General features: G+C 58.9%; 54 protein-coding genes and 1 other RNA gene (2 of these 55 cut by a window edge). 38 read left to right on the plus strand and 17 right to left on the minus strand.

The features are described 5' to 3' along the window. The 4 genes from ACYJRZ_RS03035 to ACYJRZ_RS03050 form a co-directional block, all read right to left on the minus strand. Positions 1-324, minus strand: partial view of a lytic murein transglycosylase gene (locus ACYJRZ_RS03035; RefSeq protein WP_459456922.1) — the start only. It extends 867 nt beyond the left edge of the window; only the first 324 of its 1191 coding nucleotides appear in the window; it begins with the start codon at positions 322-324; its stop codon lies beyond the left edge, outside the window. 133 nt (positions 325-457) lie between these two features. Next, on the minus strand, positions 458-1249 hold the full coding sequence (locus ACYJRZ_RS03040) for a glycoside hydrolase family 25 protein (protein WP_459455944.1): 792 nt from the start codon (positions 1247-1249) through the stop codon (positions 458-460). A 213-nt stretch (positions 1250-1462) separates the two neighbouring features. Continuing rightward, a complete protein-coding gene (locus ACYJRZ_RS03045; RefSeq protein WP_459455946.1) occupies positions 1463-2137 on the minus strand; it encodes a class I SAM-dependent methyltransferase in 675 nt (224 codons plus the stop codon). After that, positions 2134-3381 carry a BtaA family protein gene (locus tag ACYJRZ_RS03050; protein WP_459455948.1) on the minus strand — a complete coding sequence of 416 codons (1248 nt, stop codon included), beginning with the start codon at positions 3379-3381 and terminating at the stop codon, positions 2134-2136. Before ACYJRZ_RS03050 ends, ACYJRZ_RS03045 begins: the two co-directional genes overlap by 4 nt. Before the next feature lie 192 nt (positions 3382-3573). Between ACYJRZ_RS03050 and ACYJRZ_RS03055 the strand changes: the two genes are divergently transcribed. Further along, positions 3574-4962 (plus strand): serine hydrolase domain-containing protein, encoded by a 1389-nt coding sequence (locus ACYJRZ_RS03055; RefSeq protein WP_459455950.1) that lies wholly within the window; start codon positions 3574-3576, stop codon positions 4960-4962. Between the two features lie 29 nt (positions 4963-4991). Here the strand turns inward: ACYJRZ_RS03055 and ACYJRZ_RS03060 are convergent, their stop codons facing one another. From ACYJRZ_RS03060 to ACYJRZ_RS03070, 3 genes are all read right to left on the minus strand, one after another. Next, positions 4992-6146: a transglycosylase SLT domain-containing protein gene (locus tag ACYJRZ_RS03060; protein ID WP_459455952.1), complete on the minus strand. Its 1155-nt coding sequence runs from the start codon at positions 6144-6146 to the stop codon at positions 4992-4994. A gap of 134 nt (positions 6147-6280) precedes the next feature. Continuing rightward, positions 6281-6916 carry a LysE family translocator gene (locus ACYJRZ_RS03065; protein WP_459455954.1) on the minus strand — a complete coding sequence of 212 codons (636 nt, stop codon included), beginning with the start codon at positions 6914-6916 and terminating at the stop codon, positions 6281-6283. 119 nt (positions 6917-7035) lie between these two features. Then, a complete protein-coding gene (locus ACYJRZ_RS03070; RefSeq protein WP_459455956.1) occupies positions 7036-8247 on the minus strand; it encodes a pyrophosphate--fructose-6-phosphate 1-phosphotransferase in 1212 nt (403 codons plus the stop codon). A 273-nt stretch (positions 8248-8520) separates the two neighbouring features. Here ACYJRZ_RS03070 and ACYJRZ_RS03075 point away from each other — a divergent pair, with 273 nt between their 5' ends. From ACYJRZ_RS03075 to murB, 17 genes are all read left to right on the plus strand, one after another. Next, positions 8521-9231, plus strand: coding sequence for a TerB family tellurite resistance protein (locus tag ACYJRZ_RS03075; protein WP_459455958.1), 711 nt, complete (start codon positions 8521-8523; stop codon positions 9229-9231). Then, positions 9228-9989 carry an N-acetylmuramoyl-L-alanine amidase gene (locus ACYJRZ_RS03080; RefSeq protein WP_459455960.1) on the plus strand — a complete coding sequence of 254 codons (762 nt, stop codon included), beginning with the start codon at positions 9228-9230 and terminating at the stop codon, positions 9987-9989. The genes ACYJRZ_RS03075 and ACYJRZ_RS03080 overlap by 4 nt, the downstream gene beginning before the upstream one ends. A 266-nt stretch (positions 9990-10255) precedes the next feature. Further along, a complete protein-coding gene (locus ACYJRZ_RS03085; protein ID WP_459455962.1) occupies positions 10256-10813 on the plus strand; it encodes a lytic transglycosylase domain-containing protein in 558 nt (185 codons plus the stop codon). Positions 10814-10895: 82 nt separating this feature from the next. Further along, positions 10896-12089 carry an NAD(P)/FAD-dependent oxidoreductase gene (locus tag ACYJRZ_RS03090; RefSeq protein WP_459455964.1) on the plus strand — a complete coding sequence of 398 codons (1194 nt, stop codon included), beginning with the start codon at positions 10896-10898 and terminating at the stop codon, positions 12087-12089. A 66-nt stretch (positions 12090-12155) separates the two neighbouring features. After that, positions 12156-12555: RNase P RNA component class A (gene rnpB, locus ACYJRZ_RS03095), an RNA gene on the plus strand. Between the two features lie 429 nt (positions 12556-12984). After that, positions 12985-13425, plus strand: coding sequence for a division/cell wall cluster transcriptional repressor MraZ (gene mraZ / locus ACYJRZ_RS03100; protein WP_459455966.1), 441 nt, complete (start codon positions 12985-12987; stop codon positions 13423-13425). 14 nt (positions 13426-13439) lie between these two features. After that, entirely contained in the window at positions 13440-14465 is a 1026-nt protein-coding gene (gene rsmH / locus ACYJRZ_RS03105) for a 16S rRNA (cytosine(1402)-N(4))-methyltransferase RsmH (RefSeq protein WP_459455968.1), read from the plus strand. Between the two features lies 1 nt (position 14466). Beyond that, a complete protein-coding gene (gene ftsL, locus ACYJRZ_RS03110; protein ID WP_459455970.1) occupies positions 14467-14988 on the plus strand; it encodes a cell division protein FtsL in 522 nt (173 codons plus the stop codon). Then, positions 14988-16742, plus strand: coding sequence for a peptidoglycan D,D-transpeptidase FtsI family protein (locus ACYJRZ_RS03115; RefSeq protein WP_459455972.1), 1755 nt, complete (start codon positions 14988-14990; stop codon positions 16740-16742). Before ftsL ends, ACYJRZ_RS03115 begins: the two co-directional genes overlap by 1 nt. 66 nt (positions 16743-16808) lie before the next feature. Next, a complete protein-coding gene (locus ACYJRZ_RS03120) occupies positions 16809-18272 on the plus strand; it encodes a UDP-N-acetylmuramoyl-L-alanyl-D-glutamate--2,6-diaminopimelate ligase (protein WP_459455974.1) in 1464 nt (487 codons plus the stop codon). Next, positions 18269-19729 carry a UDP-N-acetylmuramoylalanyl-D-glutamyl-2,6-diaminopimelate--D-alanyl-D-alanine ligase gene (locus ACYJRZ_RS03125; RefSeq protein WP_459455976.1) on the plus strand — a complete coding sequence of 487 codons (1461 nt, stop codon included), beginning with the start codon at positions 18269-18271 and terminating at the stop codon, positions 19727-19729. The genes ACYJRZ_RS03120 and ACYJRZ_RS03125 overlap by 4 nt, the downstream gene beginning before the upstream one ends. Positions 19730-19740: 11 nt before the next feature. Beyond that, on the plus strand, positions 19741-20862 hold the full coding sequence (gene mraY / locus ACYJRZ_RS03130; protein WP_459455978.1) for a phospho-N-acetylmuramoyl-pentapeptide-transferase: 1122 nt from the start codon (positions 19741-19743) through the stop codon (positions 20860-20862). Between the two features lie 7 nt (positions 20863-20869). After that, positions 20870-22282, plus strand: coding sequence for a UDP-N-acetylmuramoyl-L-alanine--D-glutamate ligase (gene murD, locus ACYJRZ_RS03135; RefSeq protein WP_459455980.1), 1413 nt, complete (start codon positions 20870-20872; stop codon positions 22280-22282). Position 22283: 1 nt separating this feature from the next. Continuing rightward, positions 22284-23438, plus strand: coding sequence for a putative lipid II flippase FtsW (ftsW, locus tag ACYJRZ_RS03140; protein WP_459455982.1), 1155 nt, complete (start codon positions 22284-22286; stop codon positions 23436-23438). A gap of 181 nt (positions 23439-23619) precedes the next feature. Further along, complete coding sequence (gene murG / locus ACYJRZ_RS03145) at positions 23620-24741, plus strand: undecaprenyldiphospho-muramoylpentapeptide beta-N-acetylglucosaminyltransferase (protein ID WP_459455984.1); 1122 nt, start codon at positions 23620-23622, stop codon at positions 24739-24741. Further along, positions 24738-26153, plus strand: a complete 1416-nt coding sequence (gene murC, locus ACYJRZ_RS03150; RefSeq protein ID WP_459455986.1) for a UDP-N-acetylmuramate--L-alanine ligase — start codon at positions 24738-24740, stop codon at positions 26151-26153. Before murG ends, murC begins: the two co-directional genes overlap by 4 nt. Next, positions 26150-27124, plus strand: a complete 975-nt coding sequence (gene murB / locus ACYJRZ_RS03155) for a UDP-N-acetylmuramate dehydrogenase (RefSeq protein ID WP_459455988.1) — start codon at positions 26150-26152, stop codon at positions 27122-27124. The genes murC and murB overlap by 4 nt, the downstream gene beginning before the upstream one ends. A gap of 92 nt (positions 27125-27216) precedes the next feature. Here the strand turns inward: murB and ACYJRZ_RS03160 are convergent, their stop codons facing one another. Beyond that, positions 27217-28548: an MFS transporter gene (locus ACYJRZ_RS03160; protein WP_459455990.1), complete on the minus strand. Its 1332-nt coding sequence runs from the start codon at positions 28546-28548 to the stop codon at positions 27217-27219. 254 nt (positions 28549-28802) lie between these two features. Here ACYJRZ_RS03160 and aqpZ point away from each other — a divergent pair, with 254 nt between their 5' ends. From aqpZ to ACYJRZ_RS03205, 9 genes are all read left to right on the plus strand, one after another. Further along, on the plus strand, positions 28803-29489 hold the full coding sequence (gene aqpZ / locus ACYJRZ_RS03165) for an aquaporin Z (protein ID WP_459455992.1): 687 nt from the start codon (positions 28803-28805) through the stop codon (positions 29487-29489). Positions 29490-29789: 300 nt separating this feature from the next. Further along, a complete protein-coding gene (locus ACYJRZ_RS03170; RefSeq protein ID WP_459455994.1) occupies positions 29790-30716 on the plus strand; it encodes a D-alanine--D-alanine ligase in 927 nt (308 codons plus the stop codon). Beyond that, complete coding sequence (locus ACYJRZ_RS03175) at positions 30704-31636, plus strand: cell division protein FtsQ/DivIB (RefSeq protein WP_459455996.1); 933 nt, start codon at positions 30704-30706, stop codon at positions 31634-31636. Before ACYJRZ_RS03170 ends, ACYJRZ_RS03175 begins: the two co-directional genes overlap by 13 nt. Continuing rightward, positions 31633-32964 (plus strand): cell division protein FtsA, encoded by a 1332-nt coding sequence (gene ftsA, locus ACYJRZ_RS03180; RefSeq protein ID WP_459455998.1) that lies wholly within the window; start codon positions 31633-31635, stop codon positions 32962-32964. The genes ACYJRZ_RS03175 and ftsA overlap by 4 nt, the downstream gene beginning before the upstream one ends. A gap of 102 nt (positions 32965-33066) precedes the next feature. Next, entirely contained in the window at positions 33067-34800 is a 1734-nt protein-coding gene (ftsZ, locus tag ACYJRZ_RS03185; protein WP_459456000.1) for a cell division protein FtsZ, read from the plus strand. A gap of 329 nt (positions 34801-35129) precedes the next feature. Then, positions 35130-36086 (plus strand): UDP-3-O-acyl-N-acetylglucosamine deacetylase, encoded by a 957-nt coding sequence (gene lpxC / locus ACYJRZ_RS03190; protein WP_459456002.1) that lies wholly within the window; start codon positions 35130-35132, stop codon positions 36084-36086. 287 nt (positions 36087-36373) lie between these two features. Further along, positions 36374-37243, plus strand: coding sequence for an outer membrane protein assembly factor BamD (locus ACYJRZ_RS03195; RefSeq protein WP_459456004.1), 870 nt, complete (start codon positions 36374-36376; stop codon positions 37241-37243). Between the two features lie 12 nt (positions 37244-37255). Continuing rightward, positions 37256-38929, plus strand: coding sequence for a DNA repair protein RecN (gene recN, locus ACYJRZ_RS03200; RefSeq protein ID WP_459456006.1), 1674 nt, complete (start codon positions 37256-37258; stop codon positions 38927-38929). 132 nt (positions 38930-39061) lie between these two features. Beyond that, on the plus strand, positions 39062-39694 hold the full coding sequence (locus ACYJRZ_RS03205) for a DapH/DapD/GlmU-related protein (protein WP_459456008.1): 633 nt from the start codon (positions 39062-39064) through the stop codon (positions 39692-39694). A 21-nt stretch (positions 39695-39715) separates the two neighbouring features. Here the strand turns inward: ACYJRZ_RS03205 and ACYJRZ_RS03210 are convergent, their stop codons facing one another. Beyond that, the gene (locus tag ACYJRZ_RS03210) at positions 39716-40456 is read right to left on the minus strand and encodes a CDP-diacylglycerol diphosphatase (RefSeq protein ID WP_459456010.1); all 741 of its coding nucleotides are present in this window, start codon (positions 40454-40456) and stop codon (positions 39716-39718) included. Positions 40457-40799: 343 nt separating this feature from the next. On the opposite strand from ACYJRZ_RS03210, the gene ligA reads away from it, so the two are divergent. Beyond that, entirely contained in the window at positions 40800-42950 is a 2151-nt protein-coding gene (gene ligA / locus ACYJRZ_RS03215) for an NAD-dependent DNA ligase LigA (protein WP_459456012.1), read from the plus strand. Positions 42951-42992: 42 nt separating this feature from the next. On the opposite strand, the gene ACYJRZ_RS03220 is transcribed toward ligA, so the two are convergent. Beyond that, positions 42993-43529: a GNAT family N-acetyltransferase gene (locus ACYJRZ_RS03220; protein WP_459456014.1), complete on the minus strand. Its 537-nt coding sequence runs from the start codon at positions 43527-43529 to the stop codon at positions 42993-42995. 332 nt (positions 43530-43861) lie between these two features. Between ACYJRZ_RS03220 and ACYJRZ_RS03225 the strand changes: the two genes are divergently transcribed. From ACYJRZ_RS03225 to ACYJRZ_RS03235, 3 genes are all read left to right on the plus strand, one after another. Continuing rightward, on the plus strand, positions 43862-44185 hold the full coding sequence (locus tag ACYJRZ_RS03225; protein WP_459456016.1) for an ArsR/SmtB family transcription factor: 324 nt from the start codon (positions 43862-43864) through the stop codon (positions 44183-44185). Between the two features lie 36 nt (positions 44186-44221). Next, complete coding sequence (locus tag ACYJRZ_RS03230) at positions 44222-44665, plus strand: SRPBCC family protein (RefSeq protein WP_459456018.1); 444 nt, start codon at positions 44222-44224, stop codon at positions 44663-44665. A gap of 191 nt (positions 44666-44856) precedes the next feature. Then, the gene (locus ACYJRZ_RS03235; protein ID WP_459456020.1) at positions 44857-45351 is read left to right on the plus strand and encodes a CreA family protein; all 495 of its coding nucleotides are present in this window, start codon (positions 44857-44859) and stop codon (positions 45349-45351) included. A gap of 265 nt (positions 45352-45616) precedes the next feature. On the opposite strand, the gene ACYJRZ_RS03240 is transcribed toward ACYJRZ_RS03235, so the two are convergent. Then, positions 45617-46081, minus strand: a complete 465-nt coding sequence (locus ACYJRZ_RS03240) for a chemotaxis protein CheW (protein WP_106999067.1) — start codon at positions 46079-46081, stop codon at positions 45617-45619. Between ACYJRZ_RS03240 and ACYJRZ_RS03245 the strand changes: the two genes are divergently transcribed. The 4 genes from ACYJRZ_RS03245 to ACYJRZ_RS03260 all read left to right on the plus strand — a co-directional run bounded on the left by ACYJRZ_RS03245 (position 46068) and on the right by ACYJRZ_RS03260 (position 49184). After that, on the plus strand, positions 46068-46280 hold the full coding sequence (locus ACYJRZ_RS03245) for a hypothetical protein (protein ID WP_459456023.1): 213 nt from the start codon (positions 46068-46070) through the stop codon (positions 46278-46280). The genes ACYJRZ_RS03240 and ACYJRZ_RS03245 overlap by 14 nt on opposite strands. 246 nt (positions 46281-46526) lie before the next feature. After that, positions 46527-47129, plus strand: coding sequence for an SCO family protein (locus tag ACYJRZ_RS03250; RefSeq protein ID WP_459456925.1), 603 nt, complete (start codon positions 46527-46529; stop codon positions 47127-47129). Positions 47130-47136: 7 nt separating this feature from the next. Then, complete coding sequence (locus ACYJRZ_RS03255; RefSeq protein WP_459456025.1) at positions 47137-48285, plus strand: FAD-dependent oxidoreductase; 1149 nt, start codon at positions 47137-47139, stop codon at positions 48283-48285. Between the two features lie 20 nt (positions 48286-48305). Further along, positions 48306-49184, plus strand: coding sequence for a 50S ribosomal protein L11 methyltransferase (locus tag ACYJRZ_RS03260; RefSeq protein ID WP_459456027.1), 879 nt, complete (start codon positions 48306-48308; stop codon positions 49182-49184). A gap of 201 nt (positions 49185-49385) precedes the next feature. Here the strand turns inward: ACYJRZ_RS03260 and ACYJRZ_RS03265 are convergent, their stop codons facing one another. Then, complete coding sequence (locus tag ACYJRZ_RS03265) at positions 49386-49526, minus strand: hypothetical protein (protein ID WP_162711788.1); 141 nt, start codon at positions 49524-49526, stop codon at positions 49386-49388. A 343-nt stretch (positions 49527-49869) separates the two neighbouring features. Here ACYJRZ_RS03265 and ACYJRZ_RS03270 point away from each other — a divergent pair, with 343 nt between their 5' ends. Further along, the gene (locus tag ACYJRZ_RS03270; RefSeq protein ID WP_459456030.1) at positions 49870-51705 is read left to right on the plus strand and encodes an aminopeptidase P family protein; all 1836 of its coding nucleotides are present in this window, start codon (positions 49870-49872) and stop codon (positions 51703-51705) included. A 46-nt stretch (positions 51706-51751) separates the two neighbouring features. On the opposite strand, the gene ACYJRZ_RS03275 is transcribed toward ACYJRZ_RS03270, so the two are convergent. Together ACYJRZ_RS03275 and ACYJRZ_RS03280 are read right to left on the minus strand one after the other, a co-directional pair. Further along, complete coding sequence (locus ACYJRZ_RS03275; RefSeq protein WP_459456032.1) at positions 51752-52063, minus strand: AzlD family protein; 312 nt, start codon at positions 52061-52063, stop codon at positions 51752-51754. 2 nt (positions 52064-52065) lie between these two features. Further along, entirely contained in the window at positions 52066-52788 is a 723-nt protein-coding gene (locus tag ACYJRZ_RS03280; protein ID WP_459456034.1) for an AzlC family ABC transporter permease, read from the minus strand. 234 nt (positions 52789-53022) lie between these two features. Here ACYJRZ_RS03280 and ACYJRZ_RS03285 point away from each other — a divergent pair, with 234 nt between their 5' ends. Continuing rightward, a complete protein-coding gene (locus ACYJRZ_RS03285) occupies positions 53023-53274 on the plus strand; it encodes a DUF2164 domain-containing protein (protein ID WP_459456036.1) in 252 nt (83 codons plus the stop codon). A 7-nt stretch (positions 53275-53281) separates the two neighbouring features. Here ACYJRZ_RS03285 and panB read toward each other — a convergent pair whose 3' ends face one another. The 3 genes from panB to ACYJRZ_RS03300 form a co-directional block, all read right to left on the minus strand. Continuing rightward, entirely contained in the window at positions 53282-54103 is an 822-nt protein-coding gene (panB, locus tag ACYJRZ_RS03290) for a 3-methyl-2-oxobutanoate hydroxymethyltransferase (protein WP_459456038.1), read from the minus strand. A 1-nt stretch (position 54104) separates the two neighbouring features. Next, positions 54105-54977, minus strand: a complete 873-nt coding sequence (gene panC, locus ACYJRZ_RS03295; RefSeq protein ID WP_459456040.1) for a pantoate--beta-alanine ligase — start codon at positions 54975-54977, stop codon at positions 54105-54107. 212 nt (positions 54978-55189) lie between these two features. Continuing rightward, positions 55190-55894: an SDR family oxidoreductase gene (locus ACYJRZ_RS03300; RefSeq protein WP_459456043.1), complete on the minus strand. Its 705-nt coding sequence runs from the start codon at positions 55892-55894 to the stop codon at positions 55190-55192. 124 nt (positions 55895-56018) lie between these two features. Between ACYJRZ_RS03300 and gcvA the strand changes: the two genes are divergently transcribed. Further along, positions 56019-56291, plus strand: partial view of a transcriptional regulator GcvA gene (gcvA, locus tag ACYJRZ_RS03305; RefSeq protein WP_459456045.1) — the 5' end (the start) only. 618 nt of this gene lie beyond the right edge of the window; 273 of the gene's 891 nt are visible here — the first part of the coding sequence; its start codon is at positions 56019-56021; its stop codon lies off the right edge, out of view.

Raw genomic sequence — 56291 nt, forward strand, 5'->3', positions numbered from 1 at the left:
GGCGAAGACGTCGGCATATTGCTTCAACTTCTGGCGGCCGATGTCGAGGCGGCCCTGGCTGACGGTGCGCTGCGAGAATTCGAGGAAAGTCTGGCGGAAAACGCCCTGGCTACGGTCCATTGCGAGGACCTTGGGGTCGATCTGGGCACCGGCGAGCGTCTTGTCGGCGGCGGCAGCATCCGCACCATCAGCAATCGCCTCGGCCTTCACGCCGGCCAGGAATGCGGTGAGATCGCCACCGCAGGTTACTTTTGGAGTGGCGTCACTGCTCGCGGGCGGCACTGCGGCCGGTGCTGCGCTTTGAGCCAAAGCCGTACCGGTCATGGCTGAGGCGAGGAGCAACGCAAGAGCGCCGCGTCGAATGGTGTCACGATCCATGAGCGATCCTTTCCAATGATAGAATAGGGTCGCTTTCACAGAAGATTGTGACATAAGCAAGAGAGAATTGGCTGCAGTCTCAAGAATTTCCTTGCTTCTCTACTGCCGCAACCCAGTTGTGCCAATTTTGTTCAGAACCGGCGAAAACATTGATATCCGTCGGACCTTTGATGCCGGGGATGACGCCCGTAGACGTATATTGCCAGAAGGCCCAGCTACGATCCGCGTAGGTCTCTTTCGGATGCTTGGCAACGGAGCGAACCCAGAAGTGATAGTCCTTGAAATAGCCGACTAGATTTTCGCGATGGAAATCGACCGAAGTATAGATGATCGGGCGCTTGCCGTAATAGGCCTGCAGGCGATCCATAAAGCGCTTGATCTCGCTGCGCACCGTTTCAGGAGCCGGTCTGGTCTTGCAAGTAGGGGAGCCCGGGTTCCATTCGACGTCCACGACGGGCGGAAGCGCCATGGCATCTTTCGGCACATTGCGGATGAACCAATCAGCCTGTTCGTCGGCCGTCGAGCAGAAATAGAAGAAATGATAGGGCGCATGCAGAAGTCCCGCAGCGCTCGCTTCATTCCAATATTCGGTGAAGCGCGGGTCGATCCGGTCCTTGCCTTCCGTCGCCTTGATGAAGACGAAGGCGACGCCGGAACCCTTGACGGCATTCCAATCGATATCGCCCTGCCATTTGGAAATATCGATGCCATGGATCGGATGGCGTTGTGGATGATCGCGACCGAAATCCTGGGGTTTCGTGTCGGCAAATCTGGTCTTGGGAAGGGCTGCCGTCGATAAGGCATCATAGCCCGTTGTGCAGCCAGTCAGAACAAGAGCGAGCGGCAGTAAGCATGCCAGAAGCCGGCGCATAGATATCCTGTTATGGCCCGAGTGATCTTGCTGCCCCAAAATTTGGCTTCCGTGATGTGGTCCCCGAGAATCGGAGAGAGCGCCAGACCATACCGTTGCCAGCTGGTCTTGCCACTTTATTCACCATATCAACGTAAAAAATGCGTTATCTTCAAGCAAATTCTTATGCTTGCGACTGAAGGAGCCGGATTTTACGCCGAAATCTGTCGCCACTCAGGCGTCGTGCCGGGTCGCTACAGCCCGCCAGGCATAACCGCGGCCAATCTTTTCGATTTTCACCGTCATGCCTCGTGCTGCAGCTTTTTCTTGGAGAACCGTCAGAAGATCGGCACGGGGCGTGACGTGAAATTTCTTCAGCCAGCCTTTGAGCATGGCCCGGAACCAGCCCGGCAATCCTTCCTGCTGGCCGAAATCGACGATGTGAAGCTCGCCGCCCGGTGCAACAGCGTCGAGCGATGCATCGATAGCGCTTGTCCAGTCCGGGATCATCGACAGCGCATAGGAAATCATGACGCGGTCGAAGCCCTCAGTGCCGAAATCGGCGGGCGAGAAAGCGGTGGCATCGGCGGCGCGAAAATCCGGCATCTGTTTCAGTCCGCGGAAATTATTGCGGGCGGAGATCAGCATTTCCTGCGAGATATCCAGGCCATAGAGGCGAGCGGAGGGGAAGCGCCGATAGGCGAGGAGCATATTGCGGCCCGTGCCGCAGCCCACTTCCAGAAGCGAGCCGCCGGAGGGAACATTCAACTGTTCGATAGTTCGATCGCGGCCGAACAGATAATATTTACGGGTCAGGTCATAGATGTGACGCTGATAACGGTACATGCCATCCATCAGCTTGGCATGGTTATTCGCGCTGGTTTCTATGCCCGTATCCGCCTGGCTCACGCTTTTTTCCCGTAGATGTGGAAGCCGCCATAGATGGCCGAGCGATCACGAACATTGAGTTCCTGTGAACGCTCCTCGAAATAGACCCACTGATCGCGGATCGCCGGAGAGAGGCGACCTTCGATGATGCTCTTTTCTGCGGCGGTGCGGAAGATGACGCGGGCGCCTTCGCGCGCCGTGCGGGTGATCTCCGCCCAAAGGCCGTTGAGTTGTTCGTCGGTCATCCAGTCCTGCGCATCGAGGAGGACATAGCGATCGCGCGAGGCAGCTGGCTTCGAAGCGAGCAGTTCGGTGAAATTGGCGTGGTGGACACTCACGCGATCGGCATTGGCACGGATCGCCTCATAGTGTTCCGGCTTGAGATAGGTGGGCAGGGGGCCTTGGTGCTGAGCAGCGTAGCGCCGAGAGAATGCCTGCCAGGCAAAGTAATTGTCGCGCATCGGGAAATGACAGGCGAGCTTTTCGAGCCGGTGTTTCAGCACGGCGGAAATAGAATCGTCGCCTGCGAGGCTTGCAAGCTCGTCATATTGCTGCGGCGGGATACCGAGGCCGAAGAGCGAGCTTTTGCGGCCGAGCAGCCAGCGGACCGCCGGCTTATCGAAGATCGGCGCGATCTCCTCCTCGAAGAACTGACGCTGCTCGCGCATGGTGCGGGCTTCCGTCATCCTGTCGAGGCGAACGCCGTGAAGGCGCGCCAATATATGAGCGGCGCCGATAAAGCGGCCGAGAAGGCCGGTCTTATAGATGTTGCGGTTGAAGACCGTGATGCGGCGCCTACCATAGAGATCGCGACCATTCCAGTAGTCAGCGGTTGCCACGTCGAGGCGCGGCGCGATGAACTGGTCGTAGGCCTGGCTATTGGCTGCAATGTCGGGCGTTCCGAAGAAACGCACTAGGTCCGCATGACCGGGAAGCAGGCGGAAGGCGGCGAGCTTCAGCTTGTTCAGTGCGATATGGTGGCGGTTGAGATCGACGACATCGATGGATGCCGGATTTTGGGAGAGGTAGGCCAGCATATTGCAGCCGCCCGAACCGATGGTGACGATGCGATGATGCGCCTGTAGCTCCATCGCCTCCATATCGATATCCGGATCTTCCCAGATCTGCGGATAGACAAGGCCGGAAAACAACATGCCGAACAAGCGCTCGGAAAGGCCTGCTTTGGACAGTGCCTTGTGCTGCAGCACAGCGTCCTTGAGTTTCCGGTTCTTTTGGAGACCGGCATCCGGGGCGAATTCCGTCATCTGAGTCTTGTCACCGATTTGTGAAGTTCAGGGCGTTTAACCCGGCAATACTACAGTCTGATGACGCGGGCTGTTGGCAGACCAGGGCGGAGAGCATCCTTGCACATATTTAAGGAGCCCTAACCATCATGGGTCTTTCATCTTGCCGCGTTTCCTGATTGTCTCCGCCTACATTTCTGGAGAGTATGTGACATGCGTTTGATATCGAGAGTGATCGGGGCTCTTATTGTTTTGCTGCTGATCATTGTCGCCGGCGGAGCCGTCTGGCTCTCTCTTTATCCGCCGGAATTGCTGAAAGTTGGCGATGGCTACGCCGCAAAGATCGTCTGCTCCAACACCTTCGTGGCCAAACGGGACCCGGACAAGGTGATGGAGGAGGATGTGCAGGCTCCCGGCAATCCGGCATTGAAGCTCATTCGCGTTTATGTCGACCGGGATGAGGGCGTGGTCACGGCCCGTTTCCTGGGATTGTTCGCGCCGAACCGTGCGCTTTATCGCGGCGCGCTCGGTTGCGCGCTAGTGCCGGACGGTGATCTGCAAACGGCTCGCAGCGCCGTTTTCCTCAACAAGGTGAAGGCGCCGAAGAACGATGCGGTGTGGCCGGATGGAGATACGGTGAACCTCGGTCAGGGCGATGTCGGGAAGAAGCTCGCCGATACCGTATCGAATCTGGATCTGGCCGGGCCGGCTATGCGGGCGATCGTCGTCGTCAAGGATGGCCGTATCGTTGCTGAGAGCTATGGCGACGGCTTCAGCAAGGGAACACCGCTGATCGGCTGGTCGATGACGAAAACGGTCAATGCCGCGATTATCGGCCGTCTCATGCTGGCCGGGCGCATGTCCTTCGACGATCAGAATCTTCTGCCGCAATGGAGCGCGGATTCGCGCAAGGACATCAAGCTCAGCGATCTTCTCGCCATGGAAAGCGGGCTTGCGTTCAACGAATCCTATGGCACCGTATCGGATGTAACGCGCATGCTCTATCTCGACCCGGATGTCACCAGCCTGGCAGCCAATGCGCGTCAGACGACAGCGCCGGGCGAGCGTTTTAGCTATTCCAGCGGCACGGCAGCGTTGCTTTCTCGCCTCTGGATGAACCGGCTGCCCAATCTGAGCACTGCCATCTCCTATCCACGCGAAGCGCTCTTCGGGCCACTCGGCATGTATAGTGCTGTTTTCGAGGCCGATGAGCGCGGCACCTTTGTCGGCAGTTCTTATCTTTATGCCAGCGCCCGGGATTGGGCGCGCTTCGGCTTGTTTCTGCTGCAGGATGGGGTTTGGAATGGGCATCGCCTGCTGCCGGAAGGTTTCGTCGGCGCCATGCGCACGCCGACGAATGCCTCAGAGGGGGTCTACTCGCAGGTTCAGACCTGGCTTGCTGGTCCCGGCGGCTCGAATGCCCAATTCGGCCTGCCTGTAGATACATTTTGGATGACTGGTCACGACGGCCAAACGGTTGCAATCGTCCCGTCCGCCAATCTCGTCGTCGTGCGGATGGGACTGACGCCGACATGGGCGGACTATCGGCCGCAAATCCTGCTGAAGCGGATCATGGATGTTATTAAGCCGGCCACGAACTAGGCCGGCTTCTTAGAGATGTCTCGATAAAATCAGTAATTGCCGTTGGCGACGTCCGTGAGGCCCTTGCGCTTGGCGTCGTAGTAATAGCCGCGTGCATAAAGCTGGACGGCACTGGCTTCCTTGTTTTGGGCCTTGCTGTCCGCCGTCATCCAGGCGCCGCGCAGATACTTGGCGGCGTATTTGATGTTGGTTTCGGCATCAAGGAGGCCGGATGCCGGGCCTTCGTAACCCATGGACTTCGCGGTATTATACTTGATCTGCATCAGGCCGAAATATCCGGCGCGGTTATAGGCCTTCGGATTGTAACGGCTTTCGCGGTGAACGACGCGATGGATCAAGGATTCCGGAATTTCGTAGAGCTTGGCGTATTTCTGGATGAGCTTCGAAACGTAGCTCTTTTCCTCAGCCGGAACATCGGAATCATAATTCGCAGTATTGGTGGTGGTCATGACAGCTGGCACCACCGTCGGACCGCTGCTGTCGAAATTGAAGTCGTAATGCATTCGGTTGTCCGCATAGAGCGGAACGCCCATCTGGGCGGGCGTGGCGAAGGCGACTTCTGCCTGCGGCGTCGAACCTGGACGCGGCGTCGGAACGGCGACCTGAATGGCTGCAACATCCGATGTCATCGGAATGGCCGGCTGGCCCTGAGCCATGGAGGAGGAAACCGGCGTGAGCGCGGCATCACCGGGACGCGCCGGATTGGGCATGGGGATGGCGACCACGGAAGGCATCAGAGGGACGTCGGACGCTGCATAGGCTGCTGCGGCTGACGTGCTGCCGGCGGTGGCGCCCGTTGCAGCGGCGATTGCGGCGGTTCCCTGATTGGCAGCGCTCGCAACCGGCGTGCCGAAACGTCCCGCGTCCATCTGCTGCTGGCTTACAGCGGCGATGTTAGTCGTGCCTGGAACAACGCGACCGGACTTTGTCATTGCCGTTTGTTGCGGCTGCCGCGGACCGATGAAATTCGGCGATACCGCCGCCATTGCGACGCCGCCTGCTGCAGGCGCGGCCGCGCCAGTTGCGGTCAGGGTCGTATTCGGATGCGGCACGTTGGCGTGTGCCGACGGGAGTTCTGCCTGAGACGTCTGCTGCTGAGTGCTTGCACACCCGGCGAGAGCGCCGCACATCATTGCCGACAAGGCAACGCTGCGCTTCAGGCTGGGAAATCCGATCGTTACCATTCTGTCACTTTCGAAAAAACCAAACCTAATTTCGATGCAATTCGGCCACAGGACCGCCAAATTCGGTCACAGGATCGATAAAATTATGAATCCCCATTAACCTATCCGTGATCGCCTCGCAACCCTGCACCGGCTCAGGCGGCCATCCGGCGATATCCGGCGGTCACTGCACCGGCTGCAATCAACAGTGTTCCGCCCGTTCGGTTAACGGCGCGTTGCACGCCAGCCTTGCGGATGAAGCCGCGTGCCATATCGGCGACGAATACATAAATAAGCGAGTTCAAGGCTGCTAAAGTGAGGAAAGTTGCCTCTAGAATAAGCGTTTGCTGAAGAAATGGCTTCGACATATCGAGAAATTGCGGAACGAACGCAATGAAGAACACGATGCTCTTCGGGTTGAGTGCCGTTACAACATATGCGTGTAAGAGAATTTTTAACGGTTTTTCCTCTGGGAGATTGTCGTTATCGCCCATCGGTCCCGTCACAATGGGGGCTCTCCAGAGCTTGATTCCGAGAAAAACGAGGTAGGCTGCGCCGATCAGCTTCAGAATCGTGAATAGTGTCGCTGATGTGGCGAGAAGGGCACCGAGACCGGCGAGCGAAGCGGTCATTGCCGTGAAATCGCCGAGCGTGACGCCGGTCACCGTTGCCAGCGCCGTCTTGCGGCCGTGGCCCAGTGCATAGGATATGACAAGGAGAATGGTCGGGCCGGGTATGGCCAGCATGATGCAGGAAGCGGCGGCGAAAGCGAGCCAAGTTTCGATGGACATGGAATCCTCCCTAATTCCTATTTCGCCGCCAGCAAAGACATCGGATTAGCGATCCGTCAACCCGACTGATGGACAATCGGGCCGCCTAATTGTCAATCAGTGCGTTGATCGGAGATCCATCAGGCCTGTGTGTATTTCTGCCCGATATGCGCCATGACCTCGGCGAACCAGGGAGCAGAGATATCGAAGGCTTTGCCGCCCTTGATGCGCGGGAATTCGATAACGCGCAGCTTGCCGCCCTGACCTTCGTCATGGCCGGTGACGCCCGATACCTTGTTGAGCGCGTTTTCCACGGCAAGATCGACCATGCCCTGGATCAAGCGGAGATCTTCGCCGTTTGCCGCTGCGGAGCGTGCGAAATAGCCTGACTTCTGCACCATGGAGCGTTCGGCGCCAATAATGGCTGCAAACTGCTTCTGGAACCAGCCGCCGACATTGATGGTATCGATCTTCACGTGACCGAAGGCGTCGCGCTTGACGCTCTCCCCAGCCGCTTCGCGTTCGGCGACGATCGCATCAAGACCTGCGCCTTCCGAAACGAACAGCGTCACCTGGCCGGTCTTTTCCATAATGGTGCGCAGACGTTCGCCTTCTGCCTCGATATCGAATGCCATTTCCGGCAAATAGAGCCCGTCGATACGCTTCAGATCGGCATTCATCATGAAGCCCTCGACATATTCATTGGCACTGGTTTTCTGAATGTAGGCGCGCGCGGTTGCCGCGGTCAGCCAGCCACAGTGGCGGCCCATGACTTCATGGATGACGAGCGTCTTTGGGGCGGCGGTCTGTTCGTTGCTGACATTATCGAAGAAGTCAGCGCCGACTTCGGCAGCCGTCCAGGCACCGAGAGACTGGCGGATCGGCACGACGTCGTTGTCAACCGTTTTTGGCAGGCCGACGACGGTCAGGTCATAGCCATTAGCGCCGAGATAGGCGGCGAGATCGGCGGCCGTCGTGTTGGTGTCGTCGCCACCGATCGTGTGGAGGATAGTGACGCCATCGGAGGCAAGTCGCTCGGCTGCCACGCGTAGCGGGTTTTCGCCTTCCTTGACCAGGCCACGCTTGACGCAGTCTGCGATGTTGGTGAGCTTGACGCGGCTGTTGCCGATCGGCGAGCCGCCGTAACGGTGCAGCAGATGGGCCTTTTCGCGCATGGCCGGTGTCACTTCGATGCTGTCTCCCAGCAGAACTCCCTGGTAGCCTGAACGATAGGCTATAATGTCGAGGTCAGGCGCCACATCGCTATAGCGCTCGATCAGCCCGCCAACGGCAGACGAAAGGCAGGGCGCCAACCCGCCGGCAGTGAGCATTGCGACTTTCTGTTTGGCCATGGAGATCCTCCTTGCAGGCAAGCTGCTTCATTTCAATGGTTGCGGTGGAATGGATGCGACAGGCGGACATGGGTGTAAAGTAAAGAATTTAAGAAATTCGCGGTTTGTGTCGGCTCGAGCGCAAGGGTCGGGGCGATTGGCCGGCCGCTCGCAATGCAACATCATTACCAAATTGTGAAAAGTGTTTTCGCCCTTGCGACGAATGGACTGCTTGCAATAGCAACCATTATTTGATCAAGGTGTTCTACTGTTTAAGTGGATATCGAGACCGGCATGTCGTTCTGGGAAAAATTGCTGAATGCTATCGGTAGCACTGCCGGCAATGCCCTGTCGGCGGTGGTCGAGGCCATTCGCACCGTCTTTGAAGGTGATCCGGAAACGCGCCGCAAAGTGGCGTTTTCCGTCGCAATAATCGCTCTGTCCGCCAAGATGGCGAAAGCGGATGGCGTGGTCACGGAAAACGAGGTCAATGCATTCCGCGAGATCTTCGAATTCCCTCCCGATCAGGCGAAAAACGTCGCTCGTCTCTATAATCTGGCGCGTCAGGATGTGGCCGGTTACGAAGCTTATGCGGAGCGGCTGTCCTCCCTTTGCGAGACCTGCACGGCGAATTGCCCGGTGCTGGAGGATGTGCTCGACGGTCTCTTCCACATCGCCAAGGCCGATGGCCTGATCCATGAGAAGGAAATGGCCTTCCTTCAGCATGTCGCCGAAATCTTCCATATGAGCGAGGAGCGATTCGAGCAGATCATGGCGCGTCATGTCAATGTTGCCGGCCGCGATCCCTATAAGGTGCTCGGCGTCTCCCGCCAGGACGATTTTCCGACGATTCGCCGCCGCTACCACGGCCTCGTCTACGAAAACCATCCGGATCGCCTCGTGTCGCGTGGGGTACCGGAAGAGTTCCATGCCATCGCCAACGAGCGTATGGCAGCTCTGAATGCGGCTTATGCCGAGATCGAGAAAGAACGCCGCGCAGCATGAGTGCATTCAAGGCCGATTTCGCTCGCGCCCGTACGCAGCCTTCGCCGAATCATGGCGAGAGGCGGGGCGGGCGTCGGCCTGATATCATTCTTCTGCATTATACCGGCATGGGCACGGCTGAGGGCGCGCTCGATTGGCTCTGCCGCTCCGAGAGCCAGGTTTCCAGCCATTATTTCGTCTTCGAGGATGGCCGCGTCATGCAGCTTGTCCCGGAAGAGCGTCGTGCGTGGCACGCGGGCAAGAGCTCCTGGCACGGCGAGACTGATATCAATTCATCGTCGATCGGCATCGAAATCGCCAATGCCGGCCATCCCGGCGGACTGCCGGAATTTCCCGATGCGCAGATCGAAGCGGTGATCGAACTGTGTCGCGATTGCGGCCAACGCTGGGCAATCGCGCCTGAACGGGTGCTCGGACACTCTGATGTTGCCCCTGTGCGCAAGGTCGATCCGGGTGAGAAATTCCCCTGGGCGCGGCTCGCCGCAGCGGGTGTCGGACACTGGGTTGAGCCGGCTCCGATCACCGGCGGGCGTTTCTTCCAGAAGGGCGATGTGGGACAGCCGATCGAAGCCTTGCAGTCGATGCTGTCGCTTTACGGCTATAATACTGAAATAAATGGCGAATTCTCGGAAAAACTGAAGGGCGATGTCGAAGCCTTCCAGCGCCATTTCCGGCAGGAACGCGTGGATGGCATTGCCGACTTTTCGACGATTGACACGCTTCATCGACTGCTGGCCGCGTTGCCACGCTATTCCTGAATTCGCTCCATCCAGTTATAGGCATTATAGCCGGCTATAGATGCGGAAACGCGTAACACACTGCTACGCCACAGCTTTTCCCTATTATCTCCGCATTACATTGGTCTAACGACGCTCGCTGAACGGCGGTCGCGCCGTCTGGGTTTGTGTGTCGCGCGGCCGTAGAAGACTAATGGGGACTGTGCACTCCGGTGGCTCTTTTTGCCTCCAGCCGGACGTGATGGTTTTGGCTATCCGCGGTCCCGCCCCTGGAGACAAAAGACTACATGAAAAATTTGATTGTTGCGGCTGTGGCATGCATGGGCGTGCTGCTGGTGGGATATGATTGCGCCTCTGCGGGCGAGCGCCATGCAAAGCAGAAAACGGTTTCTCTCAAAATTGTCAGCCGCACCACCGGCTTCCCCGTTCCCAATGTTCCCGCCGAATTGCGCGATGCCGAGACCTCCTTCGCACGGCAAAATCGCTACTCCGCATTGATTGCCAGATATGCCAAGCAGAACGGCGTCGCAGTCGAACTTGCTACTGCCGTCGTCCAGATCGAAAGCAATTTCAATCCTAAAACTCGTGGAAGCGCAGGTGAAATCGGCCTGATGCAGATCAAGCCGGCAACAGCCCGGCTGATGGGATATACCGGAGGGGCCAAGGGGCTCTATGATCCTGAAACGAACATCAAGTTCGGCATGAAATATCTCGCCATGGCACAGAATCTTGGCGGCGGTTCGACCTGCAACACTATCCTCAAATATAATGCTGGCCATGGCGCCACGCGCATGAACCCGATCTCGAAGCGCTATTGCGGCAAGGTGCTGGCGCTTCTGGACTGACATCCGCTCGTCGAGGGATTTCGGGTAGGGCGGAATCGCTTTCCGTGCTATCGAAAGCGCGACTATGGATGAGGGTTATAGCATGGCAGCGGATTTCAGGTTCATCGTCGTGGGCCGGGGCATGATGGGAGCAGCGGCTGCCCGTCACCTGGCAAACCAAACGGATGGCATCGCCGTCATCGGGCCGGATGAACCTGAAGATCGCGCCAGCCACCAGGGTGTTTTCGGTAGCCATTACGACGAGGGCCGCATCACTCGCACGATTGATCCGGATACGGATTGGGCTCGTCTCGCAAACCGTTCGATCACCCGCTACGCGGATATTGAACGCGATAGCGGCATCCAGTTCTATGCGCCTGTGGGCTGCCTGGTCACAGGCCCGAAGCGCGGCGGCAAGACGACCTATGTCGGCGACGTCGTGGAAGCAGCCGGCAGGCTCGGCGTTCAAACTGAACTTCTCGATGATGCCGGACTCAAGGCCAAGTTTCCCTTCTTCGCCTTCGCGTCGGGAAGCGAAGGGGTATTCGAACCGCACGGGGCCGGCCATATTAGCCCGCGGCGGCTGGTGAAGGCACAATCGCTGCTGGCGGAAAAGGCTGGCGCGCGCATCATCAAGCAGACAGCGCTGTCGATCCGCGACGAGGGCGGTCTTGCGGTCGTCAAGACGGCGGAAGGCGAGGCATTCAAGGCCGAAAAGATTCTGCTGGCCACCGGCGGTTTCTCTATTGCCGAGAATCTTTTGCCGCGACCTGTTGAGATGAAGGTTTATGGACGTACGGTCACGTTCTTCGAGGTCACTGAGGCGGAGGCAGAGGCGCTTTCCAGCATGCCTTCCTTGATTTCAGTGGCGCCTGAAGACGTGGACAGCATCTATATGCTGCCGCCGATCCGTTACCCCGACGGCAAGTACTACATCAAGATCGGCGGCGATCCAGACGATCTGCAATTCGAGAGCGAAGCGGAATTGCGTGCCTGGTTCCGCACACCTGGCCGCGACAAGGCTCGCGAACATCTGGTGCGGATTTTCCATGAGCTTGTTCCCGGCATGAAGCGGCCGCCGTCTTTCACCAATTCATGCGCCATCTCCTATTCGCCGACCGGCTATCCCATGATCGGCTATACGTCTTCCTCGCGCATCGCGGTCCTGATGGGCTGCAGCGGCACTTCGGCCAAGAGTTCCGATGAAATCGGCCGGCTGGGGGCGGAGCTGCTGCTCGCAGGTCGAATCAAGGATCAGGGCTACAGTGCGGATTTCTCAGCGCATTTCCGCAGCTGATATAGGCTTCCGACAAAGCGCATATTTCGGTAGCAATTGCGGACGGTCTCGGTTAATGAGCCTGTGCCAGTTGGCCGGGCAGCCGCGCTTCATCAATGCCGAAAGGCGATGGGGTGAGGAAAGTCCGGGCTCCACGGAAACACGGTGCCGGATAACGTCCGGCGGGGGCAACCTCAGGGAAAGTGCCACAGAAAGCAAACCGCCCGGTTTTCGGATCGGGTAAGGGTGAAAGGGTGGGGTAAGAGCCCACCGCGTCTCTGGCAACAGCGACGGCACGGAAAACCCCACCGGGAGCAAAACCGAATAGGGATGACACGGGGCGCGCAAGCGCTCCAGCCTGTTTCCGGGCCGGTCATCCGGGTGGGTTGCACGAGGCGTCGCGCAAGCGGCGTCCCAGATGAATGGCTGCCACGTTCCGGCTTCGGCCGGAGCCATACAGAACCCGGCTTACAGGCCAACTGGCAAATCATCGCGTTACTTCAAACGGCGCGCCCAACGGTTCTGCCTAATAATTTTTGAGCTGCCGAATGCCCTGAATTTCAGGGCTTCTCGGCCTCGGTCGGTGAAGGTTTTAACCTGTGAAAACAATCCGTTTCGGGACGTATCCTGAAGCCGATCCTAACCTTTCGTTAAACTTAACGTCTTATGAATATTCAGGCTGCGGCCACGTCTGACGTGGCTTCATCCCATTGACGCCCATATGGTCCCATGGTATCCCAAAAGAACACTGCACAAGGGCAAATCAGAGCCCAATCATCGCAAAGCCGTGGTCGCTCCCGTTCTGGGAGTGTCGAGGGAGTGTCGGCTCCTTCGGCTTGCGAAGCTGTGTCCGATTTTGGCTGTGTCCGCGAGCGTGTAGCGGCTTGCAGGGCACGGGGAACGGGTGTTTCGCGTCATGAACCGCTTCCTGTCAAATGCGACCAACCGGATCGATTCCAAGGGGCGGGTTTCCGTGCCCGCGGCGTTTCGTTCCGTGCTGGCCGAGCGCAATATCCAGGAGCTTTATTGTTTCCAGGATTTTGTGTTTCCGGCGATCAGCGTCGGTGGTCTCGATCTGCTCGATCGCTTCGAGCGGCAGATTGCGGCGGACGGCCCGTTTTCGCCGGCGGCGAACCAGATGTCGCTCCTCATTCATGGGGGCGGGGTCTTCATGAAGCTCGATGCGGAAGGGCGGTTGATGGTCACGGATTTCATTCGCGACTTCACCGGAATCGTAAGCGAAGTGACTTTTGTCGGTCGGGCGGATCATTTTCAATTGTGGCGACCGGAGGCCTTTCTGGCCTTGCAGTCGCAGGCACGAGAGGAGCGCAGGCTGGCGGGCGGGCGCTTAGAATAGAGCGGAGAAACGGAATGGCGGCGAATTCAGGCGCAGGTTCTTCTGATGCCGGTGGCGGACCAGTTCGGCACATTCCGGTTCTTCTTTCTGAGGTGATTGAGGCGCTCGCCCTGGCGCCCGGCAAAACGATCCTCGATGGAACATTCGGGGCTGGCGGCTATACGTCGGCCATTCTCAAGGCCGGCGCCGATGTAGTTGCGCTCGATCGCGATCCGACGGCGATCGCGGCAGGGCAGGCGCTTGTTTCCGCCCATGCTGGCCATCTCAAGCTCATTCAATCGCAGTTTTCTCAGTTGGCCGAGCATGCTCCCGAAGGCGGCCTCGATGGCGTCGTGCTCGATATCGGCGTCTCCTCCATGCAGCTCGATGAGGCCGAGCGCGGTTTCTCCTTCAGCAAGAACGGCCCGCTCGACATGCGGATGTCGGCAAGCGGTGTCTCGGCTGCCGATGTCGTCAATCGTGCCAAGCTCGCCGATCTCATTCGCATCTTCGTGTTTCTGGGCGAGGAAAAGCAGGCGCCGCGCATCGCTCATGCAATCGAGAAGCGGCGTGCGGAAGCTCCTTTCGTGACCACCCGTGACCTGGCGGGCCTGATCGAGGTCGTGACGCCGCGAAAGGCGAAGGACAAAATCCATCCGGCGACCCGCGTCTTTCAAGCCTTGCGCATTTTCGTCAATGACGAACTCGGCGAGCTGGCTCAGGCATTGTTTGCAGCCGAGCGCGTCCTCAAGCCGGGCGGGCGCCTCGTCGTCGTGACGTTCCATTCGCTGGAGGATCGGATCGTCAAGAAGTTCTTTGCCGACCGCTCGGGTCGTGCAGCTGGATCGCGTCACATGCCGATCGTGAATGAGCGGCCCGCCACTTTCGAGCCGGTTGGCAAATCGATGGTTTCTGCGAGCGATGCCGAGGCGGAAGCCAATCCGCGCGCTCGTTCGGCCAAGTTGCGTGCGGGGGTTCGCACCTTGGCTCCAGCTGAGGCGGCAGATCTTTCGATCTTCGATCTGCCCAGTCTCGCCAGTCTTGAAAAGCTTGGGGGCTAAAATGCTGAAGACTTTTGACATCGTGCTGATCGGCGTCATGACGGCCATGGCCAGCGTGACCTATACGATCAAGCATCATGCCGAGTTGAAGCTGGAAGAGGTTCGCCGCCTCGAATCCGAAATCAAGCTTGAAAGGGATACGATCGATCTCCTCAAGGCGGACTGGGCGCTGGTTTCTCAACCGAACCGCCTCGAGCGCCTCGTCAATACCTATAATAGCGAACTTCAACTGCAGCCGACGCTTTCGACGGCGATCGTCCAGCCGAGCGAACTTCCGATGTTGCGCTCGCAGCTCCCGCCGCCAACGGTGACGGCGTCTAACGATCCGAAGAGCGGCAAGGCGATCGGGGCCAAGGGGGGCGCCTCCGCAGCTTCGAGCAATGGCGATACGACGGATGCGCTGATTAGGAAGGCCATCGCCGATGTCGCGGCGGCTCCGGCACCGCGACCGAAACCGCCTGCTCTTGCCAAGCGCAAGAAGCAGGATGTCGACAACATGGCAACGGGATCGGTGAGGGATTAATGTCTTTTCTTTCTCGCATCATGGTCCTGAAGAGCAAGGCCCATTTCTCGACGGACGGCAATAATCGCCCAAACGATGGATTCTCCCGTTCGACATTCGAGGGCGCACACAAGCGCAAGTCCAGTCAGGCAAAAAGCCGCGTTGTACTATTGGTTGGAAGCTTCATCGCGATCTACTGCCTGATTGGCGGTCGTCTTGCGCAATTCGCCATGACCAAGCCGGATATCACCTCAAGCATTCTGCCGCCCGATCGGCTGATGGCCTCGCGGCCCGATATCGTCGACCGCAACGGCGCCCTCCTGGCAACGGACATTCGTACCGTTTCCCTCTTTGCCGAGCCGAACAAGATCATCGACGTGGACGAGGCCGTTGAGGAACTGCGTAAGGTCCTGCCGGATCTCGATGCCAAGTCGACCTATAAGAAGCTTTCGGCAAAGTCCTCGCACTTTGCCTGGCTCCGTCGGCAGTTGACACCGAAGCAGCAGAGCCAGATTTTGGCGCTCGGCATTCCTGGCATCGGCTTCCGTCCTGAGAAACGCCGCTTCTATCCGGGCGGCACGACCGCTCCCCACATTCTCGGCTATGTCAATATCGACAATCGCGGCGTTGCCGGAATGGAGAAATATATCGACGACCAGGGGCTCGCTGATCTGGCGGCCGCCGGCATGACCAACGATCAGCCGCTGCAGCCGGTAAAGCTTTCCATCGATCTGCGCGTGCAGGGCATCGTTCGCGATGCGGTCGTCAATGCCGTAAAGAATTTCCAGGCCAAGGGCGCGGGTGCCGCAGTGCTCGATGTCCACACCGGCGAGGTTCTCGGCATGGCCTCGGCTCCGGACTTCGATCCGAACTATCCGAACGAAGGCGCTTCGGAAGGCTGGCTGAACCGCATGACGAACGGCACGTTCGAAATGGGGTCGACCTTCAAGACCTTCACGATGGCGATGGCGCTGGATGATGGCAAGGTGACGCTGCGGGATGCCTTCGATGCCACTAATCCAATCCGCATTGGTGGCTTTACCATCAAGGATTTCCACGGCCAGCGTCGTGTTCTGACCGTTCCTGAGATCTTCCAGTACTCCTCGAACATCGGCACGGCCAAGATCGCCGATATTGTCGGCATCGAAGGGCATAAGGAATTCCTCACTCGGATCGGCCTCCTTACGAAGATGCAGACCGAGTTGCCTGAAGTGAAGATGCCCTCGCAGCCACGAGTCTGGAAGAAGATCAATTCTATCACGATCTCTTTCGGCCACGGTGTCTCTACCACGCCGTTGCAGACAGCTGTCGCGGGAGCTGCACTCGTCAATGGCGGCAAGCTGATCGAGCCGACCTTCCTGCCGCGCACGCGTGATCAGGCCGATGCCATCGCCAAGATGGTCGTGAAGAAGAGCACCAGTGATGACGTGCGCTTCCTGCTCGAGTTCAACGGCACCAGGGGCTCGGGTCGTAACGCCCGTGTTCCCGGCTACAATGTCGGTAGCAAGACTGGCACGGCCGATAAGGTGGTCAACGGTCGGTATTCCAATACGCTGAACTTCAATACCTTCATGGCCGTGTTTCCGATCGACAACCCGCAATACATCGTCATGACCTTCATCGACGAGCCGAAGAGCGGCGAGCGTGGCGGCGGGACGATTTCGGCCTTCACGGCGTTGCCGATCGCCCGCGACATCGTCGCTCGCGCGGCGCCAATTCTCGGGGTACAGCCCAGTTTTGGAAAAGATGACTCGGCCTTGCTGGCGTCTTATTAAGCGTGAAAGAATACACACGTCGATTCGCGAGGGGCGGACTGATCGAGAAGGCGAAAAGTACATTCGATGAACTTGCGGGATATTGCCGGAAATGAATTTCCGGAACTCAACACATATATTGGCGGAGCGCTTGGCGATCTTGAGATAAGCGGGATTTCCGCCGACAGCCGTAAGGTGGCGCCAGGCATGGCTTTTGTTGCCGTTGCTGGCACGAAGGCGGATGGAGTAAGTTTCATCGCCGATGCCGTTTCGCGCGGCGCTTCCGTTATAGTTGCGGGTCACGTGGCCGATGCCGGTAATGTGCCGCTGCTGCAGGTTGGCGAGCCGCGCCGGTTCCTCGCTGTCGCCGCTTCCCGTTTCTACGGACGCCAGCCGAAAACCATGGTGGCGGTGACGGGTACGGCCGGCAAGACTTCAGTTGCCTCCTTTACGCGCCAGATCTGGGCTCACGCCGGTCATCCGTCCGCAATGATCGGCACGACGGGCGTCGTTTCACCGACCCGCAACGAATATGGCGCGCTGACGACGCCCGATCCGGTGTCATTGCACAAGTTGCTGGCCGAACTGGCGGACGAGGGCGTCACGCACGCGGCAATGGAAGCATCCAGCCATGGCCTCGACCAGTTCCGGCTCGACGGAGTGAAGCTTGCTGCCGCTGCGTTCACCAATCTCGGCCGCGATCACATGGATTATCATCCGACGGTCGAGGACTACATGGCGGCCAAGATGCGGCTGTTCCGCGACTTGTTGCCGAAGGGGTCGCCGGCTGTCATCTTCGCAGATGATACCTGGTCTCCCCAGGCAATCGAAGCAGCGCGCGACGCAGGACAGGATATCCGCACCGTCGGGCGCAAGGGTGATTTCCTGACGCTGAAGCGCGTCGAGCATTTCCGCCACAAGCAAATCGCCGAAGTTCATGTCGGCGACGATATCTTCGAAGTTCATATTCCGCTTGCCGGCGATTTCCAGATCGCCAATGCACTTGTCGCTGCCGGTCTTGCGATTTCAACTGGCGTTGCCGCGCCGGTCGCCATGGCCGCGCTCGAAAAGCTCGTTGGGGCATCGGGCAGATTGGAGCTTGTGGGGCATACGCATGATGGCGCGCTTGCCTATGTCGACTACGCCCATAAGCCGGATGCGCTTGAAAATGTTCTGAATTCGGTGCGGCCGTTCACGACGGGACGTGTCATCGTCGTCTTCGGCTGTGGCGGCGATCGCGATCGCGGCAAGCGTCCGATCATGGGCGAGATCGCCTGCCGTCTAGCCGATGTCGTTATCGTCACCGACGATAACCCGCGCTCGGAAGATCCAGCAACGATCCGCGCGGAAATCATGGCGGCCGCTGCTTGCGCGACGGAGATCGGCGATCGTGCCGAAGCAATCCGCAAGGCTGTCGGGCTGCTTAAATCCGGTGACACGCTGATAGTTGCCGGCAAGGGGCATGAGGAAGGTCAGACGATCGGTGGCGTCACGCTGCCGTTCTCCGATCATGCCGAATTGCGCAAAGCATTGGAGGATTTGAAGTCTTGAGCTGGTTATGGACAACTGAGGATCTGATCGCTGCAATCTCGGGCCGTTTCGTCGGATCGCTGCCTGAGGGCATTACGGGCATTTCCATAGACAGTCGTTTCATCCAGCCGGGTGAAGCCTTTTTCGCCATCAAGGGCGATCGCGTCGACGGCCATGACTATGCCAATATCGCTATGGCGAACGGCGCCGCTTTTATCGTGATTAGTGAGGCACGGCTGCCGGCTATGGGTAGCCTGGCCGTACCGAAGGTGGTCGTGGACGACGTCCTGGCAGCGCTTGCGCGGCTCGGCGTCGCCGCCCGCAAGCGTACGCGGGCGAAGATCATTGCTGTCACCGGTTCGGTCGGCAAGACGACGACCAAGGAGATGCTGCGCCGCGCGCTGACGCCTTCGGGCAAGGTGCATGCCTCGGTTGCTTCGTTCAACAATCATTGGGGCGTGCCGCTGACGCTGGCGCGTATGCCCGAGGACACCGACTTCGGTGTTTTCGAGATCGGGATGAACCATCCCGAAGAAATCAGGCCGCTCGTTAAGATGGTGCAGCCGCATGTCGCAATCATTACCACGATTGCGCCGGCCCACCTCGGCAATTTCAACAGCATCAGTGAGATCGCGGCCGCGAAGGCGGAGATATTTGACGGCGTCGTGCCGGGCGGTCATGCCATTCTAAATCACGACAATGATCAGTTCGAGATGCTGGAGAAGGCTGCCCTGGCCGCCGGAATCGAGCACATCCATAGCTTCGGCCAGCATGCGAAGGCCGATGTTCGCCTCGCCGAATTCAATGCTTCGGAAGAGAATTCAACGCTTTGGCTGACGATCGGCGGCGAGACCATGGAAGTGGCGCTCGGCGCGCCGGGCCGTCACATTGCGGAAAACGCGCTTGCCGTGCTTGGAGCCGTCATGCTCGTGGAAGCCGATCTGGATCGGGCGGTCGATGCGCTGGCCGACCTGCAGCCGGAAAAGGGTAGGGGTCAACGCCACAAGCGGGCGATCGGCAACGGCTATTTCACGCTGATCGACGAAAGCTACAACGCCAATCCTGCTTCCATGCGCGCGGCAATCGCGCTGCTGGCGACGACATCGCCACAGGCGGGACCTGGTGGACGGGTTGGCAGGCGGATCGCCGTGCTCGGCGATATGTTGGAAATGGGGGATTATGCCCAGCGCGTGCATGCCAACCTTACGGGGCCGCTGCTTGCGGCTGGCATCGAGCATGTCTGGCTTGCTGGTCCGGAGATGGCGGCTTTGAGGGATGAGCTGCCGGAAAGCGTTCATGTCGAATATCACGAGACGACTGAGGAGCTCTCGGAATTCGCGCTCAATTCTGTCGCCCCCGGCGATGTCTTGATGGTGAAATCGTCGCTGGGAATGGGGTTTGGAAAGATCATTGCGGGCTTGCTTGACAAATTTCCCGCATTTTCCGACACGGGCCCCCATACCCATCAGGGGCTTTAGAAAGGGCTCTTATGCTGATCTGGCTTGCCGAACTGTCGGACCATATTCATTTTTTCAGTACCCACTTCAGATTCCTCAATCTGTTCAGATACATCACGTTCCGTACCGGCGGTGCCCTGTTCACGTCAGCGTTGATCGTTTTTCTCTTCGGACCGCGAATCATCTCCTCACTGCGTGTGCGTCAGGGTAAAGGGCAGCCGATCCGCGCCGATGGTCCGCAGACCCATTTCAAGAAAGCCGGCACCCCGACCATGGGCGGCCTGATGATCCTCGCCGGCATCGTCGTCTCGTCGCTGCTGTGGGCTGATCTTGCCAATGTCTATGTCGTCGCCACCTTGCTTGTGACACTCGGTTTCGGTGCGATTGGCTTCTATGACGATTATCTCAAGGTCACGAAGCAGAGCGACAAGGGTTTTTCCGGTCGTGCCCGCCTCGGCATTGAATTCGTGATTGCCGCGATTGCCGTCTATTTCATGATGACGACGGCGCTATCCTCCGGTCCCGCCGGCTCTACCTTCGGCTCGTCGATTGCCTTCCCCTTCTTCAAGAGTCTGCTGCTCAATCTCGGCATGTTCTTCGTATTTTTTGGCGCTTTCGTCATTGTTGCCGCCGGTAACGCCGTCAATCTGACCGACGGTCTGGACGGACTGGCGATCGTGCCTGTCATGATCGCAGCCGCATCCTTCGGCGTCATCGCCTACCTCGCCGGTAACTTCGTCTTTGCAGACTATCTGGCGATCAATTTCGTGCCCGGAACGGGTGAACTGGCTGTCGTTCTTGGTGCTGTCATCGGCGCCGGCCTCGGCTTCCTCTGGTTCAATGCGCCGCCGGCGGCAATCTTCATGGGCGATACAGGTTCGCTGGCTCTTGGCGGCATGATCGGTTCCGTTGCCGTCGCCACCAAGCACGAGATCGTCATGGCGATCATCGGCGGTCTCTTCGTGCTTGAGGCGCTTTCTGTGATCATCCAGGTCGGCTTCTTCAAGATGACGAAGCGCCGCGTCTTCCTGATGGCGCCCATCCACCACCACTTCGAAAAGAAGGGCTGGACGGAAAGCCAGGTCGTTGTGCGTTTCTGGATCGTCGCCGTCATTCTGGCGATGATCGGCCTTTCCACCCTGAAGCTGCGGTGAGGCAAGAATGATCCCCGTCACCACGCTGAACGGAAAGAAGGTCGCTCTCTTCGGCCTCGGCGGCTCCGGCTTTGCCACTGCGCGCGCGCTCGTTGCAGGCGGCGCCGATGTGACGGTCTGGGACGACAATCCGGACAGCGTGGCGAAGGCGGCTGCCGAGGGAATAGCGGTCGCCGATTTGAGGACGATCGACTGGGGCAGCCTGTCGGTCTTCGTGCTTTCGCCCGGCGTGCCGCTGACGCATCCAAAGCCGCATTGGACCGTCGATCTCGCCCATGCCGCCGGCGTCGAGATCATCGGCGATGTCGAGCTTTTCGTGAGGGAGCGGCGGGCGCATGCGCCGGATTGCCCGTTCATCGCAATCACCGGAACGAACGGCAAATCGACGACGACGGCGCTGATCGCCCATATCCTGCAATCGAGCGGGCGTGACACGCAGCTCGGCGGCAATATCGGTACGGCGGTGCTGACGCTCGATCCGCCGAAGTCCGGGCGTTTCTACATTGTCGAATGCTCCTCCTATCAGATCGATCTGGCGCCGACGCTCAACCCGTCCGCCGGCATTCTGCTGAACCTGACGCCCGATCATCTCGATCGCCATGGCACGATGCAGCACTACGCTGACATCAAGGAGCGGCTCGTCGCGGGCAGCGATGTTGCTGTCGTTGGCGTCGATGACAGCTATTCCTCCCTGATCGCCGACCGCGTCGAACGAGCCGGCGGCAAGGTCACGCGAATTTCGCGCCGGCATGCCTTGGCGGATGGCCTCTATGCCGAAGGCAGCCGCATCCTACAGGCATCCAATGGTGCGGCAACCGAGATCGCCGATCTCCACGGTATCCAGACCCTACGCGGCGGCCATAATGCGCAGAATGCGGCGGCAGCAATCGCCGCCTGCCTTGCCGTCGGTGTTTCCGCCGAGGAGATCCGGGCCGGGCTGAAATCTTTCCCAGGTCTCAAACATCGCATGCAGCCTGTGGGAAAGCGCGGGCGGGTCGTCTTCATCAACGATTCCAAGGCGACCAATGCGGATGCGGCAGCCCCCGCGCTTTCGAGCTACGATAATATCTACTGGATCGCGGGCGGTTTGCCGAAGGAGGGTGGCATCACCAGCCTGGCGCCGCTCTTTCCCCGTATCGCCAAGGCCTATCTGATCGGTGAGGCGGCACCCGCCTTTGCGGCGACACTTGGCGATCAGGTTCCTTACGAGATTTCCGGCACGCTGGAACGCGCCGTGGCACATGCTGCCGCGGACGCTGACAGGGAAGAGCACGAGTCTGCGGCGGTGATGTTGTCACCGGCCTGCGCAAGCTTCGATCAGTATAAGAATTTCGAGGTCAGGGGCGACGCCTTCGTCAGCCATGTCGCGGCGATCGATGGTGTCACCATGCTGATCGGTTCAGCAACTGGAGGCAAATGATATGGTAAGCCGCGTTGAACGTGGGGCCTTGGCCGAATGGTTCTGGACCATCGACCGCGTGTTTCTCGCCCTTTTCATCCTCTTGATCGGCATCGGCTTCATGTTGTCCTTCGCGGCTTCGCCGGCGGTAGCGGAGCGTATCGGGCTTGAGCCGTTCCACTTCGTCAAGCGCCACGCCCTTTTCCTCGTTCCGGCGCTCGCGGCGATGATCGGTATTTCCTTCATGACGCCCCGACAGGTGCGAAGGACTGCCGTCATCCTGCTGATTGTATCGCTGGCGATGATGCTTTTCGCGCTTTTCTTCGGCATCGAGGTCAAGGGCTCACGGCGCTGGGTCAATATCGCGGCCCTGTCGATCCAGCCATCGGAATTCATGAAGCCGGCGTTCGTCGTCGTCTGCGCATGGCTATTTTCCGAGCATGCCCGTCAGCCGGAGATTCCCGGTAATCTTTTCGCCATCATCCTCTTCGGCATTGTCGTCGCCCTGCTCGTCGCGCAGCCTGACCTTGGCCAGACGATCCTGACGACCGCCGTCTGGGGCGGCATGTTCTTCATGGCCGGCATGCCCTGGCTGTGGATCATCGTGCTCGGCGGCCTCGGCGCGGGCGGTTTCGTCACCGCCTATTACGTTTTTGATCACGTCGCGCAGCGCGTGAACAAGTTCCTGACAGGTGAGGGCGATACGTTCCAGGTCGACACAGCCAAGGAAGCGATCGTCCATGGGACCTGGTTCGGTGTCGGTCCGGGCGAGGGCACCGTCAAGCGCATCATTCCGGACGCCCATACCGATTTCATCTTCTCGGTCGCGGCCGAGGAATTCGGCGCCATCTTCTGCATGGTGCTCGTGCTGATCTTCGCCTTCCTCGTGCTGCGCGGCCTGTCGCATGCATACAAAGAGAAGAACGATTTCAACCGGTTTGCCGTCGCCGGCCTCGTGCTGCAGATCGGCATCCAGTCGATCATCAATATCGGCGTGAACCTGCAGCTGCTGCCGGCAAAGGGCATGACGTTGCCGCTGATTTCCTACGGCGGTTCGTCGATGACAGCGATCTGCGTGACGGCAGGCTTCATCTTGGCGCTGACGCGTCACAGGCCGGAAAAGCGCGCGCAGGATCGGACCATGTTCCGCGTCACGCACGGTTTGCCCGCGGAGTGATCGTCTTGGTACTACCGGCCATCTGCTCTTCATCTCTCCTGCCTGCCCTTTATTCTCCGGTCGCTTTTCCCGAAGCGCCGGTCTATGAGGGGGGCTTGGCCCGCGCCGATGACGCGGTCGGGGCGGCTTCCTATATTAGAGAGATGCCCCGAGTAGTGGGGTATTCGCGGGAGCGAAAATCATGAGTAAAGGCATTGTCCTTCTTGCCGCCGGCGGTACCGGCGGTCACGTATTTCCGGCCGAAGCACTGGCCTACAAGCTGAGGGAGCGCGGCTATTCCGTGCACCTCGTCACCGACAGCCGTGCCGAACGCTATGCCGGCAAATTCCCGGCAGACGAGATCCATGTCGTGTCCTCGGCAACGATCGGTTCGAAAAACCCCGTAAAGGTCGCGCAATCCCTCTGGACGCTGTGGACCGGCATGCGCGCGGCGCGCAAGCTGATCCAGCGCATCAAGCCCGTCTGCGTCGTCGGCTTCGGCGGCTATCCGACCGTTCCGCCGCTTCTGGCCGCCACACGCATGGGCGTGCCGTCCATGCTGCACGAGCAGAATGCCGTCATGGGCCGCGCCAACAAGATGCTGGCGTCGCGCGTGCGTGCGATTGCCGGCGGCTTCCTTACGGAAAATGGCGCGTTTGCCGAGAAGACGGTAACTACGGGCAATCCCGTGCGTCCGGCCGTCATCGAAGCCGCAAAACGCCCTTATGTGCCATCTGGTCCGGAAGATCCGTTCAACCTTGTCGTCTTCGGCGGCAGCCAGGGGGCACAGTATTTCTCCAAGGCCGTTCCTACGGCAATCAGCCTGCTTGAGGAGCCGCTGCGCAAGCGGCTGCGGATCACGCAGCAGGTGCGCCCGGAGGATATGGAGACGGTCAACAGCTGCACGAGAAAGCTTGACATGGGAGCCGATGTCGCGCCGTTCTTCAATGATATGGCGGAGCGCATCGGCGCTGCGCATCTGGTTCTTTGCCGCTCCGGTGCCTCCACGGTTTCCGAGCTTGCTGTCATCGGGCGCCCGGCGATCCTGGTTCCCTATCCGCATGCGCTCGATCACGATCAGGCAGCCAATGCGGCTGCGCTCGCAGCAACCGGTGGTGTCAAGGTTATCGCGCAGTCGGAGCTGACGCCGGAGAAACTTTCCACCATCCTGCGCGGCGCCATGACCATGCCGGAAAAGCTTGCAAAGATGGCTGCATCAGCCAAGCAGGCGGGCAAGCCGGATGCGGCAAACTTGCTTGCCGACATGGTTGAGGCTATTGCCGCGGGACGTTCAATTCAGCAATTCAAGGGGGCAGGCGCATGAAGCTGCCGAAGGCAATCGGCCTTGTGCATTTTATCGGTATCGGTGGCATCGGGATGAGCGGCATTGCCGAGGTTCTGCATAACCTCGGCCATCGCGTGCAGGGTTCCGATCAATCGGAAAGCGCTAACGTGCAGAGGCTGCGCGACAAGGGCATTCCAGTCCATATCGGTCATAAGGCTGAAAACCTCGGCGATGCCGAAGTCGTCGTTGTCTCCACCGCCATTAAGAAGAGCAATCCCGAGCTGGTCGCCGCGCGCGAAAAGCTGCTGCCGGTCGTGCGCCGCGCCGAAATGCTGGCGGAGTTGATGCGCTTCCGCAACGCCATCGCCATCGGCGGCACGCATGGCAAGACGACGACGACATCGCTCGTTGCGACGCTGCTCGAAGCCGGCGGCCTTGATCCCACAGTCATCAATGGCGGTATCATCAACGCCTATGGCACCAATGCGCGCATGGGTGAGGGCGAGTGGATGGTGGTCGAGGCAGACGAGTCGGATGGCACCTTCCTGAAACTGCCGGCTGACGTTGCCGTCGTCACCAATATCGACCCCGAACATCTCGATCATTACGGCAATTTCGATGCTGTCCGCGCCGCCTTCCGGCAGTTCGTGGAGAATGTACCGTTCTACGGTTTCGGCGTCATGTGCATCGACCATCCGGAAGTGCAGTCGCTGGTTGGCCGCATCGAGGACCGCAAGATCATCACCTATGGCGAGAATCCGCAAGCCGACGTGCGCTTCTCGAATGTGCGGATCGATGGCACGCGTTCGCTGTTCGATATCGAGATCCGCAGACGCCGCACCGGCAAGGTGATCCAGATCAAGGATCTCATCATGCCGATGCCAGGCCGCCACAATATTTCCAATGCGACGGCTGCCGTTGCTGTTGCCAACCGGCTCGGGATTTCCAGCGAAGCGATCGCCAAGGGGCTTGCATCCTTCGGTGGCGTGAAGCGCCGCTTCACGCTGACCGGCGAATGGAACGGGGTCAAGGTCTTCGACGATTACGGCCATCACCCCGTTGAAATCAAGGCGGTGCTGAAGGCTGCGCGGGAAGCCTGCAAGGGCCGCATCATCGCCGTTCACCAGCCGCACCGCTACACGCGCCTTTCGAGCCTCTTCGAGGAATTCGCGGCCTGTTTCAACGATGCCGACAGCATCTTCCTGGCGCCTGTCTATGCCGCCGGCGAGGAGCCGATCGAGGGCGTGGATTCGCAGACGCTGGTTTCGCGCATCAAAGCCAGCGGTCATCGCGATGCACGCTATCTGCCTTCACAGGAAGATCTTGCCGTCATGGTTGCAGAGATTGCGCAGCCGGGTGATTTTGTGGTTCTGTTGGGGGCTGGTAGCATCACATATTGGGCAGCATCATTGCCAAAGGAATTGGAAGGCCTCTCGGGTAAGTCCGTATGAAACAAGTAGATGGGGAAAAGCTTCTGGCGTCGCTCGGCGACGGCGTAAAGGACATCAGGGGACGGCTGACGCCGGATGCCCCGATGGATCGTGTGACATGGTTCCGCGCGGGCGGGCTGGCGGAACTGATGTTCCAGCCGCATGATACGGACGATCTCATAGCGTTCTTGAAGATCCTGCCGGAAGAAGTGCCGCTGACGGTCGTCGGCGTGGGTTCGAACATATTGGTACGTGATGGTGGTATTCCGGGCGTTGTCCTCAGGCTTTCGGCCAAGGGCTTCGGTTCCGTCGAACTTGCCGGTGAAAATCGCATCCTAGCCGGTGCGATCTGCCCTGATAAGCATGTCGCAGCCATGGCAATGGACAACAGCATCGGCGGTTTCCATTTCTATTACGGCATTCCCGGCAGCATCGGTGGTGCCGCGCGGATGAATGCTGGCGCCAATGGTGTCGAAACCCGTGAGCGCGTCATTGAGGTGCATGCCGTCGACCGCAAGGGCGACAAGCACGTGCTGACCAATGCCGAGATGGGATACAGCTATCGCCATTCCGATGCGTCTGAGGATCTGATCTTCACGCATGTCCTCTTCGAGGGCTATCCGGAGGATCGCGCCAAGATCCGCGCTGAGATGGATGCCGTGCGCGCTCATCGCGAAACGGTGCAGCCCGTGCGTGAAAAGACAGGCGGCTCAACCTTCAAGAATCCGGACGGTTTCTCCGCCTGGAAGCTGATCGATGAGGCGGGTTGTCGCGGTTTGGTCATTGGTGGCGCGCAGATGTCGTCGCTGCATTGCAACTTCATGATCAACATGGAGCAGGCGACGGGTTACGATCTGGAATATCTCGGCGAGCAAGTGCGTCGCGAGGTTTTCGAAAAATCCGGCATCAAGCTGGAGTGGGAAATCAAACGCCTCGGAAACTTCATGCCGGGCCGGGAAGTCCGCCCGTTCCAGGGTGTGACGACCGAGTAGGTCCCGACTGCAATCGGTGCCATCTTCATAAAATGATTCAACAAAAAGGCCGGGTTTTCACCCGGCCTTTTCAATTGGTTATACCCGTTTTCTCAGACTTCGTCATTGCCTGAGAGCAGGATGCCGATCAGTGAGAGTGCTGCTGCGCCGGCGAGATAGTAGCCGACATAGACGAGGCCGTAATTGGTCGCGAGCGACGTGGCAATGTAGGGCGCGAGGGACGCACCGACGATGCCGCCGAGATTGAAGGTCATCGAAGCGCCGGTATAGCGCACGCTGGTCGGAAAGGGTGCCGCCAGAGCTGCGCCGATCGGGCCATAGGTAAAGCCCATCAAGGCAAGGCCGATGATCGAGCAGGCGAAGGCACCGGCAAGGCCGGCCGTCAGCAGCGACGAGTAGAAGAGGCCGAAGATCAGGATGCCGATCGTCGTCAGGATAAGAACCAGACGGCGCGAATAGCGGTCCGACAACAGGCCGGAGACCGGGATCATCAGGCCGAAGAAGACGACGCCGACGAGCTGAACGACGAGGAACTGGCCCTGGGAATAGCCGAGGCCGGCTGGAAGCGGACCGTTGCCCGGGGGGCGGGTGCCCCAGCTCAGGGTGAATGCCGTCATCAGATAGAACAGCACGAAGGTCGCCACCGCGATGATGGTGCCGAGAATCAGGCTGCGGAAATGCGAGCGGAAGATGACGGCGATCGGAACGGAAACGCGCTCTTCCTTCTCGATGGCGCGCTGGAACTCCGGTGTTTCGGTGATCTTCAGGCGGACATACAGACCGACAGCGACCAGCACGATGCTGATCAGGAAGGGAACGCGCCAGCCGTAGTTGAGGAAATCTGCATCCGCCATGCTTTCGCGCAGAATCAGGAACAGACCTGCCGAAAGGATGAAGCCGATCGGTGCGCCGAGCTGCGGGAACATGGCATACCAGCTGCGCTTGCCTTCCGGTGCATTTTCCGTTGCAAGCAATACAGCGCCGCCCCATTCGCCGCCGAGCCCAAGGCCTTGGCCGAGGCGGCAGAGCGCCAGCAGAATCGGTGCGAGAACGCCGATCGACTCATAAGTCGGCAGCATGCCGATCACGACGGTCGAGAGGCCCATGGTCATCAGAGCCGCGACCAGTGTCGCCTTGCGGCCGATCCGGTCCCCAAAATGGCCGAAGATCATCGCGCCGATCGGGCGTGCGAAGAAGGCAATGGAGAAGGTCGCGAAGGACTGCAGAGTTGCCGAAGTCGGATCGCTTGCCGGGAAGAACAGCTTCGGGAAGACGATAACCGCCGCCGTTGCATAAACATAGAAATCGAAAAATTCGATCGTTGTGCCGATGAGGCTCGCGATCAGAACACGTGCCGGGGAATTCGCAACAGCATTGTTCGATGACGAGGGGGTCGGCGATAAAGGAGATATCGCGTCAGTCATGTTCCCACCATTTCAGAGGATGCTAAGGCACGCTTAGCGGATAAAAATTGTCCTTAGCGTAATTTTTGTTCAACGCAAACGTTAACTGCGCAAGAAATCAGCGGTTGCGTGCTATTATTTTGACGTAATTGTTGATTCGTGAGCAATCAGGCGGGCGTTTGTTGTTGGAGAGGCGTGCTCCGGCGAGTCCTTACCGGAATCTTTTTCACCAATGGTCGATTCTCGGTTGGATTGCGGGCTGAGGAGAAGGTTTCATGCAGAAAAAACTCATCGCTGAGTTTCTTGGGACGTTTTGGCTCGTTTTCGGTGGCTGCGGTAGTGCGATTTTCGCAGCAGCCTTTCCGAGCCTCGGTATCGGTTTTCTAGGCGTTGCCTTTGCGTTCGGTCTGACCGTGCTGACGATGGCTTTTGCCGTCGGCGGCGTATCAGGAGGGCATTTCAATCCGGCCGTTTCGGTAGGGCTGACGGTGGCTGGCCGCTTTCCCGGCGGGCAGCTTATTCCCTATATCATTGCGCAGGTGATCGGCGCGGTCGTCGCTGCGGCGGTGCTCTATCTGATCGCAAGCGGAAAGGCTGACTTTCAGCTCGGCGGCTTTGCGGCGAATGGCTATGGCGAGCATTCGCCCGGCGGCTATTCGCTGGTGTCGGCATTGGTGGCAGAAATCGTGCTCACGCTGTTTTTCCTGGTCGTGATTCTGGGCTCGACGAGCAGCAAGGTGCCGGCCGGCTTCGCGCCGATCGCCATCGGCCTGGCGCTGACGCTGATTCATCTGATCTCGATCCCGATCACCAACACCTCGGTCAATCCGGCTCGTTCGACAGGACAGGCGCTCTTCGTCGGCGGTTGGGCTCTGCAGCAGCTTTGGCTCTTCTGGGTCGCGCCCATCGTCGGCGGAGCGTTGGGCGGATTGGTCTGGAAACTGGTCGACGACAGCGAGTGATTTTGGCTTCATTTTGAAGGCAGGAGCCCCGTATCGATCCCTCGATGCGGGGCTCATTGTTTAAAAAAATCTAAATGTAGTGATTTCAAAAGTAGCAACTCCATGATTCCAATGGCAGAATTCTTTAACTCGGTTTGATTCGAAGCGCGCGGCCCTCGCCAGGTCGGCGGAAAGTTAACGAAAGTAAACGCTTCATTAACCTTAATGTCGTTCTAATCGGCCTATTGAAAGCGGGGCGAGAATCGCGGTTAGGCGAGGCCCTGCAAACGCAAAGCAGAGACTGTAAAGTCGGGGGTATTGATGGGTGGCAAGCATGTGGCTGTCCTTTTGGGCGGATTTTCCTCGGAGAGGCCTGTCAGCCTTTCCTCGGGAAAGGCATGTGCCGATGCCCTCGAAGCGGAAGGCTTCCAGGTTACGCGTGTCGATGTCGATCATGATGTCGCCAGCCGCCTGGCCGAGCTGAAGGCCGATGTGGTGTTCAATGCGCTGCATGGTCCGTTCGGTGAAGATGGAACCATCCAGGGCATTCTGGAATATCTGCAGATTCCCTACACGCATTCCGGCGTGCTTGCCTCGGCTCTTGCCATGGACAAGTCGCGCGCGAAGACGGTGGCTGCTGCCGCGGGCATCCCGGTTGCCAGCTCGATCGTCATGGATCGTTTCGCTATCGTCGGCGAACACCCGATGAAGCCGCCCTATGTCGTTAAGCCTGTGCGCGAGGGCTCGAGCTTCGGTGTCGTGATCGTCAAGGAAGATCAAACGCATCCGCCGCAGATCGTTACCTCTGCCGAATGGCGCTATGGCGATGAGGTTCTGGTCGAGCGTTATATCCACGGGCGCGAGCTGACTTGCGGCGTCATGGATGGCAAAGTCCTTGGCGTGACCGAGATCGTGCCGCTCGGTCACGGCTTCTATGATTATGACGCCAAGTACGCCAAGGGTGGCTCAAAACATGTCTTGCCGGCGGAAATTTCACCGAATCTTTACCAAAAGATACAAACATTATCGTTAAGGGCGCATGAAGCTATCGGCTGCCGCGGCGTTAGTCGATCTGACTTCCGTTTTGACGATCGCTTTTCCGAAGAGGGCGAACTTGTCTGGTTGGAGATCAATACCCAGCCGGGCATGACTCCTACCTCCCTGGTGCCTGAAATGGCCGCTCATGCCGGCTACTCTTTTGGTGAATTTCTCCGGTGGATGGTGGAGGACGCGTCTTGTTTGCGCTGACGGTCAAAAATATGAGGCGGTCCCGTCATCGCGTCCCGCTCGCCATCGACGAGGTTGAGGATGCATTCGTCCTGCCGCGTCCGCTGCGCCGCGCCGTTCGTTTCCTAGTCAGCCTCGGTTCGGGTCGCATCAATATTCCGGCTCATACGGGTACCGTTTCGACCTTCGTTCTTCTTGCCGCGACCGGCCTTTATGGCATGTCAGTCGGCGGTCATACCCAGGCTGTCGCTGAAGCGACGACGTCTGCTGCTGGTTTCGCTATCGAAGATGTGAAGGTCTCCGGTAATGACGAGACATCTGAGATCGAGATCCTGCAGCTGCTTGGCCTCGATGGCACGACCTCGCTCGTTGCTCTAAATGCCGATGCGGCGCGCCAGAAGATTGCGAATCTGCCCTGGGTTCAGGATGTCGAGGTTCGCAAGGTCTATCCGAAGGCCGTCGAAGTGAAACTCAAGGAACGCAAGGCTTATGCTATCTGGCAGCACGGTTCTGAGCTTTCGCTGATCGAGAAGGACGGCAGCGTGATTGCGCCGCTGCGCGACAACAAGTTTGCGAAGCTGCCGCTCTTCGTCGGTCGTGATGCTGAAACCGCGGCCGCCTCTATCGACGACCAGTTTGCGAAGTGGCCGGAAATTCGCAGTCATGTGAAGGCTTTCGTGCGTGTCGCCGGTCGCCGCTGGGATCTCTATTTGGACAATGGCGTGATCATCAAATTGCCGGAAGACAATATCGATGACGCGCTCGCGCGGCTGACCAAGCTCGACAAGAGTCAAAATCTTTTGCAGCGGGATATCGCTGCCGTCGATCTCCGGATCGACGACCGTACCGCCATTGAATTAACTCCGGATGCCGCAGTTCGTCGCCAGGCCGCAGTCGATGCAAGAAACAAGGCTTTGAAGAAAGCAGGTCAGGATACATGAGCTTATTTGGTTCGTCCCATTTCGGCCTGCCTCGGTTGAAGCCACTGGCTTCAAAGCGGTCGCATATCGTGTCGGTCCTCGACATCGGCTCGACGAAGGTCGTCTGCATGATCGGCCGCCTGACGCCGCGCGAGGAGAGCCAGGTTCTTCCGAACCGCACTCACAACATCGAGATCATCGGTATCGGTCATCAGCGGTCCCGCGGCATCAAGACTGGCGTGATCGCCGATCTCGATGCGTTGGAAGGGGTTGTCCGGCTTGCCGTCGATGCCGCCGAGCGAATGGCGGGCCTGACCGTCGACAGCCTGATCGTCAACGTTTCGGCCGGTCGCCTCGGCAGTGATATTTACACCGCGACCATCGATCTCGGCGGTCAGGAAGTCGAAGCCAACGATCTCAAGAAGGTTCTGGCCGCAGCCTGCCAGCAGTCGGTCCGTCAGGAGCGTGCCGTGCTGCACTCGCTGGCGACGGGCTACTCCCTTGATGGCGAGCGTGGCATCCGCGATCCGCTGGCGATGTTCGGAGACGCTCTTGGTGTCGACATGCATGTGGTGACGGCCGAGCGGGCGGCGCTTCGCAATCTGGAGCTCTGCATCAACCGTGCGCATCTATCGGTCGAAGGCATGGTGGCAACACCTTATGCCAGCGGTCTTGCAGCCCTCGTTGACGATGAAGTCGAGCTTGGCTGCGCTGCGATCGACATGGGCGGCGGCACGACGACGATTTCGGTCTTTGCCGAGGGCAAGCTGGTGCACACCGATGCCGTCAGCCTTGGCGGCCATCATGTCACCACCGATCTTGCCCGCGGCCTTTCGACCCGCATCGAGGATGCGGAGCGGCTGAAGGTCGTTCATGCTTCCGCTCTCGCGAATTCTTCGGAAGAGCGCGAACTGATTTCCATCCCGCCGATCGGCGAAGATGAGCGTGACCAGCCGACGCAGGTGCCGAAGGCGCTGGTGTCGCGCATCGTCAAGGCTCGCATCGAGGAAACCCTCGAGCTCATTCGCGATCGCATCCAGCGTTCGGGCTTCAGCCCGATCGTCGGCAAGCGCGTCGTCCTGACGGGCGGTGCGAGCCAGCTGACCGGTCTGCCCGACGTGGCGCGCCGTGTTCTTGCCCGCAATGTCCGCATCGGTCGTCCGATGGGCGTGTCCGGTTTGCCGACGGCAGCCAAGGGGCCGGCTTTTTCGACCGCGGTCGGTCTGATGATCTATCCGCAGGTCGCAGACATGGAAACACATGCGCCGAGCAGCGGTCTGCTCTCGTCGTTTGGAGGCAATAACAGCCGGATCGGCCGCGTCGGCCAATGGCTGAAAGAGAGTTTTTGAGTGCCTGATCCCGGAGTTCATTCCGGGGCAAGCGTCAGGCAAGTGAAATCGAGTGAATTGGCCGGCGTGGCGATGCGGCCATAAAGAGAAGGAACGGGTACAATGACTATCAAGCTGCATAAGCCAGATATCACCGAGCTTAAGCCGCGAATCACCGTGTTCGGTGTCGGTGGCGGTGGCGGCAATGCCGTCAACAACATGATCACGGCAGGCTTGCAGGGCGTCGATTTCGTCGTCGCCAACACGGATGCTCAGGCACTGACGATGACGAAGGCAGAGCGGATCATCCAGCTCGGCGTCAACGTCACGGAAGGTCTCGGCGCCGGTTCGCAGCCGGAAGTTGGCCGTGCAGCCGCTGAAGAGTGCATCGATGAAATCATCGATCATCTGAACGGCACGCATATGTGCTTCGTTACCGCCGGCATGGGTGGCGGGACGGGTACGGGTGCCGCTCCCGTCGTCGCACAGGCCGCTCGCAACAAGGGCATCCTGACCGTCGGCGTCGTCACGAAGCCCTTCCATTTCGAAGGCGGCCGCCGCATGCGTCTCGCCGAGCAGGGCATTCAGGAACTGCAGAAATCGGTCGACACTCTGATCGTCATTCCGAACCAGAATCTGTTTCGCATCGCCAACGACAAGACGACTTTCGCCGACGCGTTCTCGATGGCCGACCAGGTTCTCTATTCAGGTGTTGCCTGCATCACCGACCTGATGGTGAAGGAAGGTCTCATCAATCTCGACTTCGCAGACGTCCGTTCGGTTATGCGCGAAATGGGCCGCGCTATGATGGGTACCGGTGAGGCCTCCGGCCAGGGCCGTGCAATGCAGGCTGCTGAAGCCGCCATTGCCAACCCGCTGCTCGACGAAACCTCGATGAAGGGCGCGCAGGGCCTGCTGATCTCCATCACCGGCGGTCGCGATCTCACCCTGTTCGAAGTCGACGAAGCTGCAACCCGCATCCGCGAAGAAGTCGATCCGGACGCCAACATCATCCTCGGCGCCACCTTCGACGAATCGCTTGAAGGCATCATCCGCGTTTCTGTCGTCGCAACGGGTATCGATCGCGCGATGAACGAGGCTTCCGACCGGGGCATGGAATTCCGCCCAGCTGCAAAGCCTGCTATGCGTCCTTCCGCGGCCGCCGCTCCGGCAGCGGCCGCAGTTCAGCCTGCCCACGTCTCGCAGGCCCAAACCGCACAGGCTGCCGCTCCGGCTCCTCGTACTGTGGACCCGGTCGCTCAGACCATTCGTGCGGCAGAAGCCGATCTGGAGCGCGAGCTGGAATTCCAGATGAGCCGGCAGGCTCAGGCGCCGCAGCAGCCGGTCATGCAGCAGGCCGCAGCGCCGGAAGATAACTTCCGTCCGCAGAGCCGCATCTTCGCGGCCGCTCCGGAGCCTCAGCCGGTCCGTCAGGTCCCGGTTCAGCCGCAGCCGCAGGCGCCGGTCATGCAGCAGCCGGTCATCCGCCAGGCTCCCGAGCAGGTCCGCATGCCGAAGGTCGAGGATTTCCCGCCGGTCGTTAAGGCTGAGATGGAACACCGCGCCCAGCCGGCCGCAGCCCAGGCGACCGAAGAGCGTGGCCCGATGGGTCTTCTGAAGCGAATCACCAATTCGCTCGGCCGCCGCGAAGAGGATCCGGCCTTCGACGAGATGATGGCTTCGACGAACAACGCCGCTCCGCAGCAGCGTCGTGCGCCGTCGCCGGAAGCAAGCCTCTACGCTCCGCGTCGTGGCAATCTCGATGATCATGGCCGCCAGGCTCCGCAGGCCCGCATGGCAAGCCATGAGGACGATCAGCTCGAGATTCCGGCATTCCTGCGCCGCCAGTCGAACTGAGCCGCAACAGGCAGCCCTTTAATAGGTTGCTAACCATATTGAGAAAATCCGGAGCCGAAAGGCTCCGGATTTTCTTATTTTATAACCATTGTCTTATTTAAAATTACCCAACGAAATCAATTGGCTGCTTTCGTAACAAAACGAAAGAAACAGTGATTTGGAATGAGGTGTCTCGACGCGTATGTAGATACCAAGCAAGCCCGCTGAATCACATTCGGAGACGGATGTATGTGAGGTGCGTGGCATAGTTAACAGACTGGACCGGCGATAAAGGGTAAGCGTCCGAAGATGACCGCCCGGCCTGATCAGACAGACGAAGGCAGAATTACATGGCAATTGGATTGCTTGGTTTTCAAACCACCATTGCAAACCCTATGACACTTTCCGGTATTGGCGTTCATTCCGGTGCCAACGTGTCGATCACTTTCTATCCCGCCGAAGCCGGTACCGGTGTCGTTTTTCAGCGCCTGCACGATAATGGCGATATGACCGAATTTCGCGCCGTTTCTTCCCAGGTCGGCAATACGGATCTCTGCACGGTTCTCGGTTTTTCTCCGGCGCGTTCTGTCGCGACGGTCGAGCACGTCATGGCTGCAATCTACGCGATCGGCCTTGATAACGTCGTTGTCGAAGTGTCCGGCGCGGAAATGCCGATCATGGATGGCAGCTCCTATCCTTTCATCGAGGCGATCGAGCAGGCGGGTATCGTCTCGCTCGGCGTCAAGCGTCGCTACATCCGCGTCATCAAGCCGGTGCGGATTGAGGCTGGTGGTTCCTGGTGCGAGTTCCGTCCCTATGACGGCACGCGCTTCGAAGTCGAGATCGATTTCGAATGCCCGCTGATCGGTCGCCAGAAGTGGGAAGGTGATCTGACCGCCGAGACCTTCAAGACGGAACTGTCCCGCGCCCGTACCTTCGGCTTCATGCGCGACGTCGAGTCGCTGTGGGCTTCGGGCCATGCGCTGGGCTCGTCGCTGGAAAACTCCGTCGTCATCTCGGACGACAACACTGTCATCAACGTCGAGGGTCTGCGTTACGCTAAGGACGAATTCGTCCGCCACAAGACGCTCGATGCCGTTGGCGATCTGGCTTTGGCCGGCGCACAGTTCATTGGTTGCTACCGCTCCTATCGCGGCGGCCATCGCATGAATGCGAATGCTCTGAAGGCATTGCTCAGCGATTCGACGGCTTATGAGGTCGTTGAAGCGTCGGTACCCCGCCAGCGCGGTCACGGTCGCGAGTTCATCGCGGTCAACGCCCCGGAATTTGCTCCTTGGTCGGCGTGATCCTTTCGAGATTGGAATGAGAAAAGCTGCCGCTCTGATGAAGGGCGGCTCTTTTTTTGACGGCGACTCATCGGGTCTGCCTTCGGTCGCGAAGTGGCGGCAGGCAGACGGGGGCGATATGAGAAATCGCTGTCAAAACAGTGATTAAAGGCTGCAGATATGCAGTCTTTGCCACAAAAATGCGTTAATGCACCATCAATGCGTTGCCCTGATGGTGTTTTTGCGGCTAGAAACGCCAGCGAGAGAGAACGCCGTCTCCGCAACGACGGCTATGGGACAGTCATCCGATGGGTTTTGCAAGGTCTGAACGCATGAATATCACAGCACGGGCTTTGCTCGTATCGCTCCTTCTGGCCGGTACCGGTGCGGTGGTGACGGGATGTAATACGAAGAAGGATATCGACATCACCAAGCTCGGTGTCGAGACAGACCCGCCCGAGATGCTCTACAATCAGGGCCTTGCCAACATCAAAGCTGGCAACATGACGGAAGCCGGCAAGAAGTTCGACGCCATCAATCAGCAGCAGCCCTTCTCCGAATGGGCGCGCAAGGCATTGGTGATGAGCACTTTCGTGAAGTATCGCACGGGCCGCTATGATGAGGCGGTGCAGACCGGCAATACCTACCTCAAGCAATATCCGGCCTCGGAAGATGCCGACTATGTGCAGTATCTGGTCGGTTCGTCTTTTGCCAAGCAGATCGTGGACGTGACGCAGGACCAACGTGCAGCGCAGCAGACGATCGAAGCGATGACCAAGCTCGTCAATACCTATCCGAAGTCGCAATATGTCAGCGACGCTCAGGAAAAGATCCGTTTTGCCAAGGATCAGCTTGCCGGCAAGGAAATGCAGGTCGGCCGTTATTATCTGGAACGCAAGGATTATCTGGCTGCTATTTCCCGCTTCCGTGTGGTGGTGGAGCAGTATCCGACCACGAACCAGATCGAAGAAGCACTGGCACGACTCGTCGAAGCCTACTATGCGATGGGTATCGTTCCGGAAGCCCAGACAGCCGCTGCTGTTCTCGGTCACAACTATCCGGACAGCCGTTGGTATAAGGATTCCTATCAGCTGCTTAAGAAGGGTGGCGTCGAGCCAAGCGAAAACTCGGGCTCGTGGATTTCCAGAGCAGGCAAGAAACTTCTTCTTGGGACGTGAGATTGAGCGCAGATGCTGATCCAGCTTTCGATCCGCGATATCGTTTTGATCGAGCGGCTGGATCTCGCCTTCGAGTCCGGGCTTTCGGTTTTGACCGGCGAAACGGGTGCGGGCAAATCCATCCTGCTTGACAGCCTATCGCTGGCCCTGGGCGGGCGTGGCGATGGCGGGCTTGTGCGCCATGGTGAAGAGCGCGGCCAGGTAACCGCGGTGTTCGATGTCGGCCCTCAGCATCCAGCCCGCAAGCTCCTGCGCGAGAACGGCATCGACGATGACGGTGATCTCATTTTCCGTCGCGTCCAATCCGCTGATGGCCGCACCAAAGCCTTTGTCAACGATCAGGCCCTCAGCGTTCAGCTCATGCGCCAGATCGGGCAACTTCTCGTCGAAATTCATGGCCAGCACGATGATCGTGCGCTCGTTGATACCGACGCGCATCGCACCTTGCTCGATGCTTTCGCTGGCCTCGCCGACGAGGCACATGAGGTCGGCAGGCTTTACAGGATCTGGCGCGATACCGAGCGCACCTTGAAGAAGCATAGAGAGCAGGTGGAGCGGGCTGCTCGCGAGGCTGACTATCTTCGTGCCTCCGTCGATGAGTTGGAGAAGCTTTCGCCGCAGGATGGCGAAGAGGACGAGCTTGCCGAAAAGCGCTCCCGGATGATGAAGGCCGAGCGCATCGCCGGCGATATCGCCGAGGCTTCGGAATTCCTCAATGGCAACGCATCGCCCGTGCCGCATATCGCCTCGCTGGTACGCCGGCTGGAGCGAAAGAGCCATGAGGCGCCTGGCCTTCTGGAAGATACCGTCGCGTTACTGGATGCCGCTCTCGATCAGCTTTCCAACGCGCAGATGGAGGTCGAGGCGGCGCTGCGCAAGACGGAATATGATCCGCGTGAATTGGAGCGCGTAGAGGAGCGTCTCTTCGCGCTGCGGGGCGCCTCGCGTAAATATTCCGTGCCGGTGACGGAACTGCCGGCCCTGGCCGCACGCATGATTTCGGATCTCGCCGATCTCGATGCCGGCGAAGAGCGGCTGGCGCGTCTTGCTGCCGAGCTTGCGACCGCCAAGGCGGATTATGATGTCGCCGCGCGCAATCTGTCGGAGAAGCGCCATCACGCAGGCGAGGCGCTTGCAGCGGCCGTCATGGCGGAGTTGCCGGCCCTGAAGCTCGAGCGTGCACGTTTCATGGTGGAGATATCAAGCGATCCAGAAGCCGCAGCGGCCGATGGTATCGACGTCGTCGAATTCCACGTGCAGACCAACCCCGGCACGCGTCCGGGCCCCATCACCAAGGTTGCTTCCGGAGGCGAGCTATCACGCTTTCTCCTGGCATTGAAGGTTGCGCTTGCCGATCGCGGCTCGGCGCCGACCCTCGTATTTGACGAAATCGACACCGGTGTCGGTGGCGCGGTGGCGGATGCGATCGGACAGCGGCTAAAGCGCCTGTCTGATCGCGTTCAGGTGCTTTCGGTTACTCATGCACCGCAGGTCGCTGCTCGCGCTGCAACGCATCTCCTAATCTCCAAGGGGCCGGTTTCGGACGGCTCCGAAAAAATTTCCACGCGGGTCGCCACCATGGAGCCGAAGGATCGCACCGAGGAAATCGCCCGCATGCTTGCCGGCGCTTCGGTTACTGAAGAGGCGAGGGCGGCTGCCAAGCGCTTGCTGGCCGGTAACGGTTGATCTTGCGGCTGCTCATACAGCAGATATCGGCCGTGATCTGCCACTGACATCTCGCTCGGTCTTTTTCGACAATCTTGCGTCACATAGCCTTCATCGTCCCCGGTTAGGCAGACCAGAATCCGGAGACTGTCAATGCACTCGACCGTACAGCCAAATCGCCCAAAAATCGCAGAAACCGTTATCCACCCGACGGCGGATATAAGGGATTCGAGCATCGGCAGATGCTGTGAGATTCTGGAAGACACGTCTTTACATACGGCCGAGCTAGGGGATTTCTCCTATCTAGGGCCGCGCTGCATTGTCGGCGACGCAACGATTGGAAAATTCTGCGCCATTGCGGCAGAGGTGAGAATCGGCGCTCCCAATCATCCGATGGACCGCCCGTCCATGCACCGCTTTACCTATTGTCCGGAATATTATGCGGTAGACGCCGTGCGCGATCATGCCTTCTTCGATCGGCGGAAGCAGGATCGCGCCATCATTGGCAATGACGTTTGGATTGGTCACGGCGTGATCGTTCTGCCGGGCGTAAAGGTCGGCGACGGTGCCGTGCTTGCTGCCGGTGCGGTCGTCACCAAAGATGTCCAGCCATATACTGTCGTCGGTGGCATTCCCGCCAAATTCATTCGAGAGCGATTTACGCGACGTATTGCAGAGAGGCTTGCGGCTATCGCCTGGTGGCATTGGCCGTTCGAGACCATCATGGAGCGGCTTACCGATTTTCAGTCAAGCGACATCGAAGCTTTTTGCGAGCGCTGGTCTTAACGAACGTCTGATCGAAATGCCTCAGAGCCGGCATTTGGGATCGATCATGTCCTCTGCGGATCCGCGGGATTTGCGGGCTTCGTTTATTCTCGCCAGAATATAGAAACCATGCTGCCCGTCGGGCAACACGGCGCCAAACACACCGACCACTACGTTTTCCATCTTTGAACGGGCACCATCGACGCCGTCTGCGACGAGCTGCAGCGGGTTCAAATTAGAGAGGTCATCGGCCGGGTGGAAGGTTGCCCACCAGCCAGCCCGGGTCTTCAAATCAGTAAAGCGACCGCTTTCGATTTCAGTCGCATGGGCCTTCAAGAGCGCGCGAAAGCGAGGCGTCTCGCAGCCCATGTGAATGTGAAGCCGATCTTGTGTGCGCCAACTGGCGGCGTTTATCGCCAGAGCAAAATTCTGTCTCGAAGCCTTCGTTGAGCGCGGATCGATTGCTGATAGCTCTTTCCACGCTTCCTCAAAATAGTTCGGGGCTCCCGCGGTCAGAAGGCGAGGGTCCTCGATACCGGGGACGTCGGCGAGCGGTGCGAGAATGGTTCGCTCTTTGTCAGCCGGTTCGCGAAGGACAACGTAGGAAGACAAGGGATCCTGCGATTGGACTATCTTGAGGCACGGATATGGCGACCCGGTCAGGGTGGAATTGATCTCACAAGCTCTCACGACCAGCCCCAAAGCTGAGCGGCTGACGAACGAGCTCATGATCAAGACTGCAGCGATGAGGGAAATGGAGAGAACGGCAAGACGATGCTTCATGCGTGATTTCGAATTTCTGCTGATGATCCGATCATTTCCAGAGGTCTCGCTCTCATAATAACTTATCTTAAATCGCCTGCGATAGACAGGAAGAGCCGCAGTCTAGGAGTTGGAAAGAGAATTCCACCAAGGCTGCCTTGAGGCCGATATTCCCGCACCTGTAACACCAAAGCCGACCGATCATGGCGTAAAGTTGTCGCGAACGCTACCACGATGATTATTGGCGTTCGGTAACTGAGAGGCAGATTTTTCCCTTTGTTTTTACGTGCTGCGGGCCGAAAACCGCTTCGCACTTTTTGCGGAAGTGCTCTAAAACATCTCCGAAATCGGGGAGTGTAGATTCATGAGCACCGAACAGAAGCCCGTAGAAGATTTGAGCGAAGAGGAAGCGGCAGCAGCACTCGCTTATCTTGCTGCGGAGATTGCGCGCCATGACGCGCTTTATCACGCCAAGGATGCGCCGGAGATTTCGGATGCCGCCTACGATGCGCTGAAGCGGCGCAATGATGCGATTGAGGCACGGTTTCCCGCATTGATCCGCGCCGATAGCCCATCACGCCGGGTCGGTGCTGCACCCTCGGAGACCTTTGCGCCTGTCGTCCACGCCAGGCCGATGCTCTCGCTCGACAACACATTTTCCCAGGAGGACGTCGAGGATTTCGTCGCCAGCGTCTATCGCTTTCTTGGTCGGCTGCCTGATAATTCCATCGCCTTTACGGCGGAGCCGAAGATTGATGGTCTTTCCATGTCCATTCGCTATCAGAACGGCCGGATGGTCAGTGCTGCGACGCGCGGCGACGGCACGACAGGTGAGAATGTCACTGCCAATATCAGGACCATAAAGGAAATCCCCCAGACTTTGCCAGCGGGCGCTCCCTCGGTCGTCGAAGTGCGTGGCGAGGTCTACATGGCCAAAAGCGATTTCTTGGCGCTCAACGCGCAGATGGAGGCTGAGGGCAAGCAGACCTACGTCAATCCGCGCAATACAGCGGCAGGATCGCTGCGCCAGCTCGATGCGAAGGTTACGGCGAGCCGCAAGCTGAAATTCTTCGCCTATGCCTGGGGCGAGATGTCCGACATGCCGGCGGATACGCAATATGGTATGGTACAGATCTTCAAATCCTGGGGGTTTCCGGTCAATCCACTGATGGAACGCTTGAATTCCGTTGCCGATATTCTCGCGCATTACGATCAGATAGGGCTGCAGCGGCCCGATCTCGATTACGATATCGATGGTGTCGTCTATAAGGTCGATAGCCTGGACCTGCAGGCTCGCCTTGGCTTCCGCTCACGCTCGCCGCGCTGGGCGACCGCGCATAAATTTCCGGCGGAACAGGCATTCACGCGTCTGGTCGGCATAGATATCCAGGTCGGCCGCACCGGCGCTCTGACGCCGGTCGCGCGGCTAGAGCCGATTACGGTCGGCGGCGTCGTCGTGACCAATGCGACGCTGCACAATGCCGACTACATCAAGGGCATCGGCAACAAGGGTGAGCCGATCCGCGATGGCCGCGATATCCGTGTCGGCGACATGGTGATCGTGCAGCGGGCGGGCGATGTCATCCCGCAGATCGTCGACGTTGTACTCGAGAAGAGGGAAGCGTCAAGCACACCCTACGAGTTCCCGAAGGTCTGCCCGGTCTGCGGCAGCCATGCTGTGCGCGATATCAACGAGAAGACCGGCAAGGTCGATGCCGTGACGCGCTGTACCGGTGGCTTTATCTGCCGCGCACAGGCAACCGAGCATCTCAAGCATTTCGTCTCGCGCAATGCCTTCGATATCGATGGCCTCGGCTCCAAGCAGATCGATTTCTTCTTCGAGAGTGAGGACCCCGCGCTCCAGGTGCGCACCGCGCCGGATATTTTCACCCTGGAAAAGCGCCAGCAGGCATCGCTGACGAAACTGGAGAATATCGAAGGTTTCGGCAAGGTCAGTGTCGGCAAACTTTATGCCGCGATCAACGAGCGGCGCCAGATAGCCCTGCATCGCTTCATCTTCGCGCTTGGCATCCGCCACGTCGGCGAGACGACGGCCAAGCTTCTGGCACGCTCCTACGGCAACTACGAAGCCTTCGAAACAGCGATGAAGGAAGCCGCGCCGCTTGCCGGCGAAGCGTGGAACGACCTCAACAACATCGAGGGCATCGGCGAGGTGGTGGCGCGAGCCATCGTCGAATTCTACAAGGAACCGCGCAATACGCAGGTGATCGCGAAGCTCCTGGAGGAAGTTCAGCCTCAAGAAGCCGAGCAGCCGGTGACTTCAGGCAGTCCGGTGGCCGGCAAGACCGTCGTCTTTACCGGCTCTCTGGAAAAATTCACCCGCGACGAGGCCAAGGCAAAGGCGGAAAGCCTTGGGGCCAAAGTTTCCGGCTCGGTGTCGAAGAAGACCGACATCGTCGTGGCAGGGCCGGGCGCCGGCTCGAAGCTGGACAAGGCGCGTGAGTTCAATGTCCAGGTCATGACCGAAGATGAGTGGCTGGATTTGATCGGCTGATGATCGGAGCGGCGGAAATCCAGTCCGCCGCGCCTTGCCTGTTCAGAATCTTAGCCGCGCCATCGTGAACGCATCCACATATTCGCCATTGCGGAAAGCGAAGGCACGTAGACGCCCCTCGGTTTCGAACCCGAATTTCTCGTAGAGGCCGATCGCCCGCGCATTGTCGACATACACGGTCAGTTCCAGACGCTTGATCGCGAGCCAATTATCGGCGGTATCGATGAGAGCGCCCAATAGCGCGGAGCCGATGCCGCAGCCGGTGAAATCGTCGTGCACACCCATGCCAATGTTAGCGCTGTGAGCTCGCCGGCTGGCAAGGCGGTTCATGCCGGCATTGCCGACGACCTTTCCGTCCACCTCCGCGACGAGGCGGGTGGCACTGGGGTCGTGCTTGTCCAGCCATCGCTGCGTGTCTTCGACGCTTTGAAACGGCAGGCGAAGCGTGCCGGCGCGGAAACCCGGGAGATTGGCGATGGTCGCGATTGCCTCGGCATCGGAGGAACGTGCTGCACGAATTTCGACCGAGCTAACCTTTCTGGGACGTCGCTCGTCTCGTTCTTGCTCTTCGGAATTCATGGGCTCTCCTTTGAGATTGATGAGGAGAGCAAGGAGGTTTCAACCCTGCTCGCCTCGGCAGGGTTGAGATGGATCGCGGTCAGCTCAGCGCAACACAGCTTCCACTCGCCCTGCAAGGGGAGAGATGGTGTGAAGGTGCATCACTGTGGTGCGGTTTGCGATCATGGGCGGATGATCCGATGTGGCGCGAAAGTTGTCAACCGTCGCTCCATAAATCCTTCGATTGCCGTGTCTTTGAGGTGTAATGGAATGGCCTCGCCTGTATGTCGCTTGACAGGCAACCATTTAGTTGCCTATAAGATCGTAAAAGGCAACTAAATGGTTCCATATTCGTGGATGATGACGCAGTCTTCAAGGCGTTGGCAGATAGCAGCCGACGGCAATTGCTCGACAGGCTCCATGAGCGGAACGGGCAAACCCTAAACGCGCTCTGCGAGGATTTGGACATGAGTCGCCAAGCAGTCGCCAAGCATCTTGCTGTGCTGGAGGAGGCTAATTTGATCTCCTCTGAGAAGCATGGACGCGAGAAGCTGCATTTCATCAACGCAGTCCCGATCAACGGCATTGCCGAACGCTGGATCAACAAGTTCGAACAGCGGTATCTGAATACGCTTTCGGCCTTGAAAAAGGCGCTGGAAGGCGAGGGCGGGCAGTGAGTTCAAGGACAACGAAATCAAACAAGGAGAAATGGCATGACTGGCAGCAAATTCGTCTACGTCACCTTTATCCGCACCACCCAAGAAAAGCTTTGGTCGGCGCTGACCACGCCAGAATTCGTCAAGCAATACTGGTTCGACATGATCCACGAGACCGAATGGAAGGTTGGATCACCGTGGAAAATGCTTTTTCCGGATGGCCGGGTTGCCGACACCGGAGAGATAGCAGAACTGGACCCGCCGCGGCGACTTGCCATCAAATGGCGCAACGAGTGGCGCCCGGAACTGAAGGCCGAAGGCTGGTCGCGCTGCGTGATGGAGCTGGAGCCGGTGGACGGTGTCGTGAAGCTGACGGTGACGCATACAATCGAGGTTGAGAACTCGAAGCTGATCGAAGCCGTTTCCGGTGGATGGCCGAAGATTCTGTCCAACCTTAAATCGCTTCTGGAGACCGGCACGGTCGCCATCAGCCGGAAGTGAAATGACGCATTGCCCCGCGGTATACCTGGCGCCGTTGCGTTAACGACGGCGTCTCCACTTTCGAGGCCCTCTTGCTGGCGAGGCACGGCCGCTCGAAGATGGCTTTCCTTCATCTTGCAACGATCGTGAACCATCTTACCTTAGCCGTGCCGCTCTTGCTCCTGGCGGCTGTTGTTGGAGGATGATGATCGATGCGTTCACCCAAACTCTCTGCCGCCATTGTCGCGTCTCTTCTGGCTCTGGCGCCTGTTTCCGCTTCCGCCGAAATTGTCGGCAAGGTGGGCGTGGACTGGACGGGCAATGACATTCTGGTCGATGCCGTGCCGGACCCTGAAATCTCAGGCATCACCTGCCACGTGACTTATTTCGATCGCAGCGTGATCGACCGACTACGCAAGGGCAACTGGTTCGAAGATCCCTCCAATAGTTCCATCGCCTGCCGTCAGACCGGTCCGATCGAGATCGGTGACATCAACCTCTCCCAAAGCGGGGAGGAGGTATTTCGCGCCGGTCTGTCGCTCATCTGGAAGAAGCTGGTCGTTACCCGCATTTACGACAAGAAGAATGACACGCTCGTCTATCTGATCCATTCGCGGCAGCTGACGGATGGCTCCGCTAAGATGGCAATTTCGACGATCCCCTTGTTCGGCCAACAGGTTACATGGAAAAACGGCAAGCCGAAATGACGGTATAAAAATACCTCAATAACGGCTCGTAGAAGGATAATACCAAAAAAAGTCATACTCTTGGGTTGTCGAATTCCTTCTAGTTGCTTTCGGTCTGCACCTTTTTGATGCAATTTCGAAAGTGAACAGAGAGGCGACTCTCGCCCCTGTTCACGGCCTGCAAACCGCGTTCTTGGCTACACCCCTGCCAAAACCGGTTATACAAAAACGATCGCCCTGGAGTTCGGCTCCAGGGCGATCTGTTTTTGTGAGCTGACTATTGAAATCAGGCTGCTTGTGCCAACTGATCCGCAATAACCGTATCGAGGTTGAGGAAGCAGACCATGGTCTTTTCCAGCGCCACGATGCCACGGCAGAAGGCGCGCTGTGCTTCGGGGATGATTTCCGGAGCCGGCTGCAGATCTTCGCTCTTGATGGTCATCATGTCGGATACCTGTTCCACCAGGAGACCGACGAGCTTGCCGGCGATATCGGTAACGATGATCGCTGAACGCTCTGACGGTTCCGTCATTTTCATGCCGAGGCGGCAGGCCATGTCGATGACGGGGATCACCGCGCCGCGCAAGTTGATGAGACCGAGCACGTAAGGCGGCGTATGCGGCATCGGCGTTACCGGCGCCCAGCCGCGGATTTCGCGGATGGCCATGATGTCGATGCAGAATTCCTGATCGCCGAGATGAAAGGAGACGATCTCCAGGTAGGCGCCCGATTGCTTGATGGCGTTCGTCATATTCGATGGCTTCCCGATTGGCATCGCCGGCAAGCGACGCTCGCGATTGAAGAAGGAGATCGGCTGGAGCGGCTTGGGCAGCGTCAGCATCCGGTGCTTCGGCGACAAGGACGCCTTGCTTCCGGCGGGCGTCATGCCCTTATGGGATAAAGAGGTTTGCCGCTTTCGGGCGGTGGGCGAAATCGAGTTCGACCTTTGAAGCAGATGTTGGCGCGGACTGGTTAGGATTGGTTTAACATGAATGCAGATTTCATTCTGCCGGACCTGAGAAGAGCGAGGAAACGAGCGGATCAGGTCCTGAACGTTCTCCGCTTTTGTCCTGCGACGATTTCGCCGTCTCTGAACGTTTTCTTGAATTGCGCCCTCCACTTCGAGCCATTACATCGACAGGTGAGTTGGCTGCGAGTGTCGGGGCGCGGTTGCGGATTGATGAGGAATGGCTGTCATGAGAAGCGTGCGGATTGCAGTTTGGGTTGTCGTGTTGATCGTGGCCGGGATATTGGGCTGGTTTAGCTTTGGTGGCGGCAAATCGCCGGAGGTTGCGGCATCAGGGCCTTATGGTGTCCCCTTCACGCTCGTTTCACAGAGCGGCCATCCTATCAGCGAGCAGGCATTTCGCAGCAAGCCCTCTGCCGTCTTCTTCGGCTACACGCATTGCCCGGATGTCTGTCCGACGACGCTGTTCGAGCTGAACGCCTGGCTGCAGAAGGTCGATCCCGATGGCACCAAGCTCAATGCCTATTTCGTGACCGTTGATCCCGAACGTGATACGCCTGCCATCATGGACCAATATGTCTCCAACGTCTCGAAGCGCATTACCGGCATTTCCGGCGATCCAGCCAAGGTGATGAACATGGTCAAAGGATTCCGTGTCTATGCCAAGAAAGTGCCGGTCGACGATAAGCAACCGAACGGGGACTATACGATGGATCACACTGCTTCCGTCTTCCTGCTGGATTCGCAGGGCCGCTTTGCCGGAACCATCGCTTATGAGGAGGACCCGGACGTGGCGGTAAAGAAGCTGGAGAACCTAGTCAAGAAGGGATAGGACCTGCATGGGCGAGGGGATTGGCAGACAGGGAAAATCCAGATCCATTCTGATCGCAGGGGCTGGGCCAGTCGGTCTGACCGTAGCGCTCGAGCTCGCCCGTCGCGGCGTCTCGCCACGTATCGTCGACGACAGCCCAGGTCCGACGCCGCTGGAGGAAAGCCGGGCTCTTGGCGTCAATGCCCGCACGCTTACGCTGCTGTCCCCTTCAGGCGTCACTGACCATATCCTCACCGCGGCCCAGCCGATCGAGCGCTTTCGCGTCCGTTCGAATAAGAAAATTCTGCTCCAGCTGAATACTCGAGAGGTGAAAGGACGCTTCAACGCTATTTGCGCTCTGCCGCAAGGGAGTACAGAGCGCCTCTTGATGGAGGCGCTTTCGGCTTATGGCATCTCGCCTGAATGGCAGACAGCGGTGATTGCGGAAGCCATCGCAGACTTTCAAAAGCCGGAGGTTACGTTACGCCGGGCTGACGGCACGTCGGAAACAGTGCGGCCGGACATATTGATCGGTGCCGATGGTGCCCATTCTGCTGTGCGCAAGGCACTCGGTGGCGGCTTCCCGGGTGAGGCGCTGGAGGCTTATTTCTATCTTGCAGATTTTCGCTATGCGGAGCCGGTCGATACGCATTTCGGAGAGATATCGCTCTTCGACCCCGGCATGGTCGGCCGCCTGCCTGTCTCCGACGGCATCATTCGCTACATCTCGACACTGGAGGATTTCGAAAGCCGTATCGCGCATCCGGCTGCGGTTTCGCAAAAGACCTGGGCCTCGCAATTTCGCATCCACTTTCGGCATGTCGAGCCTATGGCCAAGGGGAATGTCTTTCTTGCCGGCGATGCCGCGCATATTCATTCGCCGGCCGGTGCGCGCGGCATGAATCTCGGCATCGAAGATGCCTGCTGGCTTGCGTGGCTCATTGCGGAAGGCCGCGAACAGGAGTATTCGGCCTTGAGAATCCCCGCCGTCAAGCAGGTCTTGAAACAGACCTATGGCCTGACACGATTGGTGACGATGCAAAAACCGCTGGCAGTTGCGGCGCGAAATTTTCTTGCGCCGTTGTTGCTGCGTTTTGGCCCGGTTCGCCGGCGATTGCTTCGGGGCGTGGCCGGCTACGACACGCCGAAACCGCCCTGGATCGACTGGGCCGAATAAGAACGAGAAAGAGCGACGAGTTGAGCGAAATCCGCCTTTATGTGACGACGAACGAGAAGAAGGCCGGGCAGGTTCTGGACCTGATGACGCCGGTGTTCGAAGACGAAGAATTGCCGATCGCAACGACGGAGATCGACGAGAAGAACGATGTCTGGGAAGCGTCGATCTATCTCTACGCCGCGGATGAAGATGAGGTCCGCGGTCGCTTCGAAGCGCTCCTGAAGCCGACATTCGCCGATCTCGTCGTTCAAAAGGAAGTGCTTCCCGATATCGACTGGATCGCCAAGTCCCTGGAAGGGTTGAAGCCCGTTCGTGCCGGCCGCTTTCTCGTGCACGGCTCGCATGATCGAGACAAGGTTGGCCCAAGCGACATCGCCATCGAAATCGAAGCGGGACAGGCCTTCGGCACCGGTCACCACGGAACGACGGCAGGCTGCCTGGAGACAATCGAAAAGGTTCTCGTGAGTCGGCGCGTGCGCAATGCGCTCGATCTCGGTACAGGCAGCGGCGTGCTGGCGATCGCGGTGCGCAAGTTGCGCAATATTCCGGTTCTGGCAACCGATATCGATCCGATCGCCGTCCGCGTCGCGAAGGAAAATGTCCGCAGCAACGGCATCGCCTCGGGCGTTACACTGGAGACGGCTCCGGGGTTCCATTCCACGGCCTTTTCCCGTCATGGGCCATTCGACCTCATCATCGCCAATATTCTGGCGCGTCCGCTCATCAAGATGGCACCGCAGCTCGTGGCGCATCTGGCACCGGGCGGCTCGGTCATTCTTTCGGGTATCCTGGCCGAGCAACGCTGGAAAGTTCTGGCTGCCTACAATGGCGTAAACCTGCGGCACGTGCGCACGATCTGGCGCAATGGCTGGGTCACCATCCATCTCGACCGGCCCTGAGCTGGTCACTTCCCTCATCTAAAATTGCAAAATAAAAAAGGCGGTGCCGAAGCACCGCCTTCAGATCGGTTTTCACCGATCTTGCCCGCGAGCGTGTGGAGGAGAAGTGCTCAAGCGGGCTCTAAGCGTTCTGATCACAATCCGAGAGGGAGGAGGAGAACCGGATTGCGATCGACTTCGAACGCGTAGATCGTAAACTTCTTAGCGGCGACCGCCGCGGCTGGCGCCGATTGCCTTTGCGGTTTCGACTTCGAGCTGACGAAGCGAGCCGACGGAATGGCGTACGGTGCGACGCTCGCCAGCCAGCGCCGGGCTAACATATGCGGAGCGAGAGATAGGCATTGTCATAAGTCCTTGGTTTTGAGCTGGTTCTTCGTGAACCCGTTTGATGCGGCGGATATAGCGACTCGCCCGCCGACGTGGCAGGGGGTAAGCTTCATGGGAGCTATGCATGATATGCATGTTTCGTGCCGTGAAGTTGTCATATTCGAACTGGCATGCTCACAAAATGGGCGGATTCGTTAACGGCCGGAAATGAGATAGACTGCTCTCATGTAGTATGATGCGCCCGCTATCGCGCATATCGTCTCAGGGATCTAAAATCACGTCGCACTTCCGATCGTGATGCTCTAACATACTGGCAATATTCAGTTTCACGGAATCTCCACCAGTCTTGGATCAGCTCATGTTTCAGTCTTTCGACGTCACTTCCACCCCGCAATTCGGTCGCGAACGTGTTGCCGGTTTGCGCGCTGCCTTCGGCGATCTCGGCATTGACGGCTTCCTCGTGCCGAGGGCCGACGAGTATCAAGGCGAGTACGTGCCCAAATGCTCGGAGCGTCTCGCATGGCTTACGGGCTTCACGGGATCGGCGGGTGTTGCGCTTATCACACACTCCCAGGCCGTGGTCTTTGTGGATGGCCGGTATGTGACACAGCTAGCCGAACAGGTGGACCGCAGCGTCTTTACCGGTGGCGATCTGGTGAACGAGCCGCCCCATGTCTGGCTGCCGCGTCACGCAAAGAAAGGTTTCCGGCTCGGCATCGATCCGTGGCTGCATACGGGTGCGGACGTGCGCCGGCTGGAAAAGGCGCTGGCCGAGATCGGCGGCAAGCTCGTGTTCTTGTCCTATAATCCGCTCGACAAGCTCTGGACGGACCGGCCACCCGAGCCGCTGGGCAACGTTATCATTCAGGACATCGCTCAGGCCGGTATCCTCGCCAAGGACAAGCTTGCGACGATTGCAAGCAGCCTAAAGGAAAAGAATCTCAAGGCGGCGCTGATCACCGACCCGTCTTCTGTTGCCTGGATCTTCAATATCCGCGGCAGCGATGTGCCGCACACGCCGCATCCTCTGGCCCGCGCCATCATCTATGCAGAAGGCGAAGCGGCGCTCTTTCTCGACAAGCGCAAAACCAAGGTCGAGGCCGAAGCCTATCTCGCGCAGATCTGCAAGCAGCTGCCGCCTTCGGAGCTTACCAAACGCCTGGCCGCTGCGGCTGCGAATGGTGGGCGAATCCTGGTTGATCCGGATCTCGCTTCCTATGCCTTGACCGATATCATCCGCCGAGAGGGCGGAGAGGTCGTGGAGGGCAATGATCCTGCCAAGTTGCCACGCGCCTGCAAGAATGCCGCCGAAATCAACGGCTCTGCGGCTGCCCATCTGCAGGATGGTGCCGCCATGGTCGAGTTCCTTTACTGGCTGGAGACAAGCAAGCCAGGAACGGTGACGGAAATCGCTGCGGCAGAACGGCTGGAAGCCTGCCGTGCCCGCGTCGGCGAAAGCATGCAGAACCCGCTGAAGGATATTTCCTTCGACACGATTTCCGGAGCCGGCGAACACGCGGCGATCATGCATTACCGCGTGACCACGGCGAGTGATCGGCTGATCCAGGCCGGCGAATTGTTCCTCATCGATTCTGGCGCGCAATATATCAACGGCACGACTGATATCACCCGCACGGTTGGCATCGGGGTAGTTCCCGAAGAGCAGAAGCGCCTATTCACGCTGGTACTCAAGGGTATGATCGCGATCAGTACGGCTCGTTTCCCGAAGGGTACACGCGGCTGCGATCTCGATCCGCTGGCGCGCATCGCGCTCTGGAAGGCAGGCGTCGATTTCGCCCATGGCACGGGCCACGGCGTCGGCTCCTATTTGTCCGTACACGAGGGGCCCCAACGCATTGCTCGGCTTGCTGTCCAGGAACTGCTTCCCGGCATGATCCTGTCCAATGAACCTGGCTACTATCGCCCGGGCCATTTCGGCATCCGCATCGAAAACCTGATCTACATCCGTGACCCGGAGGAGATCGAGGGCGGCGACATGCCTATGCTCGGCTTCGAAACACTGACCTTCTGCCCCATCGATCGCAGCCTGGTGCTGGTGGAACTGCTGACACATGAGGAGCTGCATTGGCTGAACGAGTATCACGCTCGAACGCGCGAAGCGCTGATGCCGTTAATCCATGATCATGACGTACGGGCGTGGCTGGAAAATGCCACCCTTGAGCTTAGCCACTGAGAAATACGGCCCCCATTCCCAACTGGAAAAAGGGATGGGGGCCGTCTCAGGCGCCTATGGAATGGCGCCATGCCATGACGACGATCCATCCGGCAACCAGCATGTAGGTCGACGGGTAGCGCAGACCGACGAGAAGCGCCGCGAGCATCGCCACCTTGATATCCCAGCCGCCGGTAAAAAAAGCGGGTGCGACGAGGGTCGTAAGGACGGCGGCGGGCACGGCATTCAGCGCGGCTTCGACGCGTGGCGGAATGCGAGTCATCTTGACGATCAGGATATAGCCGCCGATACGCGTCAGGAAGGTCACCACGGCTGCGGCCGCAATCAGCAGGACCATATGCGAATTGAAATCGAGCATGGTCAGACCTCGTGGCTTTCGTGTGCGATATCGGGCTTGCGATTCGCTTTGACCGGCGGCAGCAAGGCCGCAAGCGCGACGCCTGCCAATGCACCGATGCTCACATGCCAGGGCGAGCCCACATAGCGATACGCGATGGCTGATGCGACGGCACTGACAGCCACGACCGGCAGAAAGTTGTCGCGCGTGCGGAAGCCCATGACGATGCCGAGAAAATAGACCGGCAGCAAGATATCGAGACCGAGGGCTTTGGGATCGCCGATGAAACTGCCAAGCAGACCGCCGATCAGGCTGGTCAGCATCCAGGGAACATAGATCACAGCGGCAAAGCCGATATACCAGGCGAAAGTCACCGGCTTGCCGCTTTCGTGGCGTTTGATCGTCTCGGCGAATTGCGGATCGACCAGCAGGAAAAAGGTGAAGAACTTCTCCACCGCTGAAAAATGCCTGATATAGCGGGCGATCGCCGCCGAATAGAGCACATGGCGGAAGTTCACGGCCAGGATCGACAGCACGATGAGCCAGGCCTGAACATTGTGACCGAAGAGATCAATCCCCACCATCTGGCTGGCGCCGGCATAGACGGTGCCGCTCATCAGGGTTAGTTCGCCAAGGGACATGCCCTGATCGCGCGCCAGCGCACCGAAGAGAGCGCCGAAGGGCGCTGCCGCGAGGCCGACAGGAATGCCGCCCTTCAAGCCTTCAAGAAATTCCGCGCGACTCATGGTCCGCTTTGTCCTTTGTGGAAAATCCGGCGCTTTCGCCAAGATGTCGTGTCGAGGGCGCGCATTCCGCATGGAAACAACGATGGTTGTGCCCTTGCGCATTTGTTGCCGCGCTGTTCAATGGCGGGAGGTGTAAGCCGTGCCTTTAGAGCCAGCAATTGAATTTCCTTGATGGATCAATTGATTTCCTTGATCCAGCGCTTGGAGCCGCTCGCAAAAATGGGAGAGGGAAAGATGAAGAAGATCAACCTAGCGAAGGAGGAGAAGGCAGCCATGGTTGCACGCCTTCAGCGCTATTTCGCCGATGAATTAGACCAGACGCTCGGCTCGTTGCCTGCCGAGTTCTTGCTCGATTTCTTTACCGCCCAGATCGGGCCTTACTACTACAATCAGGGCCTGCGGGATGCCCATGCGGCATTGATGAGCAAGATGGAGGATTTCGGCGAAGCGATCTATCTGCTTGAGAAAGAGCCGACCAAGAACTGATGGCGCCTCACTTCTTCGGCTGGAAGGTATGCTCCGCTGCCGGAAAGGTACGAGTCTTCACCTCTTCGGCGTAGGCTTCCGCCGCTTTCGAGATCTTGGGCGCCAGCTCCGCGAAGTGCTTGACGAAGCGCGGCTTGAAATCGTTGAACAGGCCGAGCATGTCGTCCGAAACGAGGATTTGCCCATCGCAGGCGGCAGATGCGCCGATGCCGATGGTGGGAATGGCAACGGCGGCGGTGATCTCGCGCGCGAGCAGCTCGATCGTGCCTTCGATCACCATTGCGAAGGCGCCCGCCTCCGAGATCGCCTTGGCGTCACGCCGGATCTTGTCGGCTTCTTTCTCCGAGCGACCGAGCGATCGGTAGCCGCCCGTCGTATTCACCTGCTGCGGCATCAGTCCGACATGGCCGAAGACCGGAATGCCGCGAGAGGTCAGGAAGGCCACTGTTTCAGTCATTTCCTCGCCACCCTCCAGCTTCACGCCATCGCAGCCGGTTTCCTTCAGGATGCGGGCGGCATTGCGAAAGGCTTGCTCCTTCGATTCCTGATAGGAGCCGAAGGGCATGTCGACGATAACGCAGGCATGCTTTGCGCCACGCATGACCGCCTGGCCGTGGGCGATCATCATCTCCAGCGTGACGCCGACGGTCGTTTCCATGCCATAAAGCACCATGCCGAGGGAATCACCCACAAGAAGTAGGTCGCAATGCGGATCGAGCAGGCGGGCAATCGGCGTTGTATAGGCTGTCAGGCTGACGATCGGGCGCGTGCCCTTCATCGCCTCGATGGCGGCGGGCGTCATGCGTTTGGTCTGTCCGACAATGCTCATCTCAGGCGACCTCTTCGTTGGCGGATCCGTTGCCGATAACCCGGTTGTCGAGCAGGCGGGTGGTGCCGATGCGGACGAACAAGGCGATGAGAATTGGCTGCCCCTGTAAGCTGGTCAGTGGTTCCAGCGTTTCGGGATGACGAACGGCGGCGACTTCCACGGTTGCCAGCGGCTCCTTTTCGATGAAAGCGCGTAGCGCCTCTTCGAGTGCTGCGGGATCATCCTCACCGAGATCATATAGCCGCTCGGCTTCCGCCAATGCCTTGGGAACGACAATGGCGGCGGCACGCTCTTCCTCCGACAGATAGACATTGCGCGAGGAAAGGGCCAGACCATCCGCATCGCGAACGGTCGGTACCGGTACGACCCGGACGGGCTGGGCCAGATCCTCGACCATGCGGCGGATGATCGTGACCTGCTGATAGTCCTTCTCGCCGAAATAGGCGCTGTCCGGCTGGACGATGTTGAAGAGCTTGGTGACGACGGTGGCAACCCCGGCGAAATGGCCCGGTCGAACTGCGCCTTCCAGTTCCGCGCCGAGTTTCGGCACGTCGACCACCGTTTGCATCGGACGCGGATACATATCCGTGACGCCAGGTGCGAAGAGATGGTCGACGCCGGCATCGCGCAGCATGGCGCTGTCGCGTTCGAGATCGCGCGGATATTTCGCCAGATCCTCATTGGCGCCGAACTGCAGCGGATTGACGAAAATGGAGGTGACGACGACGTCGTTCTCGGCCTTGGCGCGAGAGACAAGTTCCATATGGCCCGCGTGCAGGTAACCCATGGTCGGCACCAGGCCGATTTTCCTGCCTGCTTTGCGTTGCACGTCGAGCCGCTCTCGCAGAGCGGCTATCGTGTGAACGATCTCCATAGTGGCACTCCTCCGCAAGCAACGCTGTTTCCGCATTGCCTGTTTCCATCCCTCAAAATTGCCGGGACTTCTAACGTGTGCAGTGCGAAAAGGCAATTCACTAGCGCCCGGCCAACCAAAGCGATTTAATCTCCGTTATCGCGCTCCAAACAAAATCGCTCTCCCAAGCAGTGCCTGAGAGAGCGAAGGCGAGATGATGCTGTCTTGCGTAGCTAGATGGAGCGCATCAGGCCGCCGTCGACCTTGAGATTCTGACCGGTGATGTAGCCGGCGCCGTCTGAGGCGAGGAAGGCGACGGTGGCGGCGATCTCCGCGCTGGTGCCGTAGCGCCGCATCGGCACGCTGTCGCGGCGCTCTTCCGTCGCCGGCAGGCTGTCGATCCAGCCGGGTAGGACATTGTTCATCCGCACATTGTCGGCGGCGTAGGTATCGGCGAAAATCTTCGTATAGGAGGCAAGACCGGCCCGGAACACGGCCGAGGTCGGGAACATAGCCGACGGTTCGAAGGCCCAGGCGGTGGAGATGTTGATGATCGCGCCGGTTTTCTGCTTCTGCATGATGGGGGCGATGAGGCGGACCGAGCGGACAACGTTCATGAGATAGACATCGAGGCCGGTGTGCCATTGTTCATCCGTGATATCCAGGATCGGGGCACGCGGGCCATGGCCAGCGCTGTTGACGAGAACATCGATGCGCCCCCATTTTTCCATCGCCGCATCGACCAGGCGCTTGAGATCGTCATTCGACTGATTGGAGCCGGTGACGCCGATACCGCCAAGCTCCTGAGCCAGCGCCTCGCCCTTTCCGGAGGAGGAGAGGATGGCGACATGGAAGCCATCGGCTGCAAGACGTCTGGCGCTTTCGGCGCCCATGCCGCTGCCGCCCGCCGTAATCACAGCCACTTTTTCTATCGACATTTTCGGTTCCTCCTTCGTCTGGTTCCGGTAGAGTTGATTGCGTCAAACTTGCCGATCGAATATCATCTTTCTCGCGCGCAAGCGAAGCAGTTGCGTTCTTATTTGCCAGTAGAAAAACTATCGCATGGACGGCTCTGTCGGTAAGCTTCCTTCTCTTAATGGCCTCAAGGCTTTCGAGGTGTCGGCGCGCCATCATAGCTTCAAGCTTGCCGCCGAGGAACTCGGGGTTACACAAGGAGCGGTGGCTCAACAGGTGAGGGGGTTGGAAGCGGAGCTCGGCGTCAAACTGTTCGAACGGATGCCGCGAAGCCTCGTCCTGACAGGCGAGGGGCGCGGCTATTTCGCCGATATCAGGCGTGCCTTCGAAATTATCGCGCAAGCGACCGGTGACCTCAGG

The sequence above is a fragment of the Rhizobium sp. No.120 genome (assembly GCF_054558365.1).

Coding starts and splice junctions, on each gene's coding strand:
- ACYJRZ_RS03230 (WP_459456018.1), top strand. CDS start 44,222: ATGACTGGCAGCAAATTCGTCTACGTCACCTTTATCCGCACCACCCAA.
- panC (WP_459456040.1), bottom strand. CDS start 54,977: ATGGAGATCGTTCACACGATAGCCGCTCTGCGAGAGCGGCTCGACGTG.
- ftsW (WP_459455982.1), top strand. CDS start 22,284: ATGGTAAGCCGCGTTGAACGTGGGGCCTTGGCCGAATGGTTCTGGACC.
- ACYJRZ_RS03170 (WP_459455994.1), top strand. CDS start 29,790: ATGGGTGGCAAGCATGTGGCTGTCCTTTTGGGCGGATTTTCCTCGGAG.
- ACYJRZ_RS03040 (WP_459455944.1), bottom strand. CDS start 1,249: ATGCGCCGGCTTCTGGCATGCTTACTGCCGCTCGCTCTTGTTCTGACT.
- rsmH (WP_459455968.1), top strand. CDS start 13,440: ATGGCGGCGAATTCAGGCGCAGGTTCTTCTGATGCCGGTGGCGGACCA.
- ACYJRZ_RS03080 (WP_459455960.1), top strand. CDS start 9,228: ATGAGTGCATTCAAGGCCGATTTCGCTCGCGCCCGTACGCAGCCTTCG.
- ACYJRZ_RS03070 (WP_459455956.1), bottom strand. CDS start 8,247: ATGGCCAAACAGAAAGTCGCAATGCTCACTGCCGGCGGGTTGGCGCCC.
- ACYJRZ_RS03280 (WP_459456034.1), bottom strand. CDS start 52,788: ATGAGTCGCGCGGAATTTCTTGAAGGCTTGAAGGGCGGCATTCCTGTC.
- panB (WP_459456038.1), bottom strand. CDS start 54,103: ATGAGCATTGTCGGACAGACCAAACGCATGACGCCCGCCGCCATCGAG.
- ACYJRZ_RS03210 (WP_459456010.1), bottom strand. CDS start 40,456: ATGAAGCATCGTCTTGCCGTTCTCTCCATTTCCCTCATCGCTGCAGTC.
- lpxC (WP_459456002.1), top strand. CDS start 35,130: ATGGCAATTGGATTGCTTGGTTTTCAAACCACCATTGCAAACCCTATG.
- mraY (WP_459455978.1), top strand. CDS start 19,741: ATGCTGATCTGGCTTGCCGAACTGTCGGACCATATTCATTTTTTCAGT.
- ligA (WP_459456012.1), top strand. CDS start 40,800: ATGAGCACCGAACAGAAGCCCGTAGAAGATTTGAGCGAAGAGGAAGCG.
- aqpZ (WP_459455992.1), top strand. CDS start 28,803: ATGCAGAAAAAACTCATCGCTGAGTTTCTTGGGACGTTTTGGCTCGTT.
- ACYJRZ_RS03065 (WP_459455954.1), bottom strand. CDS start 6,916: ATGTCCATCGAAACTTGGCTCGCTTTCGCCGCCGCTTCCTGCATCATG.
- ftsL (WP_459455970.1), top strand. CDS start 14,467: ATGCTGAAGACTTTTGACATCGTGCTGATCGGCGTCATGACGGCCATG.
- ACYJRZ_RS03240 (WP_106999067.1), bottom strand. CDS start 46,081: ATGACGAACGCCATCAAGCAATCGGGCGCCTACCTGGAGATCGTCTCC.
- ACYJRZ_RS03265 (WP_162711788.1), bottom strand. CDS start 49,526: ATGCCTATCTCTCGCTCCGCATATGTTAGCCCGGCGCTGGCTGGCGAG.
- murD (WP_459455980.1), top strand. CDS start 20,870: ATGATCCCCGTCACCACGCTGAACGGAAAGAAGGTCGCTCTCTTCGGC.
- ACYJRZ_RS03245 (WP_459456023.1), top strand. CDS start 46,068: ATGGCGTTCGTCATATTCGATGGCTTCCCGATTGGCATCGCCGGCAAG.
- ACYJRZ_RS03085 (WP_459455962.1), top strand. CDS start 10,256: ATGAAAAATTTGATTGTTGCGGCTGTGGCATGCATGGGCGTGCTGCTG.
- murB (WP_459455988.1), top strand. CDS start 26,150: ATGAAACAAGTAGATGGGGAAAAGCTTCTGGCGTCGCTCGGCGACGGC.
- mraZ (WP_459455966.1), top strand. CDS start 12,985: ATGAACCGCTTCCTGTCAAATGCGACCAACCGGATCGATTCCAAGGGG.
- ACYJRZ_RS03205 (WP_459456008.1), top strand. CDS start 39,062: ATGCACTCGACCGTACAGCCAAATCGCCCAAAAATCGCAGAAACCGTT.
- ACYJRZ_RS03235 (WP_459456020.1), top strand. CDS start 44,857: ATGCGTTCACCCAAACTCTCTGCCGCCATTGTCGCGTCTCTTCTGGCT.
- ACYJRZ_RS03115 (WP_459455972.1), top strand. CDS start 14,988: ATGTCTTTTCTTTCTCGCATCATGGTCCTGAAGAGCAAGGCCCATTTC.
- ACYJRZ_RS03050 (WP_459455948.1), bottom strand. CDS start 3,381: ATGACGGAATTCGCCCCGGATGCCGGTCTCCAAAAGAACCGGAAACTC.
- ftsA (WP_459455998.1), top strand. CDS start 31,633: ATGAGCTTATTTGGTTCGTCCCATTTCGGCCTGCCTCGGTTGAAGCCA.
- ACYJRZ_RS03270 (WP_459456030.1), top strand. CDS start 49,870: ATGTTTCAGTCTTTCGACGTCACTTCCACCCCGCAATTCGGTCGCGAA.
- murG (WP_459455984.1), top strand. CDS start 23,620: ATGAGTAAAGGCATTGTCCTTCTTGCCGCCGGCGGTACCGGCGGTCAC.
- ACYJRZ_RS03285 (WP_459456036.1), top strand. CDS start 53,023: ATGAAGAAGATCAACCTAGCGAAGGAGGAGAAGGCAGCCATGGTTGCA.
- ACYJRZ_RS03255 (WP_459456025.1), top strand. CDS start 47,137: ATGGGCGAGGGGATTGGCAGACAGGGAAAATCCAGATCCATTCTGATC.
- ACYJRZ_RS03160 (WP_459455990.1), bottom strand. CDS start 28,548: ATGACTGACGCGATATCTCCTTTATCGCCGACCCCCTCGTCATCGAAC.
- ACYJRZ_RS03090 (WP_459455964.1), top strand. CDS start 10,896: ATGGCAGCGGATTTCAGGTTCATCGTCGTGGGCCGGGGCATGATGGGA.
- ACYJRZ_RS03250 (WP_459456925.1), top strand. CDS start 46,527: ATGAGAAGCGTGCGGATTGCAGTTTGGGTTGTCGTGTTGATCGTGGCC.
- ACYJRZ_RS03195 (WP_459456004.1), top strand. CDS start 36,374: ATGGGTTTTGCAAGGTCTGAACGCATGAATATCACAGCACGGGCTTTG.
- murC (WP_459455986.1), top strand. CDS start 24,738: ATGAAGCTGCCGAAGGCAATCGGCCTTGTGCATTTTATCGGTATCGGT.
- ACYJRZ_RS03120 (WP_459455974.1), top strand. CDS start 16,809: ATGAACTTGCGGGATATTGCCGGAAATGAATTTCCGGAACTCAACACA.
- ACYJRZ_RS03055 (WP_459455950.1), top strand. CDS start 3,574: ATGCGTTTGATATCGAGAGTGATCGGGGCTCTTATTGTTTTGCTGCTG.
- ACYJRZ_RS03275 (WP_459456032.1), bottom strand. CDS start 52,063: ATGCTCGATTTCAATTCGCATATGGTCCTGCTGATTGCGGCCGCAGCC.
- ACYJRZ_RS03220 (WP_459456014.1), bottom strand. CDS start 43,529: ATGAATTCCGAAGAGCAAGAACGAGACGAGCGACGTCCCAGAAAGGTT.
- ftsZ (WP_459456000.1), top strand. CDS start 33,067: ATGACTATCAAGCTGCATAAGCCAGATATCACCGAGCTTAAGCCGCGA.
- ACYJRZ_RS03300 (WP_459456043.1), bottom strand. CDS start 55,894: ATGTCGATAGAAAAAGTGGCTGTGATTACGGCGGGCGGCAGCGGCATG.
- ACYJRZ_RS03075 (WP_459455958.1), top strand. CDS start 8,521: ATGTCGTTCTGGGAAAAATTGCTGAATGCTATCGGTAGCACTGCCGGC.
- ACYJRZ_RS03060 (WP_459455952.1), bottom strand. CDS start 6,146: ATGGTAACGATCGGATTTCCCAGCCTGAAGCGCAGCGTTGCCTTGTCG.
- recN (WP_459456006.1), top strand. CDS start 37,256: ATGCTGATCCAGCTTTCGATCCGCGATATCGTTTTGATCGAGCGGCTG.